Source organism: Microbacterium sp. ZW T6_19, from assembly GCF_044987465.1.
In the GTDB taxonomy this organism is placed as follows: Bacteria; Actinomycetota; Actinomycetes; order Actinomycetales; family Microbacteriaceae; genus Microbacterium; species Microbacterium natoriense_A.
Window position 1 is genome coordinate 54183 of sequence record NZ_JBJDRH010000002.1, and the last position, 57182, is coordinate 111364.

49 protein-coding genes and 1 other RNA gene (2 of these 50 cut by a window edge) are annotated in these 57182 nt (G+C 68.1%); 29 read left to right on the plus strand and 21 right to left on the minus strand.

The annotated features are described in order from the left end of the window. The 3 genes from ACI3KT_RS02700 to ACI3KT_RS02710 all read left to right on the plus strand — a co-directional run. Positions 1 to 800, plus strand: partial view of a bifunctional 3'-5' exonuclease/DNA polymerase gene (locus ACI3KT_RS02700; protein ID WP_404902405.1) — the end only. Its footprint begins 898 nt before the window's first position; only the last 800 of its 1698 coding nucleotides appear in the window; the start codon falls outside the window, past its left edge; the stop codon is at positions 798 to 800. Positions 801 to 855: 55 nt separating this feature from the next. Continuing rightward, an RNA gene (rnpB, locus tag ACI3KT_RS02705) (RNase P RNA component class A) lies at positions 856 to 1212 on the plus strand. A gap of 46 nt (positions 1213 to 1258) precedes the next feature. Continuing rightward, positions 1259 to 1954 carry a LysM peptidoglycan-binding domain-containing protein gene (locus ACI3KT_RS02710; protein WP_404902407.1) on the plus strand — a complete coding sequence of 232 codons (696 nt, stop codon included), beginning with the start codon at positions 1259 to 1261 and terminating at the stop codon, positions 1952 to 1954. Positions 1955 to 2026: 72 nt separating this feature from the next. Here ACI3KT_RS02710 and ppgK read toward each other — a convergent pair whose 3' ends face one another. Beyond that, positions 2027 to 2773 (minus strand): polyphosphate--glucose phosphotransferase, encoded by a 747-nt coding sequence (gene ppgK, locus ACI3KT_RS02715; RefSeq protein ID WP_307297133.1) that lies wholly within the window; start codon positions 2771 to 2773, stop codon positions 2027 to 2029. Positions 2774 to 2841: 68 nt separating this feature from the next. Here ppgK and ACI3KT_RS02720 point away from each other — a divergent pair, with 68 nt between their 5' ends. The 4 genes from ACI3KT_RS02720 to ACI3KT_RS02735 are packed head-to-tail and all read left to right on the plus strand — an operon-like array spanning position 2842 to position 8330. After that, a complete protein-coding gene (locus ACI3KT_RS02720; protein ID WP_307297131.1) occupies positions 2842 to 3048 on the plus strand; it encodes an SPOR domain-containing protein in 207 nt (68 codons plus the stop codon). Between the two features lie 2 nt (positions 3049 to 3050). Further along, positions 3051 to 4388, plus strand: a complete 1338-nt coding sequence (gene glnA / locus ACI3KT_RS02725; RefSeq protein ID WP_292909777.1) for a type I glutamate--ammonia ligase — start codon at positions 3051 to 3053, stop codon at positions 4386 to 4388. A 7-nt stretch (positions 4389 to 4395) separates the two neighbouring features. Beyond that, positions 4396 to 7371, plus strand: coding sequence for a bifunctional [glutamine synthetase] adenylyltransferase/[glutamine synthetase]-adenylyl-L-tyrosine phosphorylase (locus ACI3KT_RS02730; protein WP_404902410.1), 2976 nt, complete (start codon positions 4396 to 4398; stop codon positions 7369 to 7371). Positions 7372 to 7415: 44 nt separating this feature from the next. Further along, a complete protein-coding gene (locus tag ACI3KT_RS02735) occupies positions 7416 to 8330 on the plus strand; it encodes a diacylglycerol kinase family protein (protein WP_292908986.1) in 915 nt (304 codons plus the stop codon). Here ACI3KT_RS02735 and ACI3KT_RS02740 read toward each other — a convergent pair. Further along, on the minus strand, positions 8317 to 9489 hold the full coding sequence (locus tag ACI3KT_RS02740) for an AI-2E family transporter (protein ID WP_404902412.1): 1173 nt from the start codon (positions 9487 to 9489) through the stop codon (positions 8317 to 8319). The two genes, ACI3KT_RS02735 and ACI3KT_RS02740, sit on opposite strands and share 14 nt — an antisense overlap. A 148-nt stretch (positions 9490 to 9637) precedes the next feature. Next, positions 9638 to 11062 (minus strand): type I glutamate--ammonia ligase, encoded by a 1425-nt coding sequence (glnA, locus tag ACI3KT_RS02745; RefSeq protein WP_292908990.1) that lies wholly within the window; start codon positions 11060 to 11062, stop codon positions 9638 to 9640. Positions 11063 to 11180: 118 nt separating this feature from the next. Between glnA (ACI3KT_RS02745) and ACI3KT_RS02750 the strand changes: the two genes are divergently transcribed. Then, entirely contained in the window at positions 11181 to 11579 is a 399-nt protein-coding gene (locus ACI3KT_RS02750) for an RDD family protein (RefSeq protein WP_292908992.1), read from the plus strand. Between the two features lie 21 nt (positions 11580 to 11600). Here the strand turns inward: ACI3KT_RS02750 and ACI3KT_RS02755 are convergent, their stop codons facing one another. Next, positions 11601 to 12104 (minus strand): ATP-dependent zinc protease, encoded by a 504-nt coding sequence (locus ACI3KT_RS02755; protein ID WP_404902415.1) that lies wholly within the window; start codon positions 12102 to 12104, stop codon positions 11601 to 11603. 25 nt (positions 12105 to 12129) lie between these two features. Here ACI3KT_RS02755 and rimK point away from each other — a divergent pair, with 25 nt between their 5' ends. Then, positions 12130 to 13317, plus strand: coding sequence for a 30S ribosomal protein S6--L-glutamate ligase (gene rimK, locus ACI3KT_RS02760; RefSeq protein WP_292908996.1), 1188 nt, complete (start codon positions 12130 to 12132; stop codon positions 13315 to 13317). A gap of 58 nt (positions 13318 to 13375) precedes the next feature. Here the strand turns inward: rimK and ACI3KT_RS02765 are convergent, their stop codons facing one another. Continuing rightward, positions 13376 to 14086 (minus strand): DUF4191 family protein, encoded by a 711-nt coding sequence (locus tag ACI3KT_RS02765; protein ID WP_292908998.1) that lies wholly within the window; start codon positions 14084 to 14086, stop codon positions 13376 to 13378. Between the two features lie 152 nt (positions 14087 to 14238). Here ACI3KT_RS02765 and ACI3KT_RS02770 point away from each other — a divergent pair, with 152 nt between their 5' ends. Next, complete coding sequence (locus ACI3KT_RS02770; RefSeq protein WP_404902418.1) at positions 14239 to 15642, plus strand: hypothetical protein; 1404 nt, start codon at positions 14239 to 14241, stop codon at positions 15640 to 15642. Between the two features lie 8 nt (positions 15643 to 15650). On the opposite strand, the gene sucB is transcribed toward ACI3KT_RS02770, so the two are convergent. The 3 genes from sucB to ACI3KT_RS02785 all read right to left on the minus strand — a co-directional run bounded on the left by sucB (position 15651) and on the right by ACI3KT_RS02785 (position 20294). Then, the gene (sucB, locus tag ACI3KT_RS02775; protein ID WP_404902421.1) at positions 15651 to 17378 is read right to left on the minus strand and encodes a 2-oxoglutarate dehydrogenase, E2 component, dihydrolipoamide succinyltransferase; all 1728 of its coding nucleotides are present in this window, start codon (positions 17376 to 17378) and stop codon (positions 15651 to 15653) included. A gap of 67 nt (positions 17379 to 17445) precedes the next feature. Then, positions 17446 to 18819: a dihydrolipoyl dehydrogenase gene (gene lpdA, locus ACI3KT_RS02780; RefSeq protein ID WP_404902425.1), complete on the minus strand. Its 1374-nt coding sequence runs from the start codon at positions 18817 to 18819 to the stop codon at positions 17446 to 17448. Next, the gene (locus tag ACI3KT_RS02785; protein WP_404902428.1) at positions 18816 to 20294 is read right to left on the minus strand and encodes a leucyl aminopeptidase; all 1479 of its coding nucleotides are present in this window, start codon (positions 20292 to 20294) and stop codon (positions 18816 to 18818) included. The genes lpdA and ACI3KT_RS02785 overlap by 4 nt, the downstream gene beginning before the upstream one ends. Before the next feature lie 114 nt (positions 20295 to 20408). Here ACI3KT_RS02785 and ACI3KT_RS02790 point away from each other — a divergent pair, with 114 nt between their 5' ends. The 6 genes from ACI3KT_RS02790 (at position 20409) to ACI3KT_RS02815 (ending at position 26604) form a co-directional block, all read left to right on the plus strand. Next, positions 20409 to 21350, plus strand: coding sequence for a proteasome assembly chaperone family protein (locus tag ACI3KT_RS02790; protein WP_292909008.1), 942 nt, complete (start codon positions 20409 to 20411; stop codon positions 21348 to 21350). 188 nt (positions 21351 to 21538) lie between these two features. Then, positions 21539 to 22777, plus strand: coding sequence for an RNA polymerase sigma factor (locus ACI3KT_RS02795; protein ID WP_292909010.1), 1239 nt, complete (start codon positions 21539 to 21541; stop codon positions 22775 to 22777). Next, complete coding sequence (locus tag ACI3KT_RS02800) at positions 22774 to 24093, plus strand: MurT ligase domain-containing protein (RefSeq protein WP_404902431.1); 1320 nt, start codon at positions 22774 to 22776, stop codon at positions 24091 to 24093. The genes ACI3KT_RS02795 and ACI3KT_RS02800 overlap by 4 nt, the downstream gene beginning before the upstream one ends. Beyond that, positions 24090 to 24872 (plus strand): type 1 glutamine amidotransferase, encoded by a 783-nt coding sequence (locus tag ACI3KT_RS02805; RefSeq protein WP_404902434.1) that lies wholly within the window; start codon positions 24090 to 24092, stop codon positions 24870 to 24872. Before ACI3KT_RS02800 ends, ACI3KT_RS02805 begins: the two co-directional genes overlap by 4 nt. Next, complete coding sequence (locus ACI3KT_RS02810; RefSeq protein WP_404902437.1) at positions 24872 to 25570, plus strand: alanine racemase; 699 nt, start codon at positions 24872 to 24874, stop codon at positions 25568 to 25570. Before ACI3KT_RS02805 ends, ACI3KT_RS02810 begins: the two co-directional genes overlap by 1 nt. After that, entirely contained in the window at positions 25567 to 26604 is a 1038-nt protein-coding gene (locus ACI3KT_RS02815) for an alanine racemase (protein WP_404902440.1), read from the plus strand. Before ACI3KT_RS02810 ends, ACI3KT_RS02815 begins: the two co-directional genes overlap by 4 nt. A 41-nt stretch (positions 26605 to 26645) precedes the next feature. Here ACI3KT_RS02815 and ACI3KT_RS02820 read toward each other — a convergent pair whose 3' ends face one another. Next, positions 26646 to 26861: a hypothetical protein gene (locus tag ACI3KT_RS02820; protein ID WP_404902443.1), complete on the minus strand. Its 216-nt coding sequence runs from the start codon at positions 26859 to 26861 to the stop codon at positions 26646 to 26648. A 182-nt stretch (positions 26862 to 27043) separates the two neighbouring features. Between ACI3KT_RS02820 and ACI3KT_RS02825 the strand changes: the two genes are divergently transcribed. Both ACI3KT_RS02825 and ACI3KT_RS02830 read left to right on the plus strand, forming a co-directional pair. Further along, entirely contained in the window at positions 27044 to 29128 is a 2085-nt protein-coding gene (locus ACI3KT_RS02825; protein ID WP_404902446.1) for a type IIA DNA topoisomerase subunit B, read from the plus strand. Positions 29129 to 29212: 84 nt separating this feature from the next. After that, positions 29213 to 30124: an arginase family protein gene (locus ACI3KT_RS02830; protein ID WP_404902448.1), complete on the plus strand. Its 912-nt coding sequence runs from the start codon at positions 29213 to 29215 to the stop codon at positions 30122 to 30124. A gap of 27 nt (positions 30125 to 30151) precedes the next feature. Here ACI3KT_RS02830 and ACI3KT_RS02835 read toward each other — a convergent pair whose 3' ends face one another. Next, on the minus strand, positions 30152 to 32593 hold the full coding sequence (locus ACI3KT_RS02835; protein ID WP_404902451.1) for a DNA topoisomerase (ATP-hydrolyzing) subunit A: 2442 nt from the start codon (positions 32591 to 32593) through the stop codon (positions 30152 to 30154). Positions 32594 to 32655: 62 nt separating this feature from the next. On the opposite strand from ACI3KT_RS02835, the gene ACI3KT_RS02840 reads away from it, so the two are divergent. Next, a complete protein-coding gene (locus ACI3KT_RS02840) occupies positions 32656 to 33777 on the plus strand; it encodes an alkaline phosphatase family protein (RefSeq protein ID WP_404902453.1) in 1122 nt (373 codons plus the stop codon). 53 nt (positions 33778 to 33830) lie between these two features. On the opposite strand, the gene sepH is transcribed toward ACI3KT_RS02840, so the two are convergent. Then, entirely contained in the window at positions 33831 to 34865 is a 1035-nt protein-coding gene (sepH, locus tag ACI3KT_RS02845) for a septation protein SepH (protein WP_307297091.1), read from the minus strand. A 201-nt stretch (positions 34866 to 35066) separates the two neighbouring features. Here sepH and ACI3KT_RS02850 point away from each other — a divergent pair, with 201 nt between their 5' ends. Beyond that, positions 35067 to 35360, plus strand: coding sequence for a DUF4193 domain-containing protein (locus ACI3KT_RS02850; protein ID WP_292909032.1), 294 nt, complete (start codon positions 35067 to 35069; stop codon positions 35358 to 35360). A 92-nt stretch (positions 35361 to 35452) separates the two neighbouring features. Here ACI3KT_RS02850 and ACI3KT_RS02855 read toward each other — a convergent pair whose 3' ends face one another. After that, a complete protein-coding gene (locus ACI3KT_RS02855) occupies positions 35453 to 35944 on the minus strand; it encodes a DUF3093 domain-containing protein (RefSeq protein WP_307297087.1) in 492 nt (163 codons plus the stop codon). Positions 35945 to 35947: 3 nt separating this feature from the next. On the opposite strand from ACI3KT_RS02855, the gene dut reads away from it, so the two are divergent. From dut to dxs, 5 genes are all read left to right on the plus strand, one after another. Further along, the gene (dut, locus tag ACI3KT_RS02860; protein ID WP_292909034.1) at positions 35948 to 36415 is read left to right on the plus strand and encodes a dUTP diphosphatase; all 468 of its coding nucleotides are present in this window, start codon (positions 35948 to 35950) and stop codon (positions 36413 to 36415) included. Between the two features lie 18 nt (positions 36416 to 36433). Continuing rightward, positions 36434 to 37021 (plus strand): DUF3710 domain-containing protein, encoded by a 588-nt coding sequence (locus ACI3KT_RS02865; protein ID WP_292909036.1) that lies wholly within the window; start codon positions 36434 to 36436, stop codon positions 37019 to 37021. After that, a complete protein-coding gene (locus tag ACI3KT_RS02870) occupies positions 37018 to 37749 on the plus strand; it encodes a DUF3159 domain-containing protein (protein WP_404902455.1) in 732 nt (243 codons plus the stop codon). Before ACI3KT_RS02865 ends, ACI3KT_RS02870 begins: the two co-directional genes overlap by 4 nt. Positions 37750 to 37902: 153 nt before the next feature. Then, complete coding sequence (locus tag ACI3KT_RS02875; protein ID WP_404902458.1) at positions 37903 to 40737, plus strand: aconitate hydratase; 2835 nt, start codon at positions 37903 to 37905, stop codon at positions 40735 to 40737. A gap of 178 nt (positions 40738 to 40915) precedes the next feature. Then, positions 40916 to 42856 (plus strand): 1-deoxy-D-xylulose-5-phosphate synthase, encoded by a 1941-nt coding sequence (gene dxs, locus ACI3KT_RS02880; RefSeq protein ID WP_292909042.1) that lies wholly within the window; start codon positions 40916 to 40918, stop codon positions 42854 to 42856. Positions 42857 to 42864: 8 nt separating this feature from the next. On the opposite strand, the gene ACI3KT_RS02885 is transcribed toward dxs, so the two are convergent. From ACI3KT_RS02885 to ACI3KT_RS02895, 3 genes are all read right to left on the minus strand, one after another. Next, entirely contained in the window at positions 42865 to 43560 is a 696-nt protein-coding gene (locus ACI3KT_RS02885; protein ID WP_292909044.1) for an SPFH domain-containing protein, read from the minus strand. Positions 43561 to 43697: 137 nt separating this feature from the next. Next, entirely contained in the window at positions 43698 to 45149 is a 1452-nt protein-coding gene (locus ACI3KT_RS02890; RefSeq protein ID WP_404902461.1) for a glycerol-3-phosphate dehydrogenase/oxidase, read from the minus strand. Then, entirely contained in the window at positions 45146 to 45724 is a 579-nt protein-coding gene (locus ACI3KT_RS02895; protein ID WP_404902464.1) for a TetR/AcrR family transcriptional regulator, read from the minus strand. Before ACI3KT_RS02895 ends, ACI3KT_RS02890 begins: the two co-directional genes overlap by 4 nt. Before the next feature lie 20 nt (positions 45725 to 45744). Between ACI3KT_RS02895 and ACI3KT_RS02900 the strand changes: the two genes are divergently transcribed. Genes ACI3KT_RS02900 through ACI3KT_RS02910 form a run of 3 tightly spaced genes read left to right on the plus strand, consistent with a single transcriptional unit; the run spans position 45745 to position 49897 of the window. After that, positions 45745 to 47367 carry an FAD-binding oxidoreductase gene (locus ACI3KT_RS02900; RefSeq protein ID WP_404902467.1) on the plus strand — a complete coding sequence of 541 codons (1623 nt, stop codon included), beginning with the start codon at positions 45745 to 45747 and terminating at the stop codon, positions 47365 to 47367. Then, positions 47368 to 48273, plus strand: a complete 906-nt coding sequence (locus ACI3KT_RS02905; protein WP_404902470.1) for a YegS/Rv2252/BmrU family lipid kinase — start codon at positions 47368 to 47370, stop codon at positions 48271 to 48273. Next, positions 48266 to 49897: an FAD-dependent oxidoreductase gene (locus tag ACI3KT_RS02910; protein ID WP_404902472.1), complete on the plus strand. Its 1632-nt coding sequence runs from the start codon at positions 48266 to 48268 to the stop codon at positions 49895 to 49897. The genes ACI3KT_RS02905 and ACI3KT_RS02910 overlap by 8 nt, the downstream gene beginning before the upstream one ends. A gap of 95 nt (positions 49898 to 49992) precedes the next feature. On the opposite strand, the gene ACI3KT_RS02915 is transcribed toward ACI3KT_RS02910, so the two are convergent. The 4 genes from ACI3KT_RS02915 to ACI3KT_RS02930 form a co-directional block, all read right to left on the minus strand. Further along, the gene (locus tag ACI3KT_RS02915) at positions 49993 to 52137 is read right to left on the minus strand and encodes a 3-hydroxyacyl-CoA dehydrogenase NAD-binding domain-containing protein (protein WP_404902475.1); all 2145 of its coding nucleotides are present in this window, start codon (positions 52135 to 52137) and stop codon (positions 49993 to 49995) included. Positions 52138 to 52142: 5 nt separating this feature from the next. Next, complete coding sequence (locus tag ACI3KT_RS02920; protein WP_292909058.1) at positions 52143 to 53348, minus strand: thiolase family protein; 1206 nt, start codon at positions 53346 to 53348, stop codon at positions 52143 to 52145. A gap of 73 nt (positions 53349 to 53421) precedes the next feature. Continuing rightward, positions 53422 to 54615 carry an HRDC domain-containing protein gene (locus tag ACI3KT_RS02925; RefSeq protein WP_307297056.1) on the minus strand — a complete coding sequence of 398 codons (1194 nt, stop codon included), beginning with the start codon at positions 54613 to 54615 and terminating at the stop codon, positions 53422 to 53424. Beyond that, positions 54608 to 55189: a DUF3000 domain-containing protein gene (locus ACI3KT_RS02930; protein ID WP_292909062.1), complete on the minus strand. Its 582-nt coding sequence runs from the start codon at positions 55187 to 55189 to the stop codon at positions 54608 to 54610. Before ACI3KT_RS02930 ends, ACI3KT_RS02925 begins: the two co-directional genes overlap by 8 nt. Positions 55190 to 55214: 25 nt before the next feature. Here ACI3KT_RS02930 and ACI3KT_RS02935 point away from each other — a divergent pair, with 25 nt between their 5' ends. Next, complete coding sequence (locus tag ACI3KT_RS02935; protein ID WP_404902477.1) at positions 55215 to 56372, plus strand: alpha/beta hydrolase; 1158 nt, start codon at positions 55215 to 55217, stop codon at positions 56370 to 56372. On the opposite strand, the gene ACI3KT_RS02940 is transcribed toward ACI3KT_RS02935, so the two are convergent. Both ACI3KT_RS02940 and ACI3KT_RS02945 read right to left on the minus strand, forming a co-directional pair. Then, positions 56356 to 56787, minus strand: a complete 432-nt coding sequence (locus ACI3KT_RS02940) for a SufE family protein (RefSeq protein ID WP_404902479.1) — start codon at positions 56785 to 56787, stop codon at positions 56356 to 56358. The genes ACI3KT_RS02935 and ACI3KT_RS02940 overlap by 17 nt on opposite strands. 19 nt (positions 56788 to 56806) lie before the next feature. Continuing rightward, a protein-coding gene (locus ACI3KT_RS02945) for a sulfurtransferase (RefSeq protein ID WP_292909068.1) crosses the window boundary here: on the minus strand, positions 56807 to 57182 show its final stretch. Its footprint extends 518 nt past the window's final position; 376 of the gene's 894 nt are visible here — the last part of the coding sequence; its start codon lies beyond the right edge, outside the window; the stop codon is at positions 56807 to 56809.

Below are 57182 nucleotides of genomic sequence, written 5' to 3' on the forward strand. Positions count from 1 at the left end.
CAGCAGGCGGTGGTGCCCTGCAGCTTCCTCGGAACCTGCGTACGGCGGTGCGGGCTGATCCGGGCTGGACGCTGGTCGTCGCCGACGTCGCGCAACTGGAGCCGCGGATGCTCGCCGCGATGGCGGGGGATCGCGCGATGGCGCGCGCGGCCCAGGGTGCCGACCTCTATGCGGGGGTCGTCGAGTCCGGCGCGGTCGCCACGCGTGAAGAGGCGAAGTACGCGGTGCTCGGTGCGATGTACGGTGCCACCACGGGTGACAGCGGGCGACTCGTACCGCGGCTGCGGAAGGTGTACCCCCGCGCGATGGCTCTCGTCGACAAGGCGGCCAGGTTCGGTGAGGACGGGGGAGTGGTCTCCACCTGGCTGGGCCGGTCGTCTCCGAGGCCGTCCGAGGAATGGTCACGCATGCAGGCGGGCGCGACGGGTGCAGACGCCGATCCGGCGGACGTGGCGGTCGCCCGCCGGCGAGCGCGCGACTGGGGGCGGTTCACGCGCAACTTCGTCGTGCAGGGGACCGCAGCCGAATGGTCACTGATCTGGCTCGCCGAGATCAGGCATCGGCTGCGGCAGTTTCCCGAGTCTGCGGTTCCGGCACCGGCATCCGCGGCGTTCTCCCGGCATCCTCACCTCGCTTTCTTCCTGCATGACGAGGTGATCCTGCATGTTCCGCTGGAGCAAGCGGATGCTGCGGCCGACGCGGTGCGAGAGGCGGCGGCCGTGGCGACCCGACGGCTGTTCGGCTCGTTCCCGATCGATGTGCCGCTGGATCTGCGCATCGCGGAGTCGGCGGAGAAGTGAGCGTCGTGCGCGCCGAACACCTGCGGCTGGCCCCCCGGTAGACTGGACGGGCGAATGGGTCGACTGGACGGTCGCGTGGCGGGCAACCGCACCGAGGAACGTCCGGGCTCCTCAGGGCAGGACGGTGGGTAACGCCCACCCGGAGCAATCCGCGAGAAAGTGCCACAGAGAGCAGACCGCCCCGCAAGGGGTAAGGGTGAAAGGGTGGTGTAAGAGACCACCGGGGGCCGTGGTGACACGGTCCGCCAGGTAAACCTCGTCCGGAGCAAGGTCAGACAGAGGATGTTGACGCGGCTCGCCGAGTCCTCGGGTAGACCGCTAGAGTGCCACGGCAACGTGTCGCCGAGAGAGATGGCCGTCGAAGGGGCGAAGAACCCCGGAACAGAACCCGGCGTACAGGTCGGCCCATTCGCACCCCCCTACTGGATTCATCGCCGCACGCGCGGTAGCGTTCGTCAATGTCGTATCGCGCAGTGGTCGGGTCGGCACTTCTCGCTGCCCTCGTCGCCGTCGTGCTCACCGGATGCACGGCCCCGGAGCCGAAGCCCACCGAGACGCCAGCGGCGGTTCAACCGTCGCCGGAACCGAGCGTCGACCCCGCGCTTGCTGCGGAGCCGGAGCCTGTCGACACCGGCTCCATCGACGGTGCTGAGGGAGAAGCCGTCTTCTACGACGACGCACTCGTCGGTTACGTGGTCACGTACGGCGACATCATAAGCGCGATCGAGCAGCGCTTCGGCGTCGCCCGGCTGGCTTCGCTCAACGGCATCGCCCCGGAGACGATCGGGCCGGGGGATCGTCTTCTTCTGCGAAGGGGCGCCAAGGTTCCCGACAGCAGCGGATGCATCGAGCGGTCGGGGCTGGGGTTCTTGTACGGCAACGGCGACGATGGGCATCGGGTGTTCTGGATCGGCCCCGAACTGGTGGATCGCGGATCCAGAGACACCGCCGACGGGACCGTCGCGAGGGACTCTGCCGGACGCATCATGTCGTACACGGTCGCAGACGGCGACGGTGAGATCGCGATCGGCGACCGATTCTGTCTGGAGCCGCAATCGTTCATGGAGTACAGCGGCCTGGAGTGGGTTCTCCAGCCCGGCGACGTGCTGGTGCTGGCAGTGGATCCCGCCGACCTGTTCGTAGCCAAGCAGTAGCAGAGCCGGTATGGCGAAGGCCCCGCGTTCCCGGAGGAACACGGGGCCCGAGAGGTTTCGGATGCCTGCGGCTCAGTCGCCGGCGAGGGATGCCGCGCCGATGATCCCCGAGTTGTTGCGATGGATCGCGGGGACGATCGGAGTCTTGAGCTCGAGCAGCGGAAGGAAGTCGCCCGCGTTCTTCGACACGCCGCCGCCGACGACGAACAGATCCGGGCTGAAGAGGAACTCGATGTGCGAGTAGAAGGCCTGGAGGCGCTCGGCCCATGCCTCCCAGCTGAGGCCCTCGCGTTCGCGGGCAGAGGTCGCGGCCCACTTCTCCACCGAGTCGAACTCGCGGAAGTTCAGATGTCCGAGTTCGGAGTTGGGGACGAGCACGCCGTCGTAGAGAAGGGCGGATCCGATGCCGGTGCCGAGCGTGGTGAGCAGGGTGAGCCCGATGACGTCGCGGGCCGCTCCGTGGCGCGCCTCGGCGACGCCCGCGGCGTCTGCATCGTTGACGAAGACGATGTTGCGGCCCAAGCCGTCGCGGAAGAAGCGCTCGGCGTCGAAGTCGAGCCATTCCTTGGAGACATTGGCCGCAGAGAGCGTCTTGCCCCGCTTGACGATCGCGGGGAAGGCGACACCGAGGGGAAGAGTGGACTCGTGCACGTCGAGCGTGCGAAGCACCGTCTGGACGGCTGTCAGCACGTCCTGGGGCGATGCGCCCTCAGGAGTGGGGACGCGAACGCGGTCGGACGCCATGGTCCCGTGCTCGAGGTCGACGATTCCTGCCTTGATACCCGTGCCGCCGATGTCGACGCCGATCGCTTTTGCCATGGTCGCTAGCTTAGCGACAGGCGTCAGCGCCAGTAGGATCGATGACATCACGGGAAGAAGGAGCGCTGATGTCGACTGGCGATGAGAAGTACTGGTACAACCTGGCCACCGGACAGGTCGAGTTCGGCATGATCTCGCCGTCGGTCGACCGCGTAGGGCCCTTCGACACCGAGGCGGAGGCGGCGAACGCGCCGGCGCTGCTGCGGGAACGCGCCCGCGCGTGGGCGGACGAGGATGCGGCCGAAGACGCCGCCAAGAGCCAGGACGCAGAGTAGCAATGGACAAGCAGCGGGATTTCGTGCTCCGCACGATCGAGGAGCGGGGCGTCAAGTTCGTCCGCCTCTGGTTCACCGATGTGATCGGAACCCTCAAATCGGTGGCCATCGCGCCTGCCGAGGTCGAAGGCGCATTCGCCGAGGGCATCGGCTTCGACGGATCGGCCATCGAGGGACTGACCCGCAGCTACGAGTCCGACCTGTTGGCGCAGCCCGATCCCACGACCTTCCAGATCCTGCCGTGGCGGGGTGAGATCGACCCGACCGCGCGCATGTTCTGCGACATCACGACGCCCGACGGGCGCCCTGCGGTCTCCGACCCGCGGCACGTGCTCAAGCGCACCCTGGCCAAGGCAGCCGACGCGGGCTTCACGTTCTACACGCATCCCGAGATCGAGTTCTATCTGCTCAAGTCCTCGTCGTTCGGTCCGGAAGGACCGGTTCCGGTCGACTCCGCCGGATACTTCGACAACGTCCCCGGCGGCACGGCGCACGACTTCCGCCGGCGCTCGGTGCGGATGCTGGAGGACCTCGGCATCTCGGTCGAGTTCAGCCACCACGAAGGCGGCCCCGGCCAGAACGAGATCGACCTTCGCTACGCCGACGCGCTGACGATGGCCGACAACGTCATGACCTTCCGCACCGTGATCAAGGAAGTGGCGATCGAGCAGGGCGTCTACGCGACGTTCATGCCGAAGCCGCTCAGCGGACACCCCGGCAGCGGCATGCACACCCACATGTCGCTGTTCGAGGGTGAGCGCAACGCGTTCTACGAGGAGGGCGCGAAGTATCAGCTCTCCAAGACCGGACGTCACTTCATCGCCGGCCTGCTCAAGCACGCCAACGAGATCGCGGCGGTGACCAACCAGTTCGTGAACTCGTACAAGCGCCTGTGGGGCGGCGACGAGGCGCCCAGCTTCGTCACGTGGGGTCACAACAACCGTTCGGCTCTCGTGCGCGTGCCCATGTACAAGCCCAATAAGGGCGGTTCGACTCGTGTCGAGTACCGCGCCCTCGACTCTGCTGTGAACCCGTACCTGGCGTACGCGCTCATGCTGGCCGCGGGCCTGAAGGGCATCGAAGAAGGCTACGAGCTGCCGCCCGAGTCCGAGGACAACGTGTGGCAGATGACCGACGCCGAGCGCCGCGCGCTCGGGTACTCGGCACTTCCCGCAAGCCTCGATCACGCGCTGGAGTACATGGAGAACTCCGAGCTCGTCGCCGAGACGCTGGGCGAGTCGGTCTTCAACTACGTCCTGCGCAACAAGCGCATGGAGTGGGAGGCCTATCGCGGTCAGGTCACGCCGCTGGAGCTGAAGAACAACCTCGAGCTCCTCTGAGGCGCGCATGGCCCGTTCGGACGAATCCGTCTCGCTCTCTGCCCTGGCGAGGCTCGGCTTCGCAGAACTGAGCGAGGCAGCCTCTTCGCTCGACGAGTTGGCCGCTCTGCTCGGCCTCGACAGAGCCGCTCTGCTCGACGGCGCGCAGGCAGCCGACCCGGATGCCGCGGTCGAGGGCATGCTGCGGGTGGCTCGGCGCGACGCTGCGCCCCTGAAGACGCTGTTCGTCCAAGCTGACTCGCGTCGCCGGGCCTGGCGCGTGTTCGGCGCGTCTCAGGGACTGGGCGGCTTCTTCCTGCGGCATCCGTCCGAGTTGTCGGTGTTGGCGACATCTGCCGAGCGGTTGCCGTCGGCAGATGAGCTGCGCTCGAGGCTGCTCGAGGCGATCGGCGCTCGAGAGGGGTTCGCGGCATCGGCGGGTGATGACGCGCTCGTGGCTCTGCGTGTCGCGTACCGGCGAGAGCTCGCGGGAATCGCCGCGTTCGATCTGAGTCACGCGAGCGCGGTCGACATCGTCGGCGACGTGGCGGCGGCGCTTGCCGATATCGCCGGAGCAGCTCTGGAAGCGTCTCTCGCAGTCGCGCGCACTCAGGTTCGCGGGGCGTTCGGCGATGAGGAGATCGCTGCGACCCAGCTGGCGATCATCGGGATGGGCAAGGCGGGCGCCCGAGAACTGAACTACGTGAGCGACGTCGACGTGATCTTCGTCGGCGGCACCTCGGACGAAGAGGTGGTGTCCGAGGCCCGCGCGATCGACGTCGCGACACGCCTCGCCCGCGAGACCATGCGCGGACTGAGCGGCATCGAAGCCGAGCCGCCGCTGTGGGAGGTCGACGCCGCTCTGCGGCCGGAGGGCAAGCAGGGTGCTCTGGTCCGCTCTCTCGCCTCGCATCTCGCCTACTACGACCGTTGGGCGAAGAGCTGGGAGTTCCAGGCGCTGCTGAAGGCGCGGCCCCTGGCCGGAGACGCCGCGCTCGGCGCGGCCTACATCGAAGCCGTGCAGCCGAAGGTGTGGTCGAGCGCGGCGCGCGAGAACTTCGTCGACAGCGTGCAACGGATGCGCGAGCGGGTGATGGAGCACATCGACCCCGATGACGCGCCGTATCAGCTCAAGCTCGGTGCCGGTGGCCTGCGTGACATCGAGTTCACGGTCCAGCTGTTGCAGCTCGTCCACGGCCTCACCGATCCGACGATCCGCACGCGCGGGACGCTCGAGAGCATCGACGCGCTGGTCGAGGGCGGCTACATCGGGCGGGTCGAGGCGGCGACCTTCGCAGACGACTACCGCGTGCTCCGCCTCATGGAGCACCGCCTGCAGCTGCGCGAGCTGAGCCGCACCCACTTGATGCCGCGGACGCCCGCCGGACTCCGAGTGCTCGCACGCAGCACGGCTCTGGCCGAATCCGGCGAGGCCGTGTGGCAGCGCTGGGAGAGCGTGCGCAGGGAAGTCCGCGAGATCCACATCCGGCTGTTCTACCGTCCGCTGCTGAGCGCGGTGGCCGCGCTGCCCGAAGACGAGCGCACGCTGTCGACCGCGCAGGCGCACGACCGCCTCGCCGCCATCGGCTTCCGCGACCCGACCGGTGCGCTGCGGCACATCGGCGCGCTGACCACGGGCCTCAGCCGCAAGGCGACGATCCAGCGCCATCTCATGCCGATCATGGTGCGCTGGTTCGCCGACGGGAGCGATCCCGACTACGCGCTGATCGCCTTCCGGAGGATCAGCGAACGGCTCGGCGACACTCCGTGGTTCCTGCGGATGCTGCGCGACTCGTCCGGCGCGGCAGAGAGCCTGACCCGCCTGCTGTCGTCGTCGCGGTACGTCGGCGAGCTCATGGAGTGGATCCCCGAATCGGTCGCCTGGCTGGACAGCACCGAACTGCTCCGTCCTCGCAGCCGCGCGGCGATCGACGAAGAGGCGCGGGCGATCCAGACCAGGCACGACACCGTGGTCGGCGCCCTGCGCGCCGTGCGGGCGCTGCGCCGACGCGAATTGCTGCGGACGGCCATGGGAGCCGTGCTCGACGTGCTCACGATCGAGGAGGTCGCGACCTCACTCACCGAGATCACCGACGCCACGATCCAGGCGGCACTGCGGGCGGTCTACCGCGAGGTCGTCCCCCCGGAGGACGGTGCGCTCGACTTCGCCGTGATCGGGATGGGAAGGTTCGGCGGCGCGGAACTGGGATTCGGATCGGATGCCGACATCCTCTTCGTCTACGACGCCAACGGGGTCGACCCTGAACGTGCGCAGAAGCTGTCGATGCAGATCGTCGCCGGCCTGCGCGAGCATCTCGCCGACAACAGAGTTCCCCTCGATCTGGACGCCGACCTCCGCCCTGAAGGGCGCAGCGGTCCTGTCGCCCGTTCGATCGAGGCCTACGCGGAGTACTACCGGCGCTGGTCCCTCTCATGGGAGGCGCAGGCTCTGCTGCGCGCGCGCGGCGTCGCCGGCAGCGCCAAGCTGACGAGCAGGTTCATGGCCCTCGCCGACAGCATCCGCTATCCCGAAGCCGTCGATCTTCAGGGCACTCGGGAGATCAAGCGGATCAAGGCGCGTGTCGAGGGGGAGCGGCTCCCGCAGGGAGCCGACCCGCGTCGTCACCTCAAGCTCGGACCGGGCACGCTCAGCGACGTCGAGTGGCTCGTGCAGCTGCTGCAGCTGCAGCACGCTCACCGCGTGCCCGCGCTGCGCACCACGTCGACCATCGCGGCTCTCGACGCCGCGGTCGAGGCGGATCTCGTTCCGTCGGCCTCCGCCGACCTGCTGCGCGACGCCTGGCGCCTGTCGAGCCGTCTGCGATCGGCCATCACGCTCTTCACAGGCCAGACGAGCGACGTGCTGCCCACCGAACCGCGACAGCTCGACGCGATCGGCATCCTGCTCGGCTATCCGGAGCGGTCGGCCACCGTGCTCGAGGACGACTACCTCGGCGTCACGCGGCGAGCCAGGAAGGCGTTCGAAGCGCTCTTCTACGGCTGAGCGTTCGGTTTGCGATATCTTCGGCTCTCGCCCAAGCTGTCTCCATGACGATCTCAAGACTCGGCGTGATCTGGAATCCCTCGAAGATCGATGAGGAGCAGCTGCGCGCGGCCGTGGCGGAGTCGATCACCGGCGAGGTCACGTGGTGGGAGACCAGCGAAGACGATCCCGGCCGAGGCATGGCCGCAGCCGCCGTGGAGGAGGGCTGCGAGGTCGTCGTCGCCGTCGGCGGCGATGGAACGGTCAGAGCGGTCGCGGAGGTCTTGGCCGGAACGGATGTCGCACTCGGCATCGTGCCGCAGGGCACGGGCAACCTGCTCGCGCGGAACCTGGGCGTGCCTCTCGACGATCTCAAGGCCGCGCTCGAGCGCGTGCGCGATGGAGAGCCGCGCAAGATCGACATCGGCTGGGTCGAGTTCGGGGGCGAGAAGCGAGCCTTCACCGTCATGGTCGGCTTCGGAGTCGATGCGCAGATGCTCGTGGAGACGAACGACGACCTCAAGGACCGCGCGGGCTGGCTCGCCTACGTCGAGGCGATGGGGCGGGCGCTCTCCGGCACCGAGATGACCGACATCACACTGACGATCGACGATGGCGACGCCCAAGAGGTCCGCGGACACACCATGATCGTCGGCAACTGCGGAATGCTCCAGGGCGGCATCCGCCTTCTTCCCGACGCCGTGCTCGACGATGGTCAGCTCGATCTGCTTCTCGTGAGCGCTGACGGCGCGCTGCAGTGGCTCGACACCGTGAGGTCGGTCGTGTGGGACAACGGCATCCGCCGCGTTCTGGGCGGCACGACCGAGGCCGTGAGCACGGAGTCGACGCGCCACGTCGCCGCGCAGACCGTCTCGGTGACGCTGGAGTCTCCTCAGCAGTTCGAGGTCGACGGCGAGGAGGTCGGCGAGGTCTCGTCCTTCGTGGCCACGGTGCAGCCGATGGCGCTTATCGTGCGATGAGCTCGGGCGGCACGACCTTGCGGTCCTGAGCCGGGAACAGCACCTTCTGCACGATGATGATGATGCTCGCCGCCACGGGGATCGCGACGAGGGCGCCGGCGATGCCGCCCAGCGCTCCGCCGGCCACCGCTGCGATCACGACGAGGGAGCCCGGAACGGCCACGGCCTTGCTCATGATGCGGGGTGAGAGCACGTATGCCTCGATCTGCATGTAGACGAGGTAATAGGCGAACGCGATGATCGCTGTGACCGGGCTCACGACGAGGCAGATCAACGCGTTGATGATCGACGCCGAGAGCGTGCCCACCAGCGGGATCATCGAGCCGATGAAGGCGATGAGCGCGAGGAGCGCCGGTACCGGGGCGCCGATGATCGACAGCATGACCAGGCTCAGCACGCCGTTGACGAGCGCCAGGCTGACCTGGCCGATCACGTAGCGCCCGACCGCGCCAGAGACGTCCTCGACGAGGCTGCTGAAGGTGTCGCGCTGGTAGGCGGGAACGAAGCGGGCCGCCACCTTCTTCATGCTCCGCAGCGAAGCCATGAAGTAGAGCGTCAGGATCAGCACGATCGTGACGCCGGTGAAGCCGCCCGCGATGCCGCTGCCGACGGCGAGCACGCCGCCGCTGATGTTGAGGAGGTTCGTCGGGTCTTTGACGAACGTCAGGGCGGATGCTGCGGCGTCTTCGAAGTTGGCGCCGAACTGGGCGGTGAGGTTCTGGTACCAGTCTGCGTGCTGGATGTCTTCGACCATCTGAGGGCCGTTGTCGATCAGGTTCGTGATCTGGGTCACGAGGATCGGGACGATCGCGAGGATGATGCCCGCGAACAGGAGGAGCACGATCGCGACGACGATCGCCACGGCCCCCGCCCTGGGCATCGAGAAGCGTCGCTCGAGGAAGGTGACGATCGGATCGAGCCCGAGCGCGAGGAACACCGCGAACCCGATGTAGACGAGCACCGTGCCGAGCTGGGTGACGATGCCACCGACGGTCAGCGCGACGAGGACGCCGAGAGCGCCGAGAAGCCCGAAGATGAACGGGTTGATCCGGGCGATCGCCGCGGCGGCCGTCGTCGGCTGCGAGTGCGGACGCGTGCCCTGATAAGGCTGCACCGCGGTCGTCGGTTCAGGCGTGGTGATCGGTCGACGACGTCGCATCGTGCCCCCAGAGTGTCGGATCGGAACTGTCAGTTGAGCAGGCGGGCGCTCCTGAGTCAAGCCGGTTGCACCGCGCGTCGCGTCGGGTGTCTCCCGACACGACGAAGGCCCGCCCCGGATGATCGGGGCGGGCCTTCGTGTGATTCGATCAGACGCCGTAGTACAGCTCGAACTCGAACGGGTGCGGGCGCTGGGCCATCGGAAGGATCTCGTTCTCGTACTTGTACGAGATCCACGTCTCGATGAGCTCCTCGGTGAACACGCCGCCCTCGAGGAGGAAGGCGTGGTCCTCGCGCAGGGCCTCGAGCGAGTCCAGCAGCGAGTTCGGAACCTGAGGGATGTTCTTGGCCTCCTCGGGGGGAAGCTCGTAGAGGTCCTTGTCGACCGGCTCGTGCGGCTCGATGCGGTTCTTGATGCCGTCGAGACCGGCCATGAGCTGGGCGGCGAAGGCGAGGTACGGGTTGCCCGAGGCATCAGGCGCCCGGAACTCGATGCGCTTGGCCTTCGGGTTCGATCCTGTGATCGGGATGCGGATGGCGGCGGAGCGGTTGCCGGCCGAGTAGACCAGGTTGACCGGAGCCTCGAAGCCCTTGACCAGACGGTGGTAGCTGTTCAGGGTCGGGTTGGTGAACGCGAGCAGTGCGGGTGCGTGCGCCAGGATGCCGCCGATGTACCAGCGCGCGATGTCGCTGAGCTGGCCGTATCCGGCCTCGTCGTAGAAGAGCGGCTTGCCTTCGCTCCACAGGGACTGGTGCGTGTGCATGCCCGAGCCGTTGTCGCCGAAGAGCGGCTTCGGCATGAAGGTGGCCGACTTGCCCCAGAGGTCAGCGGTGTTCTTGACGATGTACTTGAACTTCAGGATGTCGTCGGCCGCGTGCACCATGGTGTCGAAGCGGTAGTTGATCTCCTGCTGACCGGCCGTGCCCACTTCGTGGTGCGAGCGCTCGAGGATGAATCCGGCATCGATGAGCTTGAGCGTGATGTCGTCGCGCAGGTCGGCGGTCTTGTCGACGGGGGAGACGGGGAAGTAGCCGCCCTTGTAGGGGGTCTTGTTGCCGAGGTTGCCGCCCTCTTCCTCGCGGCCGGTGTTCCACGCGGCCTCTTCGGAGTCGACCTTGTAGAAGCTCTCGCCGGCGGTGACCGAGTAGCGGACCTCGTCGAAGATGTAGAACTCGGCCTCGGGGGCGAAGAAGGCGGTGTCGGCGATGCCGGTGGACGCGAGGTACTTCTCAGCGTTCTTGGCGACCTGACGCGGGTCCTTCGAGTAGATCTCGCCGGTGCGCGGGTTGTAGATGTCGAAGACCATGACGAGCGTGCTCGCTTCGCGGAACGGGTCGACGTAGGCGGTCGTCACATCCGGGATGAGCTGCATGTCGGACTCGTGGATGCTCGCGAAGCCGCGGATCGAGGAGCCGTCGAAGAGCTGGCCGTTGACGAAGAAGTCCTCGTCGACCGTCGATGCCGGGATGTTGAAGTGCTGCTGCACGCCAGGGAGATCGGTGAAGCGGATGTCAAGGAACTTGACGTCGTTCTCCTTGATGTAGCTCAGTACCTCGGACGAATCTTTGAACATGGACGACTCCTGTAATGCGGATCGAGGGCTTCACGGCCATTGTGCACAGTACGTGCGAACGATTTCCCCTTGGTGTCCGCTTTGTTTCGAGCATGTTACGCGCCGGTAGGCTGGGAGGGTGACGGATGCTGCGAATTCCTACCCCGGCGAACGACTCGGTCTCCCCGAGCAGGGCCCTGGGAGCATAGCCCGTCCCGGCCGCAGGATCGGCGCACTCGCGATCGACTGGGCCGCCGCGGTGATCATCTCGATCGCGTTCTTCCAGTACGACTCCCTGGCGACGCTGATCGTCTTCGCCGTCGTGCAGATCCTCTTCATCCCGACTGCCGGCGGCAGTCCGGGGCACCGGATCCTGGGCATGCGCGTGGTGCTGTTCTCGGGCCCGGGGTGGGTGGGACTGTGGCGCCCGCTCGTGCGGACGCTTCTGCTCGTGCTCGTGATCCCGGCCGTCGTGTGGGATCCGGATCAGCGCGGTCTGCATGACAAGGTCGCGGGCCTGGTGCTGATCCGGGCCTGATCCGCTTCGGGAGCCGACCGTCTATGCGGTCTCGGAGCCTGCTGGGGTGTCTTTGCCGCGATTGCGGCGGCGAGCATCGCGGGGGGCCTTGCCGCCGACGAAAGAGCGAGCGGGGTCGACGACGTATCCCTGTCGCAGTGCTTCACGTCCGATCAGCATCCGAAATCCCATCTCGTCCCGATTGCTGAGCGTGACCTCGGCCAGCACCTCGCGGTCATACAGGCGGATGAGGAGCTCGACGACGAAACGCGTCTGCGCGTGGCCCGAGGAGCTCCGCACGGCTCGGCGATCGTGCACAGGGCACTCGACCTCGATGGCGTCGTCCTGGCTGTGCTGCCACGGCTTCACCCAGAAGCGCACCCAGTTCTCGCCGTCGCGTTCGAACTCGCGAATGCCGAAAGCATGAAGTGAGGAGGTCCGCGCACCGGTGTCGATCTTCGCTTTCAGCCAGTCGACGCCGAGATCGGGCAGGCTCACCCATTCTCGCCACCCGATAAGAGTGTTTGAATGGGATGTCTTACTCACCCGTACATCCTGGCAGGAATTCTTTGTGAAGATCGCAGTGCTGTCCCGTGCGCCCCAGGCGTACTCCACTCAACGACTGCGCTCTGCCGCCCTGCAGCGCGGACACAACGTGAAGGTGCTGAACACCCTGCGCTTCGCGATCGATCTCACCGCCGATGCGCCAGATCTGCACTACCGGGGCCGCCAGCTCAGCGACTACGACGCGATCCTGCCGCGTATCGGCAACTCGATCACGTACTTCGGCACGGCTGTGGTCCGGCAGTTCGAGCAGATGGACGTGTACACGCCCAACACCGCGAACGGCATCTCGAGCGCGCGTGACAAGCTGCGCGCGAATCAGATCCTGTCGCGGCACAACATCGCGATGCCGCCGACCGCGTTCGTGCGCAACCGCGCCGACGTGCGGCCTGCGATCGAGCGCGTGGGCGGCGCGCCGGTCGTCATCAAGCTGCTCGAGGGCACGCAGGGGATCGGCGTCATCCTCGCTCCCCAGGTCAAGGTCGCCGAGGCGATCATCGAGACGTTGCACTCGACCAAGCAGAACGTGCTGATCCAGAAGTTCATCGCGGAGAGCCGCGGACGCGACATCCGTGCGCTGGTCGTCGGCGACCGGGTCGTCGCCGCGATGCGGCGTTCGGCAGCAGGAGACGAGTTCCGCTCGAACGTGCACCGCGGCGGCTCGGTCGCGGCCGTCACGCTCGACCCCGTATACGAGCAGACAGCCGTCCGAGCCGCGCAGATCATGGGCCTGCGAGTGGCGGGCGTCGACATGCTCGAAGGCGAGGACGGCCCGCTGGTCATGGAGGTCAACTCCTCGCCGGGCCTGCAGGGCATCGAGCAGGCGACGGGACTCGACGTCGCCGGCGCGATCGTGGACTACATCGCCAACCAGGTGAACTTCCCCGAGATCGACGTGCGCCAGCGCCTCAGCGTCTCGACGGGCTACGGCGTGGCCGAGCTCGTGATCCACGCGGGAGCCGAGCAGGTGGGAAAGCAGCTCGGTGATCTCGGCCTGTGGGATCGGGACATCACGGTGCTCACCCTGCATCGAGGCGTCACCGTCATCCCGAACCCGCGCAAGCACGTCCTGCTTCAGGACGAGGATCGGCTGCTCTGCTTCGGCAAGCTCGACGAGATGCGCTCGATGATCCCGGAGCGCCGTCGGCGCCGTGCCAAGGTGCGACGGCTCCCGAAGGAGTTCCTCGCGGACTGACAGAAGAAGGGCCGCTCTCGGAGGAGAGCGGCCCTTCTTCGTGGTCCCTGTCGATGGATCAGCGTGGACGCTGCGAACGCACCTTCGTCGGGTCGATGCCCTTCGGGATCGGCAGCGAGGAGATCGACTGCGAGACCGAGTCGATGCGGCGGATGACAGCAGCCATCGTGGTCTTGTCGATGGCCTTGGGAAGCTTCTTGATCGTCTTGGCGAGGTCCGCGATCGAGACGTCGTCGTCGCCGTGGCCCACGTACAGCACTGTCACGGGCACACCGTGCGCGACGCGTGCCGCCTTGCTGCGCTCGTCGTTGACCAGGCGGGTGAGGCGACCGCGGGAACCTTCGCCGACGACCACGACGCCGCCGCGACCGACAGTGCGATAGACCGCGTCCTGCGTCTTCGGGTTGATGCCTACCGGCGCCTCGGAGGCCTGCCAGTTGCGGCCGAGGCTCGTGCTCAGCACATGACCGGTGGCGCCGGGCATCCCGTCGATCTTCTGGTACATCGCCGACGTCGAGAGCCGCGTCATCAGGAACATCGAGGCGAGCACGCCGAGCATGAGACCCGAGATGCTCCACAGGACCATGGTCCAGACGTTCACCGGGGGGATGAAGGCCCCGACGAGCAGGCCGATCAGCACGCCGCCGATGATGATGGCGATCTGCGCCCAGGGGAGCCAGGGGTAGATCTCGCGGGTGAACGTGAAGAGGGACTTGATCTGGGAGAAGAACCCAGGACGCTTCTCAGGTTCAGACGTACGGTTTGCCATGTATACCAGCCTACCGATTCCGGCATGCCTGCGATGTCCCGTTCGCGTCGGGCGGATTCGACTCCTCCTGCACATTTCGGCTTTCATGCGAATCGCTCCACATCCGCGGCTTTCCGGCCCCGCGAAGGCTGCCGATGCGCTGTCATAGGGGCATGACCTCAGAGACGGAAGGCGGCACCGCACTGGTGCCGGGCGCCCACCGCACCATCCGTGTGCTCGGCGCCGACGAAGGGCCGTTCCGCGGGGCTCTCGTCACGGCAGGGGAGGCCATCGCCGTGATGACGGACGCCGACGATCTCAGCGGGTGGGCCGGGTGGAGCTATGCGGGCAGCGACCATGTCGCCGGTCCTCTCGATCTCGTGCGCCGCGCTGATGGTCACGGCGTCCTGTTGCCGTGGTGCACCGAGACCGTCGACGCGTTCCTGGGGAGACGCGCCGCGATCGGGGCACCGCTCACCGCCGGAGAGGCGAGCACTCTCGTCGTGAGCCTGATCCGGGGAGTCGGTGAGGTTGTCGATGAGGGCGATCATGGGTGCTGGTGGCTCACCGACGGTGGCCGGCCGGTGTTCGTGATCGGCGAAGGCGACGACGTGCGAGATGCGGCTGCCGCGGTCGTCGACCGGGTTCACCGCGAAGGGAGCGACCGGGCGCTGGGGCGCCTGCTCGCCGCGGTGCGTGACGGACTGCGGGACGGCAGGGACCGACCGCGCATGTCGCCGATGCAGCTCGAGCGCTGGGAAGCCGAGCTGTTCGAGATCGCCGCGCCGCGGGCGCTCGACACTGCGATGCACGCCCCCGAGCGCGTGCGCGGTATCGAGATGCTCCGCGAGGGCGGCATACGTCCGCCGACGACCCGCCGCGCGTCGCGGAGCTCTGCGCGACAAGGCGTCTTCGGTGCGAGGCTGCGGCCGGCGGTGGCGGACGCGGCCGAGCGCGTGCATCGCGCGGGAAGCGCTCTGTCGGCTCGATTCCGACGGCGGGAGCGCGATCTCGCCCGCACGGCGTCGGGCACCGCCTCACCTCCGGCCCGTCGCAAGATCATGATCGCGGGGGCCTGCGCGGTCGTGGTGATCGCGGGAGGACTGCTGTGGCCGGGGGGAGCCACAGGGGAAGCCGCATCCTCAGCCGCGCCGTCGAGGAGTCCGGCGTCGGACGAGGGCCCGAACCCCACCGGATCGTCCGCGAACCCGAACGCGGACGACCCGGCGGAGTCACCGAGACCACCCGACCCACGGGGAACGTCTGACGATCCTGTGGCGGCGGCGACAGCACTGCTCGAGGAGATCGCGTCGTGCGCGGGTCGGGGCGACACCACGTGCGAGGGCGCGGTGGCGAGTGGGGCAGCGGGAATCGTCGACGCCCTGGGTGAGGCCTCGGAGTCGGATGCTCCCGCTACCGAGCTCGTCGACGCCTATGGTGACATCGCGGTGATCCGTCTCTCACCTGCGTCGGGAACCGCGGAGGAGACGGCAGGCGAACTCATGCTGGTGCTCGTGCGACTGGCAGAGAAATGGCTGGTCCGCGACGTCTACGGCGTCGCGGACCAGCCAGGGTGATCGTGTGATCAGGCTCCGAGAACGGCTGCGAAGTTCGCACCCTCGAGGCGGGCCTTGATGGCCCCCAGGAAGCGTGCGGCATCGGCGCCGTCGATGATGCGGTGATCGTACGAGATCGCGAGGTACACGTACGAGCGCACGGCGATCGCATCCGCGCCGTCGACAGTCACCACTCCGGGGCGCTTGAACACCGTGCCGGTGCCGAGGATCGCGGACTGCGGCAGGAACACGAGCGGCGTGTCGAACAGTGCACCGCGCGAGCCCGTGTTGGTCACCGTGAACGTGCCGCCGGCCAGCTCGTCTGGCTTCAGCTTGTTGTCACGCGTCCGGGCGGCGAGATCGGCGATCTCGTGCGCCAGCTGAGCGAGGTTCTTGCTCGCGGCGTCGCGGACGACGGGTGTGAGCAGGCCGCGCTCGGTGTCGACGGCGATCGAGATGTTCTCCGACGCCGGGTACACGATGCTGTCGCCGTCGACCGTCGAGTTGATGATCGGGAACGCCTGCAGCGCCTCAGCAGCAGCCAGCGTGAAGAACGGAAGGAACGACAGCTTGTCGCCCGTCTTCTGCTGGAACGAGACCTTCACGCTGTCGCGGTAGGCCGCCAGAGCAGTGACATCGACCTCGACGAACGTGGTCAGCTGGGCGGTCTGCTGCATGGAGGCGACAGCGCGCTCCGCGACCACCTTGCGCAGACGCGACATCTTCTGGGTCGTGCCGCGCAACGGCGAGACCTCGAGAGCCGGGGCGGCTGCAGCGGGTGCCGCAGCCGCAGGAGCGGCCACGGTCGCAGCGGCGTTCAGCACGTCTTCCTTGCGGATGCGTCCACCGACTCCGGTGCCCTTGACGGTGGCGAGATCGACACCCTGCTGGGTCGCCAGGCGGCGCACCAGCGGCGTGACATACAGATTGTCGTTCTCTTCCGCGGCGGCCGGGGCTGCCGGAGCAGCGGCGGGCGCCGGGGCAGCAGCAGCGGGTGCGGGCGAAGCGGCAGGTGCAGGTGCAGCGGCAGGAGCAGGTGCAGCGGCAGGAGCAGCCGTGGGTGCCGGAGCGGCAGAGGGCGCCGGCTCGGCAGCGGGTGCGGGTGCCGGGGCAGCAGCGGGAGCCGTTCCGGAGCCGACACGTGCGAGGACGGCGCCGACGGCGACGGTCTCGTCTTCTCCCGCGACGATCTCCTGAAGGACGCCGGCCACGGGGGAGGGGATCTCGGTGTCGACCTTGTCGGTCGAGATCTCCAGCAGAGCCTCGTCGACGGCGACGGTGTCACCCACCTGCTTGAGCCAGCGGGTCACGGTGCCCTCCGTCACGCTCTCACCGAGCTCGGGGAGCACGATGTCGGTCGCGTCGCCAGCGGGTGCTGCGGCCTGAGCGGCATCTGCGGCCGGAGCGGCCTCGGGTGTTGCCTCAGCCGGGGCCTCGGCTGCCGGGGCGGCAGGCTCGGGGGCGGCCTCCGCTGCCGGGGCAGCGGCCGCGGGGGCATCCGCAGCGGGCGCGGCACTGCTGCCATCGCCGATGCGGGCGAGCAGAGCGCCGACCTCGACGGTCTCGTCCTCGGCGACCAGGATCTCCTCGATCACACCGGTGACGGGCGACGGGATCTCGGTGTCGACCTTGTCGGTCGAGATCTCGAGCAGGCCCTCGTCCGCCTGCACTGTGTCACCGACCTGCTTCAGCCAGCGGGTGACCGTACCCTCTGTGACGCTCTCACCGAGAGCGGGGAGGACCACGGATGTGCTCATGACGGAGTCTCCTTCAAGATGTTGTATGACGCGTGTCTAGCTTAGTGAACTGCGCACCGATTGGTGCTCAGAGGGCGTGAAGCGGCTTTCCGGCCAGCGCCAGGAAGGCCTCGCCGAGCGCTTCGCTCTGGGTGGGGTGTGCGTGGATCAGGGGCGCGATGTCCTCGGGGTGCGCCTCCCACACGACGGCCAACTGGCCCTCGGTGATGAGTTCGCCCACGCGATCGCCGAGCAGGTGGACCCCCAGCACAGGGCCGTCCTTCAGGCGGACCACCTTGACCAGGCCACCGGTGCCGATGATCTCGCTCTTGCCGTTGCCGGCGAGGTTGTACTCGTACGAGGCGACGGCATCCGCTCCATGCGCGGCGACCGCCGATTCCTCGCTGAGGCCCACCGACGCGACCTCTGGACTCGAGTATGTGACCTTCGGGATCTGCGAGTCCGGAATGTTCACCGGCGACAGGCCTGCGATGCGCTCGGCGACCGCGATGCCCTGCTGAAAGCCCCGGTGCGCGAGCTGAAGGCCGGGGACGATGTCGCCCACCGCCCAGACGCCCGGGACGCCGGTGCGGAGATCCTGATCGACCGTCACGAAACCGCGGTCGAGAGCGACGCCTGCCTCTTCGAAGCCGAGGTCGGCGGTGACCGGCCCGCGGCCGACGGCCACGAGCAGGTAATCGGCGGTGAACTCCTTGCCGTCCTCCAGAGTCACGGTGACGGAGTCGTCGTCCTGCACGGCTGAGGCGAACCGGATGCCGAGGGAGTACTGGATGCCGCGACGCCGGAACGCCCGCTCGAGTCCCTTGCTTAGCGCGATGTCCTCATTGGGGACCAGGTGAGGCAGCGCCTCGATGATGGTGACCTCGGCGCCGAAGGATCGCCACACGCTCGCGAACTCGACTCCGATGACTCCGCCGCCGAGGATCAGCACGCGTTCGGGGATCACATCGAGGGCGAGCGCCTGCTCGCTGGTGAGGACCCGTCCGCCGATCTCGAGCCCCGGCAGGGTGCGACTGTACGACCCTGTGGCGAGGACGACATCGGATCCGACGTAGACGTCGTCGCCCACGCTCACCGATCGATCGGTGTTCAGGCGCCCCGTGCCGGCGACGGTGGTGATGCCGCGTGCCTTGACGAGTCCTTCGAGACCCTTGAACTTCTTGGCGACGATGCCCTCTCGATAGGCGCGCACGCCGGCGGGGTCGATACCGTCGAGCGTCGCCGAGATGCCGACGTGCGCGGCGTCTCGGACGTGCTCTGCGACCTCGGCGGCGTGCAGGAGCGCCTTGGTCGGGATGCAGCCTCGGTGCAGGCAGGTCCCGCCGACCTTGTCCTTCTCGATGAGCGCCACGGATTTGCCGAGCTCGCTGGCGCGGAGAGCAGCGGCGTAGCCGCCGCTGCCGCCACCCAGGACGACGACGTCGAAGGTGTGTGTGGTCATGATCTTGCCTCCTGGTGGGATGCGTCTGCGAAGGCGATGATCGATCGGACCATCGCCCCCGTGGGGCCCTTCTCGATGAAGCCGTAGGGTGCGCCGTTGTGCTCGCTCGAGCCGGCGATGTCGAGGTGCACCCAGGGGATGCGGGGTGCGTCGTCGGCGTCGGACGTGCGGCCGATGAAGCGCTGCAGGAACAGGCCGGCATAGGATGCGCCGCCCATCCGGTCACCCATGTTGGCGTTCTGCAGGTCGGCGATGGGCGAGTCCATCGCATCCTCCAGATACGCCGGAAGGGGCATGTGCCAGGCTGGTTCGTCGACAGCATCCGCGGCGGCGAGGAACTCCGCCACCGTCGCGTCGTCGCCGAACACGCCGGTGTGACGGTGGCCGAGAGCGGCGACGATGGCGCCGGTCAGGGTCGCCACGTCGATGATCACATCTGGATGCTCCCGGCTGGCGGCGACCAGTCCGTCGGCGAGCACGAGACGGCCCTCCGCATCGGTGTTCGTCACCTCGACCGTGGTGTCGTCGAGCATGCGCAGGATGTCGCCGGGGCGGATCGCCCGGCCCGACGGCATGTTGTCGGTGATGCACAGCCATGCCGTCATGCGCACGGGAACGCGGAGAGCTGCGACGGCCCGGAGGGCGGCGAGGGCAGTGGCGGCGCCCGCCATGTCGAACTTCATGCCGACCATGGAGGCGGCGGGCTTCAGCGACAGACCTCCGGTGTCGAAGGTGATGCCTTTGCCGACGAGGGCGATGTGCCGCAGCGCCCCGGCGGGGGAGTAGTCGAGGCGCACCAGACGCGGCGGGCGGTCGGAGCCCTGTCCGACGCCGAGAATCCCGCCGAAGCCCTGCTCGGCGAGCGCCTTCTCGTCGAAGATCTCGACCGAGACGTCGAGTCCGTCGACGCTGTCGGCTGCGCTCTGCGCGAGCTGCGCGGGGCTCTGCCATTCCGCGGGCACGTTCACGAGGTCCTTGACGAGTGCGACGGCGGCGCCGACCGCGTTCGCCCGGGAGATCGACTCGTCGCTGATGTCGGCGTGGAGCACGACATTGCGGGCACGCGCCTTGGGCGGGTCGGCCTTGTAGCCGTCGAAGCGGTGACCGCCCAGCACGGCGCCTTCGGCCGCGGCATCCGCGAATCCCTCGAGGCCGGAAGCAAGAGAGAGCGAGACCGTCTCGAACCCGGTGAGGGTGCGCAGGGCCGCGCCGACGGCGTTCCGCACCGCGGCGGCGGTCGGCGATGCACCCGCTCCGACCACGGCGAGCGGCACGGAGGTGACGTCGGGAGCGTAGACGCGGGCGAAGGCCGAGGCGGCACCGGTGAAGCCGACGGCGGCGAGGCTCTCTGCGAGGCCGGGGTATGCGGCGAGGGAATCGATCGAGTCCGAGATGTCGGGCACGACGAGCACTGCGGCATCTGCAGCGCTTCCGGGGAACGGGTCTGTGGTGCGTGAGAGCGCGGGAAGCGTCATGACTCCATCCTAGAGAGCCGGTGCACCGGGCTCGGCCGTACCCGGCCGTGGCGTGTTCGCTGTCAGCAAGACCGGCGCCGCCCCCAAGACCGACACGGCTCGTAGCATGGAAGCATGCCCAACCCTTCAGACATCCACGAACGCGTCGCGAACGCCCCGGCGGTGCCGCACGGCCTTCCGCTCGTCGTCCTGCTGACCGGTTTCACCGATGCGGGCAGCGCGGTGTCGGGGCTCATCGACCACCTCCGTGAGAGTGCGGATCTGCAGCCCGTCGTGGTCTTCGACAACGACGCGCTGCTCGACTACCGGGCTCGCCGCCCGGTCATCTCCTTCGACCAGGATCATCTGACCGAGTTCCGCCCGCCGCGTCTCGAACTGTCGCTGGGCACTGACGCGCTGGGACAGAAGTTCCTGCTGCTGGCCGGCTACGAACCCGACTTCCTCTGGAACGAGTTCGCACGAGTCGTCCTCGCCCTCGCCGATGAACTCGAGGTGTCCGGCATGAACTGGGTGCATTCGATCGCCATGCCCGTGCCGCACACCCGGCCCATCGGCACCACGGTCAGCGGCAATCGACGCGAGCTCACCGTGGCGCATTCGGTGTGGCGGCCGCGCACCCAGGTGCCTGCGACCGCGGGCCACCTGCTCGAGTTCCGCTTCGCAGAGCGAGGCGATCGGGTCGTGGGCTTCGTACTGCTCGTACCGCACTACCTGGCAGAGACCGAGAATCCGGATGCCGTGATCACGGCGGCCGAGCGGCTGATGGCCGCCACGGGACTCGTGCTGATGCTCGACGAGGTGCGGGGCCGGCGCGAGGACTACCTGGCGCGCGTTGACGAGCAGGTCATCGGCAACGATGAGCTGCAGCAGATGGTGCACAATCTCGAACGCCGCTACGACGCCTACATGGCCGGACGCGATCCGGAGGACGGCTCGTACGACGAGGGCGGCTTCAACGAGCGCGACCTTCCCAGCGCCGACGAACTCGCGGCCGAACTCGAGCGCTACCTCGCATCGCGCCCGTCCGGCGACGACGACAAGCAGGGCCGCGGCTGAGTGACAAGCAGGGCCGCCGCTGAGTATTGCGGGGCAATCCCGAGCGAATGCACCCGCACTCCGATACGTGTGCGATACTAGGTGTCTGACCCGTTGTCAATCAGTCTTTTCGGAGGCTGGACTTGACAAGGGTCTTACTAGTGTCCGAAAGTCCCGGGGCGATGCAGCTGCCCCGTGAAAGGCGAAACGTGACTCCTGCCACGACAAACAAATCCCGGACGAAGAAGACCGCCGACGCGCCTCAGACCGACGAGCAGGTCGACGCGGTCGAGGAGAAGGCCGTGCCCAAGACGGCGGCGCAGCGTGCCGCCGCGAAGCGTGCTCCCGTGAAGAAGAAGAAGTCCGACGACATCGTCGAAGACGACGATGCACCCGCCGCGCCGGCCGAGGATGCCGACGACGACGACGAGGACGCCAAGCCCAAGTTCACCGAGCCGCTGCCGACAGGCGCGATCGTCATCTCGTCGAACGATGACGAGGACGTCCCGGTCTACTCCACGCAGATCACGGGCGCGACGGCCGACCCTGTCAAGGACTACCTGAAGCAGATCGGAAAGGTCGCGCTTCTGAACGCGGCTGAAGAGGTCGAGCTCGCGATGCGCATCGAGGCGGGTCTGTTCGCCGAAGAGAAGCTCTCGACGATGACGGCAGCCGAGAAGACCAGCCAGCTGGGTCTCGACCTGCAGTGGGTCGCCCGCGACGGTCAGCGTGCCAAGAGCCATCTGCTCGGTGCCAACCTTCGTCTCGTCGTCTCCCTCGCCAAGCGTTACACGGGCCGCGGCATGCAGTTCCTGGATCTGATCCAGGAGGGCAACCTCGGTCTCATCCGCGCGGTCGAGAAGTTCGACTACACCAAGGGCTTCAAGTTCTCGACCTACGCAACGTGGTGGATCCGCCAGGCGATCACGCGTGCCATGGCCGACCAGGCCCGCACCATCCGCATTCCTGTGCACATGGTCGAGGTCATCAACAAGCTCGCCCGCGTGCAGCGCCAGATGCTGCAGGATCTCGGCCGCGAACCCACGCCCGAGGAGCTCAGCCGTGAGCTCGACATGACGCCTGAGAAGGTCGTCGAGGTGCAGAAGTACGGTCGCGAGCCGATCTCGCTGCACACGCCTCTCGGTGAAGACGGCGACAGCGAGTTCGGTGACCTCATCGAGGACACCGAAGCGGTCGTGCCGGCTGATGCGGTGGGCTTCACGATGCTGCAGCGCCAGCTCGAGCAGCTGCTCGACTCCCTCTCCGAGCGCGAAGCCGGCGTCATCCGGATGCGCTTCGGCCTGGGCGACGGCCAGCCCAAGACGCTTGACCAGATCGGAGACACGTTCGGCGTGACGCGTGAGCGCATCCGTCAGATCGAGTCGAAGACGATGGCGAAGCTGCGCCACCCGAGCCGGTCGCAGTCGCTGCGGGACTACCTCGAATGATGTCGGGCGCACCTCAGGCGCGCTCGGCAGGTATCCGCTACGTCTTCCCCGTCCTCGCGGGAAAGCTCGCGCGGTTCGCCACGCGGCTGCGCGGTGGTGGATCGGCGTTCCCCGGCTATCTGACCAACCGGCTGGCGCCCACACTGCTCCCGACGCTCGCCGGACAGTTCCGATACGGCGTGGTCTTCGTGCTGGGCTCGAACGGGAAGACCACGACGACCCACATGATCAGCGAGGTGCTGCGCGCACACGGGCTGAAAGTGTTCACGAACCCCACGGGCGCGAATCTGCCTCAGGGCGTGACAAGCGCTCTCCTCGCCGACGCCACCCTGACGGGCCGCATCAAGGCCGACGTCGCGGTGCTCGAGATCGACGAGGGCTACGCGGCTGATCTCGCCGACCGGCTCTCACCCGCGGTGATCCTGTCGTTGAACGTGCAGGTCGACCAGCTCTACCGCTTCTACGAGACCGAACGCGTCGCAGACATGATGCTCGAGGCCTCCCAGCGCGCGTCGGCACACGTCGTCGTGAATCGCGACGACCCGTATCTGAGCAAGATCGATGCGAGCGCCATGCGCGGAGAGGTATCGTTCTTCGGCGTATCGAGCGAACTCGTCGCCGCATCCGCCCACGGCCTCGCCAACGCGGCGGATACGCGCAGCGGCATCGCGGGGATCCTCGACCACGAGGCGTACGCCGAGGTGATCAGCGCCGAGGGGCGCAAGGTGGTCGTGCGTGTGGACGGCACGGATGCGCCGATCACGCTGCCCGCCCGAGGTCTGCACTACGCGGCTGACGCTGCGGCGGCATTGACGGTGGCCTCGCGGGTTCTCGGCGCCGACTTCGCTGTCGACAAGGCGGCGAACGGTTTCGCGAAGATGGCTCCGGCATACGGACGCGGTGAGGTCATCCCGCTGCGCCGCGACCCCGCCGGCGAGCAGGTCGAGTTCGTGATGTTCAAGAATGCGCCGAGTCTGCAGATGAATCTCGACGCTCTCGAAACCGCGCCCGATCGCGCTCTGATCGCGATCGACGAGGGCACGCCCGACGTCTCCTGGCTCTACGACGTCGACTTCGACGTGCTGAAGCGCATCGACGTCGTGACCGGCGAGAAGGCGTACCAGCTCGCCCTCAGCCTCGAGCATGCCGGTGTCGAGATCGGCGTCGTCGAGCCCGACATGGAGAAGGCCGTCGCGCTCATGCGCGCCCTGACGCCCTCGCCGTCAGGCACCCAGACCTGGTTCGTCAACTACGAGCTGATGATGATCGGGCGACGGCTGCTCGGTCACGGAGATCAGGAGATCGCCCGCCGATGACCGACACCGTGCGTATCGTCCAGCTCTATCCCGTCGAGCTCGGCATCACCGGAGACCGCGGCAACGTCCGCGCTCTGCAGGTGCGTCTCGAGCGAGCCGGGGTCCCCGTCGAGGTGGTGCATGTGGGTATCGGCGACCCGCTTCCCGCTGACGCGGACATCCTCGTGTTCGGGAACGGCCCGCTCTCGGCCATGCGCCTGGTCGCAGACGATCTGCGGGCGCGCTCGGCGGAGCTCGAAGCCTTCGTCGCCGCCGGCGGTTCGCTGTTCTCGATCGGCGCTTCTGCAGAACTGCTCAGTGAAGGCGTCGACCTGCTCGACGGCGAGAAGCTCGAAGGCCTCGGCATCTTCCCGTTCCGAGTCGCACGCACTCGCGAGCGCAACGTCGGCTACATCATCGCCGACACCGTCGACGGCCGGGTCATCGGTTTCGAGGACCACGCGTCGCGGTGGATGCTCGGAGCGGATGCCGTGCCGTACGGCGCCGTCGTGGCGGGCAAGGGAAGCTTCGCCCGCGCCGGAGGCGTCGGTGATGAAGGCGGTAGCGGCGCAGGCGAGATCGTCCGGCGCGGAGAGGCCTACGCGTCGAACGTGCAGGGTCCGGCGCTGCCGTTGAATCCGCAGTGGGCGGACGCGATCCTCTCGGCGGTGACCTCGCGTCGCGGTATCGAGTGGTCGGCTGGCGAAGCTCACGCTCATCTGAACGAGTACGCCGACGGCGCTCGTGCGGCGATCGAGCACCTCATCCACAGCAAGGACTTCCGTACGATCGGACTCTGATGCTCTCCAGCAGTGCGCTTCCTCGCGCGGTGATCTCCCGGTCGGCGCTCACCGCGTCGGCCGCCGCGGCCGTCGCGGCCGGAGGCCGCATCGCGGATCTCCGGCGTGACGCGTGGGGGCACGGCGTCCTCACGGTCGGGCAGGCCGCGCGTGTCGCCGGCATCGCGCACGTGCTGGTCGATTCACAGAGCGAGGCCGAGGCGCTCGCTCTCGAGGGGATCGATGCAGTCGTCGACGAAGAGCCCGACATCGATTCGACGCTGCTGTACGGACTGCCCGATGCCGACGGCGTGCTCGCCAACCGCCCTATCCTGCGTCTCGCCGGGCGCGTGCTGTCCACGAAGCGGCTGAAGCCCGGCGATGCCGTGTCGTACGGGTACACGCACCGTGCGTCCGAGCACACGGTCGTCGCACTGGTCACAGGCGGCTATGCGCAGGGGATCGTGCGGGCGCTCGGGAACAACGCGCACGTCGAGGTCGACGGCGTAGAGCGGCCCATCATCGGCCGTGTCGCCATGGACGTGTGCGTCGTCGACCTGCAGGGGCACGAGGCGGCCGTCGGCAGCGAGGTCACCTATTTCGGGGGCATCGGACCGGCCGCTCCAGCGCTGGCGCGTTGGAGCGCGGTCACCGGCCTCACCGTCGCCGAGCTCGTGGCAGTGACCGGTTCGCACGCACAGAGGGAGTGGGAAGCATGAGCCGGCCCGAGCTCCGCCTGAGCAGTGAGCAGTTCATCGCGAACATCGAGGCCGTGCGCACCCGCATCTCGCCGTCGGTCCTCATGCTGGTCATGAAGGACGATGCGTACGGGCACGGCATCACATGGGCCGTGGAGACCGCGCAGCGCGCCGGCGTCGACTGGTTCGGCAGCTACGACGTGGCAGGCGGAGTGGAGATCAGGCGCATCCTCCAGCGACCTGCGGACGTCTTCGCCTGGGCCACGTCGACGGATTCCGAGATCGACGAGGCGCTCATGCAGCGGATCGATCTCGGCGTCGGCACCGCGGAGTACCTCTCGCGGGTCATCAGCCGGGCGACGGTTCTCGGTATCCGGGCGCGCGTGCATCTGAAGATCGACACCGGTCTGCACCGCAACGGAGTGCTGTTCGAAGACTGGCCGGCGACCATCGACGCGGTCCGCAGGGCTGAAGAGGCCGGCGCGCTCGTACTCGTGGGCGTGTGGAGCCATCTCGCCGAGGCGAGCGACGCGGAGGACGATGATGCCCAGCAGGTGTTCCTCCGCGCGATCACGACGGCGGCAGAATCAGGGCCGACGCCGCAATGGCAGCATCTGACGGCGTCCGCAGCCTCGTGGTGGCGCCCCGAACTCCGGGGGACCCTCTCGCGCATCGGCGCTTTCTGCTACGGCATCCGCTCGGCTGACGGTCCCGAGCTCGAGGGTGTTCTTCCGGTGGCCGAACTGACGGCGACCGTGATCGACGTGGTCGACGAGGGCGCGGTGATCTCGATCGGGTCCTTCGACGGTCTGCCGTCCACGCTGGCGGGGATGCCCGTGGGTACTGAGCGGGGCACGCGGATCGTCGCGTCGATCGACCTCACGACATCGCTCGTCGAAGGCGGGGGACTGGAGGTCGGCGACCGCGTCTGGATCTTCGGCACGGGAACGCACGGCGAGGCGACTGCCACGACGCTCGCGGAGCGGATCGACACGGTCGGCGAAGAGATCCTCACCCGACTCACGGCGCGTGTACGGCGAGTGGCCTCGGACTGAGCGGACGGTTCAGGAGCCGGCTCCTGAACCTGACGACGGACTCAGGCCTCGATGAGGCGGGCAGTCTCGTCGTGCCAGCTGGTGGCGATGCTGCGGAGCTTCTCTTCGTACTTGCGGCCGTGGTGGGCGCAGAAGAGCATCTCGGTGCCATTGACCTCGGCGGCGATGTACGCCTGTGCGCCGCACGAGTCGCAGCGGTCCATGGCGGTCAGCCGGAACTCTGCGGCGGAGGCCTCACGTTCGGTCGTTGCATTCATCTCGGTGCCTCCTTGAGTGTCGGGTTCGCTGTCGGGACTTGATCAATACAACCACGCGGAGCCTGGGTGCATGCCCGGATCACGGCGTGTTTCGCTCAGCGCGTACGTCCGGGGCCCCAGGTGGCTCCGTCAGGGGAGTGTCTGCAGCTCACAGCGGGGTCCGACGAATAGACTCGGAGATTGTGACAGCCGAGTATTCCGCCCATCATCTTCAGGTTCTTGAGGGGCTCGAGGCCGTCCGCAAACGCCCGGGCATGTACATCGGGTCGAACGGATCCCCGGGCCTCATGCACTGCCTCTGGGAGATCATCGACAACTCCGTCGACGAGGCGGTCGCCGGCAACGGCACGAAGATCGACATCATCCTGCACTCCGACGGCAGCGTCGAGGTGCACGACCGCGGTCGCGGCATCCCCGTCGACGTCGAACCTCGCACCGGCCTGACGGGCGTCGAGGTCGTCTTCACCAAGCTCCACGCCGGCGGCAAGTTCGGCGGCGGCTCCTACGCGGCATCCGGCGGCCTGCACGGCGTCGGCGCGTCCGTCGTGAACGCGCTCTCCGAGCGCCTCGACGTCGAGGTCGATCGTGGCGGCAAGACCTACGCTATGTCGTTCCGTCGCGGCGAACCGGGCAACTTCGACGACAAAGGCGGAGAGAAGCATCCGGATGCTCCGTTCACTCCGTTCCAGGAGAAGAGCGAGCTTCGCATCGTCGGCAAGACGCCCCGCGGCGTAACCGGGACGCGCATCCGCTACTGGGCTGATCGTCAGATCTTCACGAAGGACGCCGCGTTCCAGCTCGGCGAACTCGAGACGCGGGCGCGGCAGACCGCGTTCCTCGTCCCGGGGCTCGAGCTCGTCGTCCGCGACCAGCGGGCCGAGGAGCAGAACGAGACCTCTTACCACTACGAGGGCGGGATCTCGGAGTTCGTCGAGTATCTCGCGTCCGACGCTCCCGTCACTGACACCTGGCGCATCCAGGGCGAGGGGACCTTCAAGGAGACCGTCCCGGTGCTCCAAGCGGACGGACACATGGTCTCGACCGAGGTCGAGCGGGTCTGCGGCGTCGACATCGCGCTGCGCTGGGGAACGGGCTACGAGACGACCACCAGATCGTTCGTGAACATCATCTCGACGCCGAAGGGCGGAACCCACCAGCAGGGCTTCGAGCAGGAGCTGCTCAAGGTGCTGCGCACGCAGGTCGAGCAGAACGCCCGCCGGCTCAAGGTCGGGGCCAATGACAAGCTCGAGAAGGACGACGTCCTGGCGGGGCTCACCGCTGTGCTCACCGTGAACGTTCCCGAACCGCAGTTCGAGGGCCAGACCAAAGAGGTGCTCGGCACCCCCGCCGTGCGTCAGATCGTCGCGCAGGTCCTGCGCAAGGATCTCGGCGAGCGGTTCAGCTCCACCAAGCGCGACGACAAGAGTCAGGCGACCCAGCTGCTCGACAAGATCGTCGCGGAGATGAAGGCACGCGTGTCGGCGCGCGCGCACAAGGAGACGCAGCGGCGCAAGAACGCCCTCGAATCCTCGACCCTGCCGACCAAGCTCGTGGACTGCCGCACGAACGAGGTCGAGCGCAGCGAGCTGTTCATCGTCGAGGGCGACTCGGCTCTGGGCACCGCGAAGAACGCGCGCAACAGCGAGTTCCAGGCGCTGCTGCCGATCCGAGGCAAGATCCTCAACGTTCAGAAGGCGTCAGTGGGGGACATGCTCTCCAACACCGAGTGCGCATCGATCATCCAGGTGATCGGCGCGGGCTCGGGGAGCAGCTTCGACATCGGCGCGGCGCGCTACGGCAAGGTGATCCTGATGAGCGACGCCGACGTCGACGGGGCGCACATCCGCACCCTGCTGCTGACGCTGTTCTTCCGCTACATGAGGCCGCTGATCGAGGAGGGGCGCGTGTTCGCCGCCGTGCCCCCGCTGCACCGTGTGATCGTGATGAACCCGGGCTCGAAGCCGAACGAGACCATCTACACGTACAGCGAGCAGGAGATGCACGCCCTGCTGACGAAGCTGAAGAAGGCCGGCAAGCGCTGGCACGAGCCGATTCAGCGGTACAAGGGTCTCGGCGAGATGGATGCCGAGCAGCTGGCGTCAACCACCATGGACCGCGGAGGGCGCCTGCTGCGCAGGGTGCGCATGGAGGATGCCGAGGCCGCCGGCCGCGTCTTCGAACTGCTCATGGGCAACGAGGTCGCGCCGCGCCGGGAGTTCATCATCGAGTCGTCCGACCGGCTCTCTCGCGAGTCGATCGACGCCTGACCTCCGGGCGATCCGTGGAGCTGCGGGAGCGCCCGGCCTGCGTGTTCGCAGGAGCCGCACCGCGCCTCCTGCGAGGATGGGGCGATGATCGCGATCGTCTCGGCGCCGTCGAACCTGGGCCTACGCCCTCCGCAGCGGGGCGCTGTTCCCGGCACGGCCAAGGCACCGGAGGCGCTGCGGGAGGCCGGGCTGCACGCCTCCCTCGCCCGACGTGCGTTCGATGCCGGAGTCGTGCTTCCCGGGCGCTATCTGGATGACGAGAGACGTCCAGCGGGCACGGTGCGCAATCAACCGGCGCTGATCGATCATGCCCGTCGTCTGGCGCGCCGGCTCGTCACCCTTCGTCGCGAGGGCCATGCGCCTCTCGTGCTCGGCGGTGACTGCAGCCTGGTGATCGCCGCCGGTCTCGCCTCGAAGGTCAGCGGTGGCGGGGGCCTCGTGCACGTCGATGGGCACACCGACTTCCGCCACCCAGGCAACAGCGATTCCTACGGCGCGCTGGCCGGTGAGGACCTCGCCGCGGCGATCGGACGTCATCTTCCCGGGATCGCCGACATCGACGGGCTCGGCCCGTACTTCGATGCCGCGGCCGCGGCCCACGTCGGATGCCGTCGTGAGGATGAGGAGATCGCCGAAGTCTCCGACGCCATCGCCCTGATGATCCCTGCAGATCAGGTCATCCTCTACGGCGCAGCACGCGCCGCATCGCGAATCCTGTCGGTGCCGGGACTCGACTACGGGTTCTGGCTGCAGATCGACGTCGACGTGCTCGATCCTGCGCACATGCCGGCGGTCGACAGCCCTGACCCCGGCGGACTGTCGCCCGATGAGCTGGTCGATCTCCTGCGCGTGCTCGCTCCCCGGGCCTGGGGAGCCTCTGTGACGGTGTTCGACCCCGACCTCGACCCCGACGGCGCCCACGCGCGAACCGTGGCCGCCATCGTGTCCGAGGGACTCGTGCACCTCGGCGAGGAGGCCGCTGCTCCGACCGTGTGATGGCCGGCGCCCGTGAGGACGACGGGATCAGACGATCGTGCGGCCGATCGATCCGATCACGCCGTCGATGGGCTGGCCCGAAGCGTCTCGGCGGGCACCCGGCTCGGGCAGCTTGCGCACGGCGCCGGTCGGGTCGACGGCGAGAGCCGGAGAAGGTCCGACCCACGCGACCGTCAGGCGGTCCTCGCCCTTCAAGAACGCGTGCGCCCTGACGCCACCCGTGGCACGTCCCTTCGCGGGGTACTCGGCGAAGGCGGAGACCTTGGCCCGGCCGGGGTCGGTGCCGGGGAGGATGCTCTCTCCGCCCGAGACCGTGGCGACGACGGCATCCGCGTCAGGGGTCACGACGCCGAAGAACAGCACCGACGCACCCGCGCCAAGCTTGATGCCGGCCATGCCGGCGGCCGGAGCTCCCTGCGGGCGCACGGCGGATGCCGTGAACCGCAGCAGCTGCGCATCGGTCGTGACGAACACGAGTTCGGCCTCGTCGGGGGCCTCGGCGGAGCCGACGACTGTGTCGCCGGCCTTCATGCCGATGACCTCGATCTCCGGGCGTACCGGCAGCGTCGAGGGGACGATGCGCTTGACCGTGCCCTGGGCCGTGCCGATCGCGACCGGCGTCTCGCTGTCGAATCGCACGAAGCCGACGATCCGCTCGCCTCGCGCGGTGATGCCGAGATAGTCGCGCAGCGGCGTGCCGGCGGCGAGCTGCACAGAGCTGGAGGGCACCGACGGCAGGTCGACGGGGGAGAAGCGCACCACGCGCCCGGCGCTGGTCAACGCGCCGATCTCGGCGCGCACAGTCGTCTCGACGGTCGTGAGGATCGCATCGTGCTTGCTGCGGCGGGCGGGTGCCGAGAGCTCCTGGCCCTCGGCGAGGTCGACCCGCACCGCTCGACCGGTGGTCGACAGCACGAGAACGGTCGGTGCGTCGGCGATCTGCAGGTCGGGTGCGCCCTTCGCCGCGCGCGGCTTCGGCGGAGCGGCGTTCATGAGCAGCGTGCGCCGCGGGGTGCCGTATGCGTCGGCCGCGGCGTCGAGCTCGCTCGCGACCGCCGCACGCAGCCGTGCCGGGCTGCCGAGAAGCTCTTTCAACGCGGCGATGTGGGCGAGCAGGGCGTCGCGTTCGGCCTCGAGCTCGATGCGGGAGAACTTGGTCAGACGGCGCAGGCGCAGCTCGAGGATGTACTCGGCCTGCAGCTCGCTGAGATCGAACACCGACCGGAGTCGGGCGCGGGCCTGTTCGGAGTCATCCGAGGAGCGGATGACCTGGATGACCTCGTCGATGTCGAGGATCGCGATGAGCAGACCCTCGACGAGGTGCAGGCGCTCCTCGCGGCGGGCGAGCCGGTACCGGCTGCGGCGTGTGATGACCTCGAGACGGTGCATCACGTAGACGCTGAGCATCTCCTTGAGGCCGAGCGTGCGCGGCTGCCCGTCGACGAGGGCGACGTTGTTGATGCTGAAGGAGTCCTCCAGCGGGGTCAGCCGGTACAGCTGCTCGAGCACGGCGTTCGGATCGAAGCCCGTCTTGATGCCGATGGAGACGCGCAGGCCGTGGTTGCGGTCCGTGAGGTCGGTCACATCGCTGATGCCCTGCAGCTTCTTGGACTGCACGGCGTCGCGGATCTTCTCGATCAGACGCTCGGGTCCGACCATGTAGGGAAGCTCGGACACGATGATGCCCGTGCGACGCGGTCCGATCTGCTCGACCGACACCCTGCCGCGGACCTTGAGCGCGCCGCGGCCGGTGGTGTACGCGTCCTTCACGCCGTCGAGGCCCATCAGGATGCCGCCGGAGGGGAAGTCGGGACCGGGCACGAACTCCATGAGCTCTTCGGTCGTGGCGTCCGGGTTCTCGAGCAGATGCGTGGCTGCGGCGACGACCTCGATGAGGTTGTGCGGTGCCATGTTTGTCGCCATGCCCACCGCGATGCCGCTGGCGCCGTTGACGAGCAGGTTGGGGAAGGCCGCGGGGAGGACGGCGGGCTGCTGGAACTGACCGTCGTAGTTGGGGATGAAGTCGACGACGTCCTCGTCGAGGTTCTCGGTGAGCGCCATGGCGGGCGACGCCAGCCGAGCTTCGGTGTAACGGGCTGCGGCGGGGCCGTCGTCGAGCGATCCGAAGTTGCCGTGACCGTCGACGAGCGGAACGCGTAGCGCCCAGTCCTGCGCGAGTCGGACCAGGGCGTCGTAGATAGCCGAATCGCCGTGCGGGTGCAGCTTTCCCATCACCTCGCCGACGACGCGGGCGCTCTTCACATGACCACGATCGGGGCGCAGGCCCATCTCGGCCATCTGATACAGGATGCGGCGCTGCACAGGCTTGAGACCGTCGCGCGCGTCGGGCAGGGCGCGCGAGTAGATCACCGAGTAGGCGTACTCGAGGAACGAGCCCTGCATCTCGCTCTCGAGGTCGATGTCCTGGATTCGCTCCGGGGCGAGCTCGGGCGGCGGGGTTTTCGGCATGGCCATCCTGGAAATGTTGCAGAGGCTGAAGGGCGCGGGGAGCCTGTGACAGACTGGCTCGGATGTCCCTCATGCTACCGTCCGAGTCGCCCACGGCCCGGAGCATCGTCGGGGTGGCGGGCGACCTGTTCGCCGCTCTCCGCGGCGAATCCGCGACCCTGCCGCGGGCCGAGTCCGTCGTGCTCGTCCTGATCGACGGCCTCGGGGCGATCAGCCTGCGCGCGCATGCGGGTCACGCTCGGGCGCTGACGGCAGGAATGGCGAAGAAGGACGTCGCCTCCTCGGTGTTCCCGTCGACCACGGCCGCGGCTCTGACGAGCATCCTGACCGGTGTGTGGCCGGGCGAGCACGGACTCGTCGGTTACAGCGTGCTGGACCGCTCTCGAGGGGTCATCGTCAATCAACTCTCCGGATGGGAGAGCTCCGGCGTCGATCCCGCGTCCTGGCAGGTCGCGCCCACGGTGTTCGAGCAGGCGGCAGCCGACGGACGCCCCGTGTTCGCGGTGGGCGTCGCCGCCTATGCGGGCAGCGGTTTCAGCAGGGCCACGCTGCGGGGGGCCGAGTTCGTCTCCGCCGCGTCGCCCGCCGATCGCGTCGCGACCGCGTACGACCTTGCGGAGCGGAACCCCGGATCCCTGGTGTACTGCTACCTGCCCGAGGTCGACAAGGCCGGCCACAGACACGGAATCGTGTCCCGCCAGTGGGTGTCGGCACTGGAGGACGTCGACGCCGCCCTGGCGCGCCGCGTTCCTCCCGGCGTCGGGGTGATCGTGACTTCCGACCACGGGATGGTCGACGTACCGGGGCACAAGCAGGTGGTTCTCGAGTCCGAGCATCTCGTCGGCGTGAGCAGCATCGGCGGCGAGCCGCGCATGCTGCACGTGTATCTCGACCCTGACGTCGATGCCGCCGAGATCCTCTCGCGCTGGCGACGAGATCTCGACGGCGCCGCCGACGTGGGAGGCCGTGCCGAGACGATCGCGTCGGGTCTGTTCGGCCCGACGGTGACGGAAGCTGCGGCGTCACGGATCGGCGACCTGCTGGTCGTCGCACGGGGCAACGGCGCGGTGTACGACGGCACGGCGGCCGATCAGCGCAGCCGGGGCATGGTCGGCCAGCACGGTGGTCTCACACCGGAGGAACGACAGGTGCCGTTGCTGCGATTCGGGGCGTTCGCCCGCTGAGCCGCCGCCGCTCGGTCTGTCGCCGAGGTGCGGCAGTCACTCGAACGCGACGGTCACTCGTCGGTGCGCGCCCCGAAGACGATCTCGTCCCACGACGGCATCGCGTTGCGACGACGACGGCGACCGTTGTCCGGTGCAGGCTCGGGAGCGGGCGGAGGCTGCTCCTCGTCGTCCTGATCGTTCTCCAGCGCGTCGAACAGGGCGATCGGGCTGGAGTCCTCCACCTCGACGTCGTCATCGAGATCGATGATGGGGGAACTCTCGCGCTGGCCACGCCGGCGTCGCAGGGCCTCGAGCAGGTCGGCGGTTTCAGGGCTGGTCGTCTGAGACTCAGGAGCGCGCTTGATGGCGGCATCCTGCACAGCCGATGCCGATCTCTCCGGCAACGAGGGATCCTCGATCTCGGCTTCGGGTGTCGGCACCAGACGCGGACCGAAGGCGCCGGAATCGAAACGGCTGTCGTCCTTGTACGGGGATGCTGTGCGCTCGGCCTCAACCGCGCGCAGCCGAGGGATGAGACCTTCGGGCAGCGACCCCTGCCTCGAGAGCTGGGTGGCGTCGGCGTTCAGCGGCGCGAGTGCGCTACGGCGGGGATCGAAGCTCCATCGTGCGTCATGCTCGACCTCGTTCGCGGTGAACTCGAGCTTGATGATCCATCCGCTTTCGTCCTTCCAGCTCGCCCAGCGCTCCGCCGTCGCCTCGAGATCGGCGAGCTTGGCTCGGATCGCCGTCCCGAAGGTGGGCTGTGCGTCGGGTTCGACCTCGCTGCCGATGAGAACAGGGACGGCGAGCGCCTGTCCGATGATGTGCTCGCGCTCGGCGAGGACCGGACCCTCGAAGCGGATGACGTCGTCGACGCCGATGCCGAGGAGTTCGGCGACCTCGGGAGCCGTGAGTCCGGCGCGGATCTGCGCCTGGATGTCGCGCGGGCTGGCCGCGAGTTTCTGCGCGACCGGCTCGCCCTGGCGTGTCGCGCGACGGATCTCGCGGTGCAGCACGTCGTCGATGGGCAGCGCGAAACGCGCGCCGGATTCGGTCGCGAGTACGAGGACTCCTGCTTCAGTGCCGACGATGGTGACGTTTTCCATGCGAATGCCCCTCAGGAATGGGTGTTCGCCCATGGTGTCACGCCGGTTCCACAGCAGGCGGGAATACCCTGGGCGTGCCGTCAGTTTGCTCAGTCGCACGAGGCGACATTTGCGAAATCTCTCGCGGTCGTGCAAACTATGGCCGCCGAACCCTGCGGCACAACTCCCACCACTCGCACCATGAAAGTGGAGAACTACCCCATGGCAACCGATTACGACGCTCCCCGAAAGAGTGAAGACGACTCCGAGTCGATCGAAGCCCTCAAGGAGCGTGTGCCGGACAAGCTGTCAGGCTCGTCCGGCGATGAGGACTCGGACAACCCGTCCAGCTTCGACCTTCCCGGTGCCGATCTGTCCGATCTCGAGCTCGATGTCGTCGTGCTGCCCGCGCAGGATGACGAGTTCACCTGCATGAGCTGCTTCCTGGTGAAGCACCGCTCTCAGCTCGACCACGAGGGCTCGTCCGGCCCGATCTGCAAGGAGTGCGCTGCCTGACCGCAGCGTCGATACACGCGTCACGCGCCCAGGACCTCACGGTTCCGGGCGCGTCGTCGTATCCGGGCGCACTCCGAGGGCGAGGCGCGCGGTCAGGAGTCGGCGGACGCCGACTCGCGTGCCGCCCGAACAGCCGCGGCGAGGCGGTCGGGTGTGCGAGACGAAATGGTCCACGATTCGACGGGATCGTCCTCGTCGATGTTCGGCACGACGATCAGTCCGTCGATCCCGCCGCGGATCAGGTGCCAGCCCCGCGCGGGCAGTCGCGGACCGCGCGCCTGCCGCGCCTCGTCTCCCGTGAGCACCTCGGGTTCGCCGAGGAATCTCGCGTCGATGTGGGCGCGTCCGGCGCGCAGCACGGAGCCGTCCACCGCCACCACGGGGGTGAGCCAGACGAACATCGCCACGAGGGCTGCGGAGACCGCGCCCCCTGCGACCAGGGCGATCGTTGAGCCGACTGGCACGAATACGAGCGACACCATGGGGCCGGCGAGTGCGACGGTCACCAGAAGCCGGAGGCTCGGCGACAGCCGTTCGCGATACTGCGGACGTGTCTCAGCGGTGCGGTTCTGCATTAGCCTCATGGGGTGACTGAATCGGTTGACGTCCCCATTATCGCCCCTGTGCTCGATGGACTCGCTGTCGTGCCCGGTTACGCGCACCCCGGCGATGCAGGCGCCGACCTCGTCGCAGCCGTCGCCGTGCACCTCGAGCCGGGGGAGCGCGCGCTGGTCGAGACCGGAGTCCGCATCGCTCTGCCTGAGGGCTTCGCGGCCTTCGTGGTGCCGCGCAGCGGCCTGGCCGCCAAGCACGGCATCTCGATCGTGAACTCGCCCGGGACCGTCGACGCGGGGTATCGCGGAGAGATCAAAGTGAGTCTGATCAACACCGATACCCGCAGCGCGTACGATGTCGCCGTCGGCGATCGCATCGCCCAGCTGATCATCATGCCGGTCACCCGAGCGACGTTCATCCCCGTCGAGGAGCTCCCCGAGAGCACCCGCGGCGAGGGCGGATTCGGGTCCACCGGATATCAGGCAGCACCCCACCAGTAACGAAGCAGGACAAGGCTGATGACTGACAACAACGCCACACCCTCGAAGTCGGCACCGCACAACCGTGCGACAGAAGGGCCGTTGGACGACTCCGAGGCGAACCCGGTCCGCCCGTACATCGATCTCGGCGGTATCAAGATCCTGCCGCGCGAGGGTCTCAACCTGCGCCTCGAGGTCGAGGAGCAGACCAAGCGCATCGTCGCCGTCGGACTCGACTACGCCGACTCCTCGCTGCAGGTGCAGCCGTTCGCGGCGCCGCGCTCCGGCGGCCTGTGGGACGAGACGCGCGTGCAGCTGCGCGACCAGGTCAAAGCTCAGGGCGGCCGCGTCGAGGAGCGCGAGGGGCCGCTGGGCAAAGAGCTGCTGGCCGAGGTGCCCGCCGCGGCCAGCGAAGGATCCGAATTGCGGCTCGCCCGCTTCGTCGGCGTCGATGGGCCGCGGTGGTTCTTGCGCGGCGTGATCGGCGGCGCCGCAGCATCCGATCTCGAAGCGGCGGCCAAGGTCGAGGACCTGTTCCGGTCGATCGTCGTCGTCCGCGGCGGCGCCCCGATGCCGCCCCGTGATCTGATCCCTCTGAAGATGCCGGCGACGCCGGGCTCAGCGTGAGCACTCCTGATCCCGACGCGGAGCGCGAACCGTCCGCCTCTGAGATCTTCGGAGCGGCCCTCGGCGGCGCTGCTCGCAAGGCGGGCATCGACCCCGACGCCGACGTCTCGACGGGCCAGATGGTCTGGGGCGTCATCGGCGGCTGGCGGGGGATCGTGGAGTCGGTGCTGCCGCTGCTCGCTTTCATCGTCACGTACACCGTCAGCAGCAACCTGGTTCTGGCCCTGATCCTGTCCGTGGGTTCCGCGGCGATTTTCACGATCGTCCGCCTGCTGATGAAATCGCCGCCGGTCGCAGCGCTCTCCGGCCTGGTCGCCGCGGTCATCGCCGCGGGACTGCCCCTGTTCACCGGTCGTGCCGCCGATCAGTTCGTCATCGGGTTCATCACCAACATCGCCTACGGCACCGCATTCCTCGTGTCGGCCGCCGTGCGCTGGCCGCTGATCGGCGTCGTCGTCGGATTCCTGATGGGCGAGGGCGTCTCCTGGCGTGCGGATCCGCGCAAGCGCCGGACCTTCTTCTGGCTCTCGGTGGCGTGGGCCCTGCTGTTCCTCGCTCGCCTCGGCGTGCAGCTGCCCTTCTACTTCTCCGGTGACGTGGCGACTCTCGGCACCGTGAAGATCATCATGGGCATCCCGTTCTTCGCGGTGCTCCTCGCGACCACCTGGGTCGTCGCCCGGCGGCTCTATCCGCGTGAGTCGGATGCCGGAGCTGTGTCTGGCTCGTGATAGATTTATCTTGATATCAAGATAAATTGCAGGCTTCCGCCCACGGCGCTGCGGGAGCAGACTGGTTAGGTCTGCCTTGCTAGCCGACCGGGCTCGCTGGCGAGCAAGATGGAGGCGCCTGTCGCTCCCATCCGAATAGAAGGAGACGGATTCGTGTCCACGGTGAACAGCTTCGGTGCCCAGAGCACCCTGACGGTCGGCAGCACCGACTACGAGATCTTCCGCATCGACACGGTGCCCGGTTTCGACAAGCTCCCCTTCAGTCTCAAGGTCCTCCTTGAGAACCTGCTTCGCACCGAGGACGGCGCGAACGTGACGAAGGCGCAGATCGAGGCGCTCGGGTCGTGGGATGCCGCGGCCGAGCCGAACACCGAGATCCAGTTCACGCCGGCCCGTGTGGTCATGCAGGACTTCACCGGTGTTCCCTGCATCGTCGACCTCGCCACCATGCGCGAGGCCGTCACGGCTCTCGGCGGCGACGCCAACAAGATCAACCCGCTCTCGCCCGCTGAGATGGTCATCGACCACTCGGTCATCGCCGATCTCTTCGGTTCCGAGAACGCGCTCGAGCGCAACGTCGAGATCGAGTACGAGCGCAACGGCGAGCGTTACCAGTTCCTGCGCTGGGGCCAGACGGCCTTCAGCGACTTCAAGGTCGTCCCGCCGGGAACCGGCATCGTGCACCAGGTGAACATCGAGCACCTCGCGAAGGTGATCTACGACCGGAACGTCGACGGCGTTCTGCGTGCGTACCCCGACACCTGCGTCGGCACCGACTCGCACACCACCATGGTCAACGGCCTCGGCGTGCTGGGTTGGGGCGTCGGCGGTATCGAGGCAGAGGCCGCCATGCTCGGCCAGCCCGTGTCGATGCTCATCCCGCGCGTCGTCGGCTTCAAGCTCTCGGGTGAGATCCCTGCTGGCGTCACCGCGACCGACGTCGTCCTCACCATCACCGACCTGCTGCGCAAGCACGGCGTGGTCGGCAAGTTCGTCGAGTTCTACGGCGAGGGCGTCGCCTCCGTGCCGCTGGCCAACCGCGCCACCATCGGCAACATGTCGCCCGAGTTCGGCTCGACCGCGGCGATCTTCCCGATCGACGACGTCACCCTCGACTACCTGCGCCTCACCGGTCGCAGCGACGAGGCCGTCGCTCTCGTCGAGGCGTACGCCAAGGAGCAGAAGCTCTGGCACGATCCGTCGCACGAGCCCACGTTCAGCGAGTACCTCGAGCTCGACCTCGGCACCGTCGTGCCGTCGATCGCCGGCCCGAAGCGCCCGCAGGACCGCATCCTGCTCTCGGAGGCGAAGTCGCAGTTCGAGCAGGACATCCTCAACTACGCGAGCCCGTCGACGTCGGACTCGATGGTCGACCTCGACTCGAAGCACTCCTTCCCGGCATCCGACCCCGGATCGGTGCCTGGCGAGGAGGAGACGACCACCCGGCCGGTGCACATCAACAGCGGCGCTCCGGCGAACGCTTCCACGCCCGTTCCGGTGACCACGCCGTCGGGGGAGAAGTACATCCTCGACAACGGCGCTGTGACGCTCGCGGCGATCACGTCGTGCACCAACACGTCGAACCCGTCGGTGATGATCGCCGCCGGTCTCGTGGCACGGAAGGCGCTCGAGAAGGGCCTGAAGCAGAAGCCGTGGGTCAAGACCACGCTCGGCCCGGGTTCCAAGGTCGTCACGGACTACTACGAGAAGTCCGGACTCGACAAGGACCTCGAGGGCCTCGGCTTCTACACCGTCGGCTACGGATGCACGATCTGCATCGGCAACTCGGGTCCGCTGATCGAAGAGGTGTCGGAGGCGATCAATTCGCACGACCTCGCGGTCACCGCCGTGCTCTCGGGCAACCGCAACTTCGAGGGTCGCATCAGCCCCGACGTGAAGATGAACTACCTCGCCAGCCCGCCGCTGGTCATCGCGTACGCACTCGCAGGGTCGATGCACTTCGACTTCGAGAACGACGCTCTCGGCAAGGGCACCGATGGCGAAGATGTCTTCCTGAAGGACATCTGGCCCACCCCGGCCGAGGTCCAGGAGCTGGTCGACTCGTCGATCTCGCGTGAGCAGTTCATCAAGCAGTATGCGACCGTCTTCGACGGTGACGAGCGCTGGCGCAGCCTGCCCACTCCGGAAGACGACATCTTTCAGTGGGATGAGAACTCCACCTACGTGCGCAAGGCGCCCTACTTCGACGGCATGACGATGGAGCTCACCCCGGTGCGCGACATCGAGGGCGCGCGCGTCATGGCGACCCTGGGTGACTCGGTCACCACCGACCACATCTCGCCCGCCGGAAACATCAAGGCCGGCACTCCCGCCGCTCAGTACCTCACCGAGCACGGCGTGGACCGCAAGGACTTCAACTCCTTCGGTTCGCGTCGAGGCAACCATGAGGTCATGATCCGCGGAACGTTCGCGAACATCCGTCTGAAGAACCTCCTGGTCTCGGCCGTCAACGACGGTCAGGTCGTGGAGGGCGGATACACCCGCGACTTCACCCAGCCCGAAGGACCGCAGTCGTACATCTACGACGCCTGCATGAACTACGCCGAGCAGGGCACGCCGCTCGTCATCTTCGGCGGCAAGGAGTACGGCTCCGGCTCGTCGCGTGACTGGGCGGCCAAGGGCACGAGCCTGCTGGGCGTCAAGGCGGTCATCACCGAGAGCTTCGAGCGCATCCACCGCTCCAACCTCATCGGCATGGGCGTCGTCCCGCTGCAGTTCCCTGCAGGCGAGAGCTGGGAGTCGCTGGGCCTCGACGGCACCGAGATCGTCTCGATCACCGGTCTCGAGGAGCTCAACAACGGTGTCACGCCGAAGACGGTCCGCGTGACCGCGACTCCGAGCGAGCACTCGCCCGAGGGCAAGCAGATCATCGAGTTCGACGCGGTCGTCCGCATCGACACCCCCGGTGAGGCGGACTACTACCGCAACGGCGGCATCCTGCAGTACGTTCTGCGTTCGCTGGTCTGATCAGCGTCGCACCTCAGCGCCCCATCCGGCTCCGGCCGGGTGGGGCGCTTTCCATCGGCCCGGACCGGTCGTCCGGACGACCGGTCTCACGGAGGATTCCCGGGGCGGCGCGATAGGATCGCAGAGGCGCCCGAACCGGAACTCGGATGCCGCGCACGGAGCCTGTGAGGAGGCGCAGATGCCCATTCTTCCGAGCATCTCAGGTCCCCGAGATCTGGACGGACTGTCCACAGACCAGCTGACCGAGCTCGCCGGAGAGATCCGCGAGTTCCTCGTCGAGAACGTCTCCCGCACGGGCGGACACCTCGGTCCCAACCTCGGCGTGGTGGAGCTGACGATCGCCCTGCACCGCGTGTTCTCGTCGCCGGACGATCCGTTCATCTTCGACACCGGCCACCAGTCGTACGTGCACAAGCTCCTCACCGGTCGTCAGGACTTCTCAGCTCTGCGAGTGCGTGGCGGCCTCGCCGGGTACCCGCAGCGCAGCGAAAGTCCTCATGACGTCGTGGAGTCCTCGCACGCGTCGAGTTCGCTGAGCTGGGCCGACGGCATCAGCCGCGCTCTCACCGCGACAGGGCGCGCAGATCGGCACGTCGTCGCGGTGGTCGGCGACGGCGCCCTCACCGGCGGCATGACGTGGGAGGCGCTCAACAACATCTCCGACGACAACGACCGCAATCTGGTGATCGTCGTGAACGACAACGGCCGCTCCTACGCCCCGACGATCGGCGGCATGTCGCGGTACCTGAACAGAGTGCGCACGGCCGCGGCCTACAAGGACCTGCACCGCAAGTCCGACCGCCTGTTCCGTGCGTTCGGCCCCGTCGGACGTGCCGTGTTCCGCGGCGTCCGTGGCGGCACGCACGGGTTCCTCTCGCGCTTCACGAACAACGAGGCGCTGTACTCGAATCTCGACATCAAGTACCTCGGCCCGGTCGACGGTCACGACCTTCCTGCTCTTCTGGAGACGCTCGAGCTCGCGAAGTCCTACGGCGCCCCGGTGATCGTGCACGCCATCACGGAGAAGGGCCGCGGCTATCAGCCCGCACGCGACGACGAGGCCGATCAGTTCCATGCCGTCAACCGCATCGACCCCATCACGGGCGAACCGCTCTCCAGCAGCGGTCGCGGCTGGACCGACGTGTTCTCCGAGGCGCTCGTCGCCGTGGGAGAGCGCGACCCGAAGGTGATCGCGATGACCGCGGCGATGCTGCGTCCCACCGGTCTCGCACCGTTCGCGGAACGATTCCCCGATCGCGTGTACGACGTGGGCATCGCCGAGCAGCATGCCGTCGCATCTGCGGCCGGTCTCGCCTTCGGCGGCCTGCATCCGGTCGTCGCGCTGTATGCGACCTTCATGAACCGCGCGTTCGACCAGGTCCTCATGGACGTCGCCCTGCATCGCGCGGGTGTCACCTTCGTCCTCGATCGAGCCGGCGTGACGGGCCCCGACGGCCCGAGTCATCACGGCATGTGGGACCTGGCGATGCTGCAGATCGTGCCGCACATCCGCATCGCGGCTCCGCGCGACGGTGCGCGCCTCGCCGAGGCTCTCGACGAGGCCGTGCTGATCGACGACGCGCCCACCGTCATCCGCTTCCCGAAGGGCGAGGTGGCTGCCGAACTCCCCGCGATCGAGCGCCTGGACGACGGGGTCGACGTGCTCGCCCGCGGCGAGTCTGAAGACGTGCTCATCATCGGCATCGGACCGTTCGCCGCGCTCGCGATGGAGGTCGCCGCGAGACTGCGAGCCCAGGGGATCGGCGCAACGGTGATCGACCCTCGCTGGGCGATCCCCGTTCAGCCGTCCGTCGTCGAGCTCGCCGCTCATCATCGGCTCGTCATCACACTCGAGGACGGCATCCGCGTCGGGGGCATCGGCACGCGTGTGCGCCAGGTGCTCCGCGAGGCGGGGATCGACACTGCCGTCGACGAGCTCGGTCTTCCTGACGAGTTCATCGATCATGCGTCGCGAGACCAGGTGCTGACTGATGCCGGACTCACCGCTTCGAAGATCGCGCAGGACGTGGTCGCGCAGGTCCTCGGCACCCGAATCCCGGTCGCGCGCAACGCGGGAGAGACGGGCGCGATCGATCTGCCGCTGCACGAGCGGCGCTGAGCCGATCCTCAGTTGAGCGCGTGCAGGGCCGCGACAGCCTGAGCGCCTCGGTCGGCGTCGCGCAGCGCGGTCGAGAGCAGATATCCGTCGGTCAGAGCGTCACCCGTGACCATCACGCGCACGAGTTCCACGCCGCACGCGCGACGCACCTCATCGGCGCTGGCCGCGATCACCCGCGTGTTGATCTCGTCGTTGTGCGGCAGCTCTGGGCCGTCCATTCCGCGGATCACGTCTCGCAGGGCGGCCCCGACGATGTTCGAGGCGCGTTCCTTGACGTTCACGACGTCGAGCTCGAACACGCGCAGATCTCGACCCGTCGGGATCGGCCGCCATTCGAACGAGGCGTGCACGCGGTGCTGATGTCCGCTCGCACCGCTCATCTCACGCGCGGGCAGGTCGGTCGCCCGGCAGCGCACGTCGATCAGGCGATACCAGTAGAACAGCGGGAAGGCTCCGTGCGATCCCGGGTCGAGCACGACGACTTCGCCGACCGCGCCTCCCCGGTTGGTGGGCCGTCGCTGCGGGCGGTTGCGGATGATCGGCTTGCCGTTGCGCGTGCGGATCGCAGCCCAGCCCTCATCGACGGTGACGATGAAGAGCTTCAGCATCGCGGGAACGACCAGCAGGATCGTCAGCACCGCCGTCCCGGTCTTCAGCAGACTCGACAGACCTTTGCCGCCCAGCATCGCGAAGATCATCTCCATGACACCACTGTGCCGCCTCGGAGACCCTCCGAGTGCCGTGAAGACGACGCATCCGCCGCTGTTCATGCGCTGTTCCCTCTGCGTTCCCCGGAACGCCGCAAGGCGGATACGCCGCGGCTCGGAACCGCATCGCGGCCTCAGTCGAGCTCTGCGAGCGTCTGCGTCACGATCGTCTCGACGGCTGCGTACGCGCGCTCGCGATCGAGATCGACGAGGCCGACGCGGGATCGCCGGTCCAGCACATCGTCGGCCGTCATCGCGCCCTCTTCTCGCACGGCGTACGCGACTTCCGCCGCGCAGAGATCGACGCCCTCGGCGATCGGCTCGGTCGGCGCCTGCACCGCGCGATCGACGATTCGCAGCGACGAGGTGCGGCTCGGCGGCGCGGAGAGACTGCGCAGCTGCAGAGCAAGATCCACGGCGTCTTCGGCCATCCGCCGGTACGTGGTCAGCTTGCCGCCGAGCACGGTCACGAATCCCGAAGCGGATGCGGTGACGAGATGTCTGCGTGAGATGTCTGCCGTGGCGTCCGTGCCGCTGTCGACCAGGGGTCGGAGCCCTGCGAACGACCCGCGCACCTGGTCCCGCGTGATGGGGGTCGTGAGGACTCGGTTGAGGTTCGCGAGCAGGAAGTCGATCTCGGATTCCGTCGGCTCCGCCACGCGGGGGACGGGACCGGGAGCGTCCTCGTCGGTCAGGCCGACGATCACTCGTCCGTGCTGCTGCGGCAGCGCGAAGACGTAGCGACTGATCGATCCCTCATGAGGGATGGTGAGCGCGACCTGCGGGGAACCCAGATCACGGGCGTCGAGCACGATGTGCGTACCGCGGCTGGGGCGGATGTCGATGCCGTGGTCGAGGCCCCCGGCCCACACGCCCGTCGCATTCACGACGACGCGGGCACGGATCTCCGCCCGCTCGCCTGTCACTGCATCCTCCGCCGTGGCCCCGTCGTCGCGCAGCGCGAGGGCGCGCACACGGGTGAGCACCCGTGCACCGAGGCTCGCCGCCGTGCGTGCGACGGTGACGACGAGTCGCGCGTCGTCGACGAGCTGTCCGTCGAACGAGAGCATGCCGCCACGCAACCCACGTGGGTCGAGAGCGGGCGCGAGTCGTCGTGCCGTCATGGTCGACACCGGCTTCGGAGCGGGCAGAACCGTTCGCGGTGTGCCGGCGCGGATTCGCAAGAGATCGCCGAGAGCCATGCCGACCGCACCGGCCGTGCGCTGGCGCAACGTGACGGCGGGGCTGAAAGGCAGCAGCTGTCCGAGCGGACGGATCAGGTGGGGCGCGATCGTCGTCATGAGCAGGTGCCTCTCGAACGCACTCTCCCTGGCGGTGGCGACATCTCCCGTGGCGAGGTAGCGCAGCCCGCCGTGCACGAGCTTCGAGCTGAACCGGCTCGTGCCGAAAGCGAGATCCTCCGCTTCTATCAGGGTGACGCTGAGCCCCCGGGCGGCGGCGTCGAGCGCGACGCCGACTCCGGTGATCCCACCGCCGACGACGAGCACATCAGCGGTGTCCTCCGCGGCGCGGGCGAGTTCCGCCTTCCGTCGCGCGACGTTGAGCGCGGATGACGAGACGGTCATGGTCGGAGCAGGCCGTCGAGAGCGCATCGGAGCTCCCGCTCCCAGGCCGTCTCGGAGATCAGATCCGCGACGGTGCCGTGCGAGAGCACAGCCGACTGGGCGATCAGCAGAAGCATCACGGCCATCTCCTCTGGCGCCCCGGCTCTCACCGATCCGCCGGACTGCGCGGCGCTGATCGCCGCGGCGAGCCAGCCCAGGATCATGCGCTGACTGGATCCGACTCGGTGCAGCGTGTATCGCGTGAACGCCTCGGGCTCGTCATCGAGAAGGCGTCCGTAGAGGGCGTCGGAGCGGAACATCGCGATGAACCGCATGACGTCGTCGACGAGTGCGGATCTCGAGGGGACCGGAGCCGGGAAGGAGTTCAGGATTCCGGCGACACGCCGCAGGAGCGCCGCCCTGACGACGTCGTCTGAGTCGTTCCAGTTCCGGTAGATCGTCGGACGGCTGAGGTCCGCACGCCGCGCGAGCTCGGCGACGGTCAGGCCGTGCACGCCGCGTCGCTCGATGAGCTGGTCGGCGGCATCGAGGATCCGGGACTGCGTCGCATCCCATTGAGGTTGACGTTCTTCCATGATGTGTCACACTGTAACGCATGGGCCACGATGCGGGCAGGGTCGATGACGACTCGGCGATGAGATGGAACGGCTGGGGCGACCCGGCGAAGGCGAGAGATCTGCCGCTTGCTGTCCGGAGTCTTCTGCCGCTGCTGCTGGGGCACACACGAAGGCCAGAGCACGCCGTCGAGATCGAGGATGTGCGCCTGCCGCCGTCTGCGCTGCGCGACGATGATCTGGACGCATTCCGCCGAGCCGTCGGCCGAGAGCACGTCGACGTCTCGGTGGAGGCCCGCGTCCGGCACGCGGGCGGTCGGTCGACACCTGATCTGCTGCGTCGTCGGATCGCGACACAGGATGCGCCGGATGCGGTCGTCCGCCCAGCGGACCACGATGAGGTGACGGTGTGCCTCGAGATCGCCGGTCGGGCCGGCATCGCCGTGATCCCCTTCGGCGGTGGCACGAGCGTCGTCGGCGCACTCACCCCGGAGCGTGGCTCCCACCGTGCTGTAGTGAGCCTCGATCTGCGCCGCCTCACCGGTCTGATCCGACTGGACGAGGTCAGCGGCGAGGCCGTGCTCGCTGCGGGCACGTCTGGACCCGAAGCCGAATCGGCATTGGCGGCGCACGGCCTCGAACTCGGCCACTTTCCGCAGAGCTTCCGTTACGCGACGATCGGTGGATTCGCCGCCGCGCGTTCGTCGGGGCAGAACTCCGCCGGCAACGGTCGCTTCGACGCGATGGTCACCGGCATCCGCGTCGCAACGCCGACTGGCGAGATCGATCTCGGTCGAGCACCCGGCTCGGCTGCCGGGCCCGACCTGATCCGCGTCTTCCTCGGGTCGGAGGGCATCTTCGGCGTGATCACAGAGGTGCGGGTGCGCGTGCACCCGATTCCTCACGGCCGTGTTCTCGAGTCCTGGTCGTTCACCGACTTCGCCAGCGGTGTCGAGGGGCTCCGTCGGATCGCGCAGCAGGGCGCGGGACCCACCGTCATCCGCCTGTCTGATGAAGCCGAGACGGCGGTGAGCCTCGCCCAGGTCGGCCGGATAGGCAAAGCGCTCGCGAAGGGAGCCGGAGTCGTCACGGTGTACGAGGGCGACGGGATTCCCGAGCGGCGCGCCCGCACCCGAGCACTGCTCGAAGCGGCGGGAGGCGTCTCCGCCGGGGAAGGGGCCTCGGAGGGGTGGCTGAAGGGCCGCTTCGAGGGGCCGTATCTGCGCGACGCGCTGCTCGACGCCGGCGTCTTCTGTGAGACGCTCGAGACCGCCGCGACCTGGTCGAACCTGCACGCGCTGCGCGCGGCCGTCGAGAAGGCGCTGAAGGGCGGATTCGCGGATGCGGGAGCCAGGTCGTACATCATGTGCCATGTCTCGCACATCTATCCCACCGGAGCCTCTCTGTACTTCACGGTGCTGGCCGGGGTGCGCTCCGACATGCTGGCCACGTGGGAGCCGATCAAGGCCCGGGTCAACGACACGATCATCGCCGGCGGCGGTACGATCAGTCATCATCACGCCGTCGGACGGGATCACGCCCCCTGGCTGGAGAGGGAGATCGGAGAGACCGGCATCCGCATCCTCGCCGCGATCAAACGGGAGCTCGATCCGCAGTGCATCATGAATCCGGGCGCCGTGATCGCCGTCGAACGGACGAGCTGAGTGACCGAGCACATCGCGGTGCTCGCGAATCCCTTCGCAGGCAAGGGACGCGGTCGCAGGGCGTCGGCCATCGCTGTCGCGCACCTGCGGGCGCGCGGAGCCGAGGTGCGGGTGTATGCGGGGGCCTCGGCAGCCGATACGGCTCGACTCGCCGCCACGGCGATCGACGAGAGTCCGCGCACGCTGGTCGTGGTCGGCGGTGACGGCACTCTTGCCGGAGTGCTCGAGGTGGTTTGTGCGGCTACGGTCCCTGTCGTCCTGGTGCCGGCAGGTACGGGCAACGATCTGGCTAGAGCACTGCGGCTGCCGCGCGAAGACGCCGCGGCCGCGGCCGAACTCGCCCTCACCGGGGAGCGCAGGGCCATCGACGTCGGCGAGGTGCGCACGACTTCAGGTGCCCGGAAGTTCCTCACGATCGCGGCTCTCGGATTCGACGCGAAGGTCAGCGACCGCACCAACCGGCTGCGCTGGCCGCACGGCGCGCCGCGCTACTACCTCGCACTCCTGATCGAGCTCGCCCGCCTGCGTCCCATGCTGTTCACACTGTCGATCGACGCGGAGCCGCCGAGGATCGCTCCCGGCACGCTGATCGCGGTCGGCAGCACGTCTAGCTACGGCGGCGGAATGCCGGTGTGCGCGGGCGCCCTCCCTGATGACGGTCTGCTCGACGTCGTCCATGTTGCACCGCTCGGGCGGATGCGTCTGCTGCGTCTTTTCCCTCTGATGCTCCGAGGAAGGCATCTCGCACGTCCGGAGGTGCTCCATCGACGGGCACAGACGGTGACGGTGTCGGCGCCGGGCCTCGTCGTGTACGCCGACGGCGAGCGGACGGGCGAAGACGAGTGCACGATCTCGCTGCTGCCCGCCGCAATCACCCTGATGGTCCCGAAGGAGAGCCATGACTGAGTTCGACGAGGACGTCGTCATCGTGGGGTCCGGATTCGGCGGCTCGGTCGCCGCCCTCCGACTCGCAGAGAAGGGCTATCGGGTGCGGGTGTACGAGGCCGGCCGGCGCTTCGAGGACGAGGACTTCGCGAAGACAAGCTGGAACGTGCGTCGCTACCTCTGGGCGCCGGCCGTCGGATGCTATGGAGTGCAGCGCATCCACCGGCTGCCGCACGTGATGATCCTCGCCGGGGCCGGCGTCGGCGGTGGATCCCTCAACTACGCGAACACGCTCTACCAGCCGGGCTCGGCGTTCTTCCAGGACTCGCAGTGGCAGCGCATCGCCGATTGGGAAGCCGAGCTCGCACCGCACTATTCGACCGCGAAGCGGATGCTCGGCGTCGTCGAGCATCCGCACACGGGTCCCGTCGAACGCATCATGAAAGGCGCGGCAGAGGATCTGGGAGTCGGATCGACGTTCCGCCACGCGCCGGTCGGGGTGTGGTTCGGCAAGCCGGGGGAGCGCACCCCCGATCCGTTCTTCGGCGGTGAGGGGCCGGAGCGCACCGGCTGCACGCTGTGCGGCAACTGCATGGTCGGATGCCGGATCGGCGCCAAGAACACCCTGATGAAGAACTACCTCGCCCTCGCCGAGCGACGGGGAGTCGTCATCGAGCCGCTGCGGAGCGTGACGGAGGTGCGTGAGCTGCCCGGCGGTGGCTTCGCCGTGACGACGCAGCGCAGCGGCGCGTGGATCCGGCGCTCCTCGCGCACGGTGAGAGCCCGTCAGGTCGTGCTCGCGGCGGGGACGTGGGGAACGCAGCAGCTGCTGCACCGGATGAAGGCATCCGGCGCGCTGCCCCGGATCTCGGACGCGGTCGGACGCCTGACGCGCACCAACTCCGAGGCCCTCGACGGCGCGATCGCCACCAAAGTCCCGGAGTCGCTGCAGCTGGCGCGGGGCGTGGCGATCACGACGTCGTTCCACGTGGACGAGCGGACGCACGTCGAGAATGTGCGGTACGGACCCGGCTCGAACCTCATGGGGGCGCTCGCGACCGCACTCGTGCCCGGCGATAGTGGACTCGCGGGGCGTCTGGGGAGCCTGGTCACCCAGGTGTTCACGGCGCCCGTGCGGCAGTTCCGTCTCGGGAACCTGCGCCGCTGGAGCGAACGCGGCATCATCGCGCTCGTGATGCAGACCGCCGATAATTCCCTCACGCTCTCACTGCGGCGAAAGTTCGGCCGCCTCGTCATGACGAGCGCTCAAGGACACGGCGAGCCGAATCCCAGCCACCTGCCGCAGGCGCACGTCGCGGCGGCGGCGATCGCCGCCCGGGTCCAGCGGGACGGGAGCGAGCCGGCCGAGGCGCGCGGGTCCTGGCCCGAGGTGTTCGGCATTCCGCTGACCGCGCACTTCCTCGGTGGTGCCGTGATCTCCGCCGGGCCCGACGCGGGCGTCATCGACCCCTACCATCGGGTCTGGGGCCACCCGGACCTCCACATCGTCGACGGCTCCGCCGTGCCGGCCAACCCCGGAGTGAACCCGTCGCTCACGATCACCGCGCTCGCGGAGAGGGCGCTGTCGCACTGGCCCCGCGCCGGCGAGCCCGACCTGCGCCCTGTGCAGGATTCCGGGAGATGAGCGTGGAGCGTCCGCGATGAGGACGGAGGGTGGCGAGCGCTGCCGACCACACGACGAAGGGGCCGCATCGATCGATGCGGCCCCTTCGTGTGCTGTCAGCGGCTTTCGGTGCCGCGGATCTGCGGGGTGTGGAACGAGCCGCCGAAGGCGCGCTCCGAGGCGCCTTCGCGGTCGAGGTAGGGCGATGCGCCACCGTCGATGAACGGCCATCCCGCGCCGAGGATCAGGCACAGATCGATGTCCTCGACCTCGGGCACCACGCCCTCGTCGAGCATCAGCTTGATCTCTGTGGCGAGTCCGTCCTGTACACGCTGCAGGATCGTCGCCGCCGTCGCCGGCGTCTTGCCCACGGCCGGCTTGACGACCTTCTCGGCCTGCTTGGTCCAGCCCGTCACGCGGCCGCCCTTGTCCTTCTCGACGACCGCATCCAGAGCCGCGAGCTCGTGGAAGTTCTCGTTCGCGTAGAAGCGGTCGGGGAACGCCTTCACCATCGTGTCCTGCACGTGGGCCGCGACCTTCCAGCCGACCAGATCGATCAGCTGGAACGGACCCATGGGCAGTCCGAGCGGGCCGAAGGCCTTCTCGACATCGGCCACCGGCGTGCCCTCGTAGACGGCACGCGCGGCTTCGCCCATGACCTTCGCGAGCAGACGGTTCACGACGAAGCCGGGGGCGTCGGCGGTGAGCACGGCGTTCTTCCCCAAGCCCTTGGCAACCACGAACGCGGTCGACAGCGCGGCATCGGCGGTCGAAGGCGTCTTCACGATCTCGATCAGCGGCATCACCGCGACCGGGTTGAAGAAGTGGAAGCCGACGAGGCGCTCGGGGTGAGCCAGCCGCGATCCGATCTCCTCGACCGAGAGCGACGAGGTGTTCGTCGCGAGGATCGCGTCCTCGGCGATGATCTTCTCGATCTCGCCGAACACCTGCTGCTTGACGCCGACCTCTTCGAACACGGCCTCGATCACGAAGTCGCAGTCCGAATAGAGGCTCTTGTCGGTCGTGCCGGTGACCAGTCCGCGCAGCTTGTTCGCCGAGTCGGCATCCAGCCGGCCCTTGGCTTCGAGCTTGCCGATCTCCTCGTGGATGTACGCGACGCCCTTGTCGACGCGTGCCTGGTCGAGATCGGTGATGAGCACGGGCACCTGCAGCTTGCGCACGAACAGCAGCGCGAACTGGCTGGCCATCAGACCGGCGCCGATGATGCCGACCTTGGTGACCTTCTTCGCGAGCGCCTTGTCGGGGGCGCCGACCGGACGCTTCGCTCGCTTCTGCACGAGGTCGAACGCGTACATCGACGCGGCGAACTGATCGCCGGTCACGAGCTCGGCGAGCGCCTCGTCTTCACGGGCGAAGCCCTCGGCCTTGGTCCCGCTCTTCGCCTTGTCGAGGAGCTCCAGGGCGGCATACGGCGACTTCGGCACGGTGCCGATCTTCGACTCGAGCATGCCGCGCGCCATCTTGATCGCGATCGGCCACTTGGTGAGGCGCTCGATCTTGCCCGGCTCGTTCTTGCGCTCGACCTTCTTGCCGCCGAGGACCGCATCGGCCCAGGCGAGCGAATTCTCGAGGTAGTTCGCGGCGGGGAAGATGGCGTCGACGACACCGAGATCGAACGCCTGCTGCGGCTTCAGCATCCGGTTCTGCTTGAGCGGGTTCGAGATGACGACCTCGAGCGCGTTCTCGATGCCGATCAGGTTCGGCAGCAGATACGCGCCGCCCCAGCCAGGGATGATGCCGAGGAAGACCTCGGGGAGGGCGATGGCTGCTGCGGAGGCGTCGACCGTGCGGTAGGTCGAGTTCAGCGCGATCTCGAGGCCTCCGCCGAGCGCGAGGCCGTTGACGAACGCGAACGACGGCACACCCAGCTCGGACAGCTTGCCCAGAACCTTGTGGCCGAGCTGCGCGATCAGGCGGGCGTTGTCTCGCGAGCCCACCTTGCTGATGTCGGACAGGTCGGCGCCGGCGGCGAGGATGTACTGCTTGCCGGTGATGCCGACCGCCTGGATCTCTCCTGCAGCGGCACGGCCCTTGAGGCCATCCAAGGTCTCGCCGAGCTCAGTGAGCGTGGCAGGGCCCAGGGTGTTCGGGCGGGTGTGATCGCGCCCGTTGTCGAGCGTGATGAGGGCGAGCACCTTGCCGGAGGCGAGCCGGATGTCGCGCACGGGGGAGTGCGTGATCACCTCGCCCTCGGTGAGCGCCTGGATGGGGGAGAAGTCGATCTCGTCGTAGTTCGTCATCTCGACTACTTCCTCTTCTTGCCGTCGTAGTGCGGGTTCTCCCAGATGACCGATCCGCCCTGGCCGAGGCCGACGCACATCGCCGTGAGTCCGTACCGGACGTCGGGTCGCTCCGCGAACTGCGCCGCGAGCTGGATCATCAGACGCACGCCGGATGCCGCGAGCGGGTGGCCGAGCGCGATCGCGCCGCCCCACTGGTTGACCCGGGGGTCGTCGTCGGCGATGCCGAAGTGGTCGAGCAGAGAGATCACCTGGATGGCGAACGCCTCGTTGAGCTCGAACAGGCCGATGTCGGAGATCTGCAGACCGGCCTTCTTCAGAGCCTTCTCCGTCGACGGGATCGGGCCGATGCCCATGATCTCCGGCTGCACGCCGGCGAACGCGAACGAGACCATGCGCATCTTCGGGGCGAGGCCGAACTCCTTCACGGCGCCGCCGCCGGCGAGCAGCGACATCGTCGCACCGTCGGTGAGCGGCGAGGAAGTGCCGGCCGTGACACGGCCGTGCGGACGGAACGGCGTCTTGAGGGCCGCGAGGTCCTCCATGGTGGTCTGGGGACGCCGACCCTCGTCTTCGGAGGCCAGGCCCCACGCGCCCTCGGCGTCCTTGATGGCCACCGGCACCAGATCGGGCTGGATCTTGCCGGCGTCGTAAGCGGCCTGCACCTTGTGCTGGCTGAGCATGCCGAAGCGGTCGGAACGCTCCTTGGTGAGGTGGGGGAAGCGATCGAAGATGCGCTCGGCGGTGACGCCCATGTTCAGCGCACCGGGGTCGACCATGCGCTCCGCGACGAACCGCGGGTTCGGGTCGGCGTTGCCGCCGATCGGGTGGTGGCCCATGTGCTCGACGCCGCCGGCGAGGGCGAAGTCGTACATGCCGACGCCGATCGACGCCCCCATCGTGGTGACGCTCGTCATCGCACCGGCGCACATGCGCTCGACGGCGAGACCAGGCACGGTCTGCGGGAGACCCGCGAGGATCGCCACCGAGCGTCCGAGGGTGAGGCCCTGATCTCCGGTCTGCGAGGTCGCGGCGATCGCGACGTCGTCGATCCGATCGGCCGGGACGGCCGAGTTGCGTTCCATCAGGCCGATGGTCGCCTTAACGGCGAGGTCATCTGCGCGGGTGTTCCAGTACATGCCTTTTTCGCCGGCGCGCCCGAAGGGGGTGCGCACTCCATCGACGAAGAAGACGTCCGAGATCTCGGCCACTCTGCCTCCAAGTTTGTGCGGTGCCCTCAGTCTAGGAAGGGCGCGGAGGCGGGAAGAATCGGTTGGATCGAACCTACGAAGCGGGTGGTGCGGGCTCGTCAACCGATTGCGTCGCCTCTACAAAGGCGTCGGCGATCTTCTGTGCAGTCTGTGCAATCTGCCAGGGGCGCGCGCCCAGTGCAGCGAGAGCTGCGCCGAGCTCGTCGGCAGTCGTGCCGGGCAGATCCCAGGCGATGCGCCGCAAGAACTCGGGGGTCAGCAGGTTCTCAGTGGGCATCCCCAGTTCCTCGGCTGTCGCCTCGACGACGGGACGGGCCGCCTTCAGCCGAGCATCCGCCTCCGGATTGCGGTCCGACCACGCGCGCGGTGGGGGAAGCGTGTCGCTCGGCACGCGCTCGCGGGGAAGCTCCTCCGTCGCGCGTCCGTCGACGATCGCCTGCCACCAGCGATCGATCTGCGTACGACTGGCTCGTCCCTGGAACTCCTTGATCCCGGCGAGGGCCGACTTGCTCTGCGGGTTGCCGAGAACGGCAGCGACGAGCGAACGATCGGGCACCAGGCGGCCGGGGGAGACGTCCTGCTCCTGCGCGAAGGCCTCGCGGGCGCGCCACAGTTCGCGCGCGACGGCCAGGTTTCGCGAACCGCGAACCTGGTGAAGTCCGCTGAGACGCCGCCAGGGGTCCTCGCGAGGAGGCTTCGGCGGGCGGCTCAGCGTCGCGGCGAACTCCTCGGCGGCGAACCCGGTCTTGCCCTGCTCCTCGAGCTCCGCGGTGAGGACCTCCTGCACGTCGATCAGGTGCAGGACGTCGAGCGCCGCATACTCGAGCCAGGCTGCAGGCAGCGGCCTGGTCGACCAGTCCGCTGCGGAGTGCTCCTTCTTCAGCACGATGCCCAGCGTGTCCTCGACCACGGCGCCGAGTCCCACGCGCTCGTGTCCGAGCAGGCGGGAGGCGAGTTCGGTGTCGAAGATGGTCGCGGGCTCCAGGCCGAGCTCACGCAGGGAGGGAAGATCCTGGCTCGCGGCATGGAACACCCACTCGGCATCGCCGATCGCCGTCTGCAGAGGAGCGAAATCCCCGATCGGGGGCGGATCGAAGAGGAAGACGCCGGCGCCCCGGCGGAAGACCTGCACGAGGTAGGCGCGCTGCGAGTAGCGGAACCCGGATGCTCGTTCGACGTCGACCGCGACGGGTCCCGTCCCGTCTGCGAGTGCGGCGCAGGCCGCGAGGAACTCCTCGGCATCCGAGATCACGGAGTATTCAGTCACGTGCAGCCTTTCGCGCGCCGATCACGGCGATGCCCTCGGAACCGGGCGGAAGACCCGCCAGCATTCCGACCAGTTCGGCCCACGCTTCGACGTGCGGTCGGAAGGGGCCCTCTGGTGTCCAGGACGCCCGCAATTCTATCTGGGCGCCGTCGCCTTCCACGGCGAGGCCGCCGAATCCCTTCGAGAGGGTCTTGGTCGAGGTGCCTGACGCCGAGTGGTAGACGGCGCCCCGGGAGTCGAGCGCGTCGACGAGCCACGACCACGCGACATCGGCGAGAAGCGGGTCGGTGCCGATCTCGGTCTCGAGCGGCGCCTGCGCGAACAGCACGATCCGCCAGGGACCGTCCCAGGCCGCCGGGCCGTCGGGATCGTGCAGCAGCACGAACCGTCCCGTGCCGTACACGGACTCGCCGTCGTCGTCCGGACGAACGTCCGCCGCGAGGGCGATCGCGAACGGCGCCAGCCCCTGTGGTGTCGGGATCTCGCGGACGGTGATGTCGGCGCGGAAGGCGGTATCGCGAAGCTCCGCCACGGCGGCGTCGAATTCGCTCCCGGCATCGGGGTGTCCTGTCACGGCAACAGGCTAGAGTCAGGAAGCGATGAAGAGTCTCAGGCACGCCGTTGCGCTCCTTGTCCCCGCGCTGCTGGCCTTCGGGGCGGCCGTCGCCGCTCTGCTCGTGTTCGGCACGGCTCGCAGGGTGGTGAGCGTCGGCAAGCGCGTGCCCGATGTGGTCATCCGCTCGGTCGACACCGGAGCTCAGACGATCGAGTTGCAGCGCACCCTCGACACGGAGCTTCCCGGACGCTACGGGCTGTTCACGACGGGGACCTATGGCTACGTGAAGCTGGGCGCGGTGCTGAGCGCCGACGCGACGACGGTGCGGCGCAAGCTCCTCACGCAGATAGAGCCCGGCGCAAAGGTCGACCGCGGGGCGTTGTTCAGCGGCTGGTACTACTCGACTCCGAGTGAGCTGCATGTGCCGTGGGAGAACGTGCTGATCGGCTCGCCGGCCGGGCCGTGCCCCGCGTGGTACTTTCCCGGCGCTTCCTCGACGTGGGTGATCCAGGTGCACGGACGGGGCACGATGCGCGCCGAGTGCTTGAGAGCCGTTCCCGTGCTCCACGCCGCCGGGCTTCCCAATCTCGTGGTGTCGTACCGCAACGACGGCGAGGCTCCGCGCAGCAGAGCGGGCGCCTACGCCCTGGGGTCGGCCGAGTGGCGCGACATCGATGCCGCGATCTCCTACGCGCTGCGTCACGGGGCGGAGAACATCATCCTGATGGGATGGTCGATGGGCGGTGCGATCTCGCTGCAGACCGCAGTCAACTCCGCGAACCGCGACCGGATCGTCGGCCTCATCCTGGAGTCGCCGGTCGTCGACTGGCGCACGGTCCTGCGTTTCCAGGCGCGGGAGACCGGTCTGCGCGCGCCGCTGCCTGCTCTCGCCATGGGGGCGCTCGAAGTCCCGCTGATGGCGAAGCTGAGCGGCGCGGACGACGCGATCTCCTTCGATCGGCTCGACATGGTGGCACGCGCGGAGGAGCTCTCCGCGCCGATGCTCATCCTGCACAGCGACGACGACGGCTTCGTGCCGTCCGACGCCTCACACGCCCTGCAGCAGGCGCGTCCCGACCTCGTCACGATGCCGCACTTCACCGTCGCGCGGCACACCAAGATCTGGAACTACGACCAGAACGGGTGGACCGCCGCGATCGACGGCTGGCTCGCCGAGCAGGGATTCAGCGCTTCTGCGTGACCTGATTCTTGGCGCGCATCAGCATCCCGGTCATCCCGCCGATGCGCAGGGGAGATACGGCCTTGGTCAAACCGATCGTCTGCGGGTAGTCGGAGGGGATCGCGAGGACCTCGTCGGGTGTGAGGCCCGCGATGCCCTGCACGAGGATGCTGGCGAAGCCGCGCGTCGTGGGCGCCTCAGCCGGCGCCGTCGCGTGCATCGTGACGATGCCGTTCTCGATCTCCAGGTGGATGTAGACCGGCGACTGGCATTCGGCCACGCGCTCGTACATCTCCGGGTGCGCCGCGACCTCGTCGGAGACAGGAGGCAGCTCGTCGGCGAACTCCAGCAGGAGCAGCAGACGATCGGCCTCCGGGGTCTCCAGGAAGGCGTCGCGGATCTCGGCGAGAGAATCGGGAACGTGCGAGGTGCTCATCCCTGTCATTCTCACACGGTCAGAGCGAACCGGGCTCCGTGCCCGTGACGATCGGCACCCGCACGGCGCTGCCCCATTCGGTCCACGAACCGTCGTAGTTGCGGACGTTCTGGAAGCCCAGCAGGTGCTTCAGCACGAACCACGTGTGGCTCGAACGTTCGCCGATGCGACAGTACGCGACGACCTGATCGCCGTCTGCGAGGCCGGCGCCTTCGCGGTAGATCGCCTCGAGTTCGGTACGCGGCTTGAATCCGCCGTCCTCTGCGACGGCCTTGCCCCACGGCACCGACTGCGCCGTCGGAATGTGGCCGGCGCGCAGCGCGCCCTCTTCGGGGTATGCGGGGGCCGTCGTGCGCTCACCGCTGTACTCCTCGGGAGAACGGACGTCGATGAGC

What these genes read in the sequence shown, in the direction of transcription:
- ACI3KT_RS02710 (WP_404902407.1), top strand. Translation starts at nt 1,259, where the DNA reads ATGTCGTATCGCGCAGTGGTCGGGTCGGCACTTCTCGCTGCCCTCGTC.
- ppgK (WP_307297133.1), bottom strand. Translation starts at nt 2,773, where the DNA reads ATGGCAAAAGCGATCGGCGTCGACATCGGCGGCACGGGTATCAAGGCA.
- ACI3KT_RS02720 (WP_307297131.1), top strand. Translation starts at nt 2,842, where the DNA reads ATGTCGACTGGCGATGAGAAGTACTGGTACAACCTGGCCACCGGACAG.
- glnA (WP_292909777.1), top strand. Translation starts at nt 3,051, where the DNA reads ATGGACAAGCAGCGGGATTTCGTGCTCCGCACGATCGAGGAGCGGGGC.
- ACI3KT_RS02730 (WP_404902410.1), top strand. Translation starts at nt 4,396, where the DNA reads ATGGCCCGTTCGGACGAATCCGTCTCGCTCTCTGCCCTGGCGAGGCTC.
- ACI3KT_RS02735 (WP_292908986.1), top strand. Translation starts at nt 7,416, where the DNA reads ATGACGATCTCAAGACTCGGCGTGATCTGGAATCCCTCGAAGATCGAT.
- ACI3KT_RS02740 (WP_404902412.1), bottom strand. Translation starts at nt 9,489, where the DNA reads ATGCGACGTCGTCGACCGATCACCACGCCTGAACCGACGACCGCGGTG.
- glnA (WP_292908990.1), bottom strand. Translation starts at nt 11,062, where the DNA reads ATGTTCAAAGATTCGTCCGAGGTACTGAGCTACATCAAGGAGAACGAC.
- ACI3KT_RS02765 (WP_292908998.1), bottom strand. Translation starts at nt 14,086, where the DNA reads ATGGCAAACCGTACGTCTGAACCTGAGAAGCGTCCTGGGTTCTTCTCC.
- ACI3KT_RS02770 (WP_404902418.1), top strand. Translation starts at nt 14,239, where the DNA reads ATGACCTCAGAGACGGAAGGCGGCACCGCACTGGTGCCGGGCGCCCAC.
- sucB (WP_404902421.1), bottom strand. Translation starts at nt 17,378, where the DNA reads ATGAGCACATCCGTGGTCCTCCCCGCTCTCGGTGAGAGCGTCACAGAG.
- lpdA (WP_404902425.1), bottom strand. Translation starts at nt 18,819, where the DNA reads ATGACCACACACACCTTCGACGTCGTCGTCCTGGGTGGCGGCAGCGGC.
- ACI3KT_RS02785 (WP_404902428.1), bottom strand. Translation starts at nt 20,294, where the DNA reads ATGACGCTTCCCGCGCTCTCACGCACCACAGACCCGTTCCCCGGAAGC.
- ACI3KT_RS02790 (WP_292909008.1), top strand. Translation starts at nt 20,409, where the DNA reads ATGCCCAACCCTTCAGACATCCACGAACGCGTCGCGAACGCCCCGGCG.
- ACI3KT_RS02800 (WP_404902431.1), top strand. Translation starts at nt 22,774, where the DNA reads ATGATGTCGGGCGCACCTCAGGCGCGCTCGGCAGGTATCCGCTACGTC.
- ACI3KT_RS02805 (WP_404902434.1), top strand. Translation starts at nt 24,090, where the DNA reads ATGACCGACACCGTGCGTATCGTCCAGCTCTATCCCGTCGAGCTCGGC.
- ACI3KT_RS02810 (WP_404902437.1), top strand. Translation starts at nt 24,872, where the DNA reads ATGCTCTCCAGCAGTGCGCTTCCTCGCGCGGTGATCTCCCGGTCGGCG.
- ACI3KT_RS02815 (WP_404902440.1), top strand. Translation starts at nt 25,567, where the DNA reads ATGAGCCGGCCCGAGCTCCGCCTGAGCAGTGAGCAGTTCATCGCGAAC.
- ACI3KT_RS02820 (WP_404902443.1), bottom strand. Translation starts at nt 26,861, where the DNA reads ATGAATGCAACGACCGAACGTGAGGCCTCCGCCGCAGAGTTCCGGCTG.
- ACI3KT_RS02830 (WP_404902448.1), top strand. Translation starts at nt 29,213, where the DNA reads ATGATCGCGATCGTCTCGGCGCCGTCGAACCTGGGCCTACGCCCTCCG.
- ACI3KT_RS02835 (WP_404902451.1), bottom strand. Translation starts at nt 32,593, where the DNA reads ATGCCGAAAACCCCGCCGCCCGAGCTCGCCCCGGAGCGAATCCAGGAC.
- ACI3KT_RS02840 (WP_404902453.1), top strand. Translation starts at nt 32,656, where the DNA reads ATGTCCCTCATGCTACCGTCCGAGTCGCCCACGGCCCGGAGCATCGTC.
- sepH (WP_307297091.1), bottom strand. Translation starts at nt 34,865, where the DNA reads ATGGAAAACGTCACCATCGTCGGCACTGAAGCAGGAGTCCTCGTACTC.
- ACI3KT_RS02850 (WP_292909032.1), top strand. Translation starts at nt 35,067, where the DNA reads ATGGCAACCGATTACGACGCTCCCCGAAAGAGTGAAGACGACTCCGAG.
- ACI3KT_RS02855 (WP_307297087.1), bottom strand. Translation starts at nt 35,944, where the DNA reads ATGAGGCTAATGCAGAACCGCACCGCTGAGACACGTCCGCAGTATCGC.
- ACI3KT_RS02865 (WP_292909036.1), top strand. Translation starts at nt 36,434, where the DNA reads ATGACTGACAACAACGCCACACCCTCGAAGTCGGCACCGCACAACCGT.
- dxs (WP_292909042.1), top strand. Translation starts at nt 40,916, where the DNA reads ATGCCCATTCTTCCGAGCATCTCAGGTCCCCGAGATCTGGACGGACTG.
- ACI3KT_RS02885 (WP_292909044.1), bottom strand. Translation starts at nt 43,560, where the DNA reads ATGGAGATGATCTTCGCGATGCTGGGCGGCAAAGGTCTGTCGAGTCTG.
- ACI3KT_RS02890 (WP_404902461.1), bottom strand. Translation starts at nt 45,149, where the DNA reads ATGACCGTCTCGTCATCCGCGCTCAACGTCGCGCGACGGAAGGCGGAA.
- ACI3KT_RS02895 (WP_404902464.1), bottom strand. Translation starts at nt 45,724, where the DNA reads ATGGAAGAACGTCAACCTCAATGGGATGCGACGCAGTCCCGGATCCTC.
- ACI3KT_RS02900 (WP_404902467.1), top strand. Translation starts at nt 45,745, where the DNA reads ATGGGCCACGATGCGGGCAGGGTCGATGACGACTCGGCGATGAGATGG.
- ACI3KT_RS02910 (WP_404902472.1), top strand. Translation starts at nt 48,266, where the DNA reads ATGACTGAGTTCGACGAGGACGTCGTCATCGTGGGGTCCGGATTCGGC.
- ACI3KT_RS02915 (WP_404902475.1), bottom strand. Translation starts at nt 52,137, where the DNA reads ATGACGAACTACGACGAGATCGACTTCTCCCCCATCCAGGCGCTCACC.
- ACI3KT_RS02935 (WP_404902477.1), top strand. Translation starts at nt 55,215, where the DNA reads ATGAAGAGTCTCAGGCACGCCGTTGCGCTCCTTGTCCCCGCGCTGCTG.
- ACI3KT_RS02940 (WP_404902479.1), bottom strand. Translation starts at nt 56,787, where the DNA reads ATGAGCACCTCGCACGTTCCCGATTCTCTCGCCGAGATCCGCGACGCC.